Raw genomic sequence first — 55,293 nt, 5'->3', positions numbered from 1 at the left:
GCGTCAACCCCGTTTCATTACCCCGGCGGTAATCGAGCTTCCCGACGAGTGCGGGCATGGTGACGGCACCGGGTCACCGCGGCCGGGACCCGGTTTCCGACCAGCAGTGACGACCTCAGGGGAGGCTGATCCACCATGCCCGCGTCCACCGACCGCTACCGGATCGCCGTCGCCCGCTACTTCGAGGCCTGGAACGCCCGCGAACCCGAGGCACTGGCCCGGGCGGTCGCCACCGCGTGGAACCCGCTGGGCGGCTACACCGACCTCCTGGCCGACGTCCACGGGCACGAGGGGATCGTGGCCGTCGTCGCGGCGGCGCAGGCACGCTTCCCCGGCTTCGCCTTCCGGCTCACGGGCTCCGTCGACGGCCACCACGACACGGCACGTTTCTCCTGGGAGCTGGTGAGCGAGACCGGCGGTACCCCCTCCGAGGAAGGGTCGGCGCCCCTGGCCGGGTTCGATGTGATCACGCTGGACCCCGAGGGACGGATCTGGTCCGTCCTCGGGTTCCTGGACCGGGCGCCCACCGGGGCGTGAGCGATGAGTTCCGGGCCGCGCGGCGGTCTCGACCAGTGAAGGCCGAGGAGACCGCCGTGAAGGGAGCCCACCATGACCACCAGCGGGAAAGTGGACGCGGAGTTCACCGCCGTCCTGCGCAAGAGCCCGAGTGAGGGCGGCTGGACCTATGTCGTGTGGCCGCAGTCCGTCGACTTCTTCGGCACCCGCGGACTGGTCAAGGTCCGCGGGACCGTCGACGGACATCCGTTCCGGAGTTCGTTCATGGCCCTCGGGGACGGCACTCACAAGCTCCCCGTCAAGGCAGAGGTGCGCAAGGCCATCGGGAAACAGGAGGGCGACACGGTCACCGTTCGCCTGACGGAACGACTCAGCCCTTGATCACCGCGTCGATCCGGGCCAGCTCCTCCGCGTCGAAGTCCAGGTTGCCGATCGCGGCGACGCTGTCCTCGATCTGCCGCGCGCTGCTCGCGCCGACGAGCGCGGAGGTCACCCGTCCGCCGCGCAGGACCCAGGCCAGGGCCAGCTGGGCCAGGGTCTGCCCGCGGCCCTTGGCGATCTCGTCGAGGGCGCGCAGCCTGCCGACCAGATCCTCGGTGACCGCGTCGGAGTTCAGGAACGGGCTGTCGCTCGCGGCCCGCGAGTCCTCCGGGATGCCGTCGAGGTAGCGGCCGGTCAGCAGACCCTGCTCCAGCGGGGAGAAGACGATGGAGCCGACCTGGAGCTCGTCCAGGGCGTCCAGGAGGCCCTCGTCCTCGGGGCGGCGGTCGAGCATCGAGTAACGCGGCTGGTGGATGAGGAGCGGGGTGCCCAGGTCACGCAGGATGCGGGCGGCCTCGCGGGTCTGCTCGGCCGAGTAGTTGGAGACGCCGACGTACAGCGCCTTGCCCTGCTGCACCGCCGAGTGCAGGGCTCCCATCGTCTCCTCCAGCGGAGTGTCCGGGTCGGGGCGGTGCGAGTAGAAGATGTCGACGTAGTCCAGGCCCATGCGCTGCAGGCTCTGGTCGAGCGAGGACAGCAGGTACTTGCGCGAGCCCCACTCGCCGTACGGGCCGGGCCACATCAGATAGCCGGCCTTCGTGGAGATGATCAGCTCGTCCCGGTACGGCGCGAAGTCCGCCTTCAGCGCCTCGCCGAGCGCGGACTCGGCGGAGCCGGGCGGCGGGCCGTAGTTGTTGGCCAGGTCGAAGTGGGTGACGCCGAGGTCGAAGGCGCGGCGCAGGATGGCCCGCTGGTGCTCGACCGAGCGGTCCGCCGGACCGAAGTTGTGCCAGAGGCCGAGCGAGATCGCAGGAAGCTTGAGGCCGCTGCGTCCGGTGCGCCGGTAGGGCATGTCCGCGTAGCGGTCGGGGTGTGCGGTGTACAACGCGACTCCAGAGGGGTTGGCACACGAGGGACGGCTCCGAGGAGCCGTCCCGCAGTCGCCGTCCACTCTGTCGTGACCTGCGGGCAGTGGTCCAACAGGTAAATCAGATGGGATTCAGCGGCTACGCTGCTCAATCATGGAACTGCGCCATCTCCAGCACTTCGTGGCGGTCGCCGAGGACCAGCACTTCACCCGGGCGGCCGAGCGCCTGATGGTCTCCCAGTCGGGCCTGTCGGCCTCGATCCGGGCGCTGGAACGGGAGTTGCAGACCCCGCTGTTCGTGCGCACGACCCGCCGGGTGACGCTCACCCCGGCCGGCCGTGCCCTGCTGTGCGAGGCGGAGCGGATCCTGGCGCAGGTGCGGGCCGCCCATGAGGCGGTGGCCGCGGTGCAGGGCGTGCTGCGCGGGATGCTGGCGCTCGGGTCCGAGCAGTGCATCGCCGGAGTGCATGTGGCGGGGCTGCTCGCGGCCTTCCGGCGGCAGCATCCGGATGTGGAGATCTGTCTGCGGCAGGCGGGCTCGGGCGCCCTGGCGGAGGAGGTCGCGGCCGGGCGCCTCGACATGGCCTTCGCCGTACGGGCCGCGCAAGAGGACACCGACCAGCTGCGCGTCGTACCGCTGACCGGCGAACCGATGACCGTCCTGTGCCATCCGAGCCACCGGCTCGCGGCCGCCGGGGCAGCGGTCACTCCGGAGGATCTCGGCGGGGAGGTCTTCGTCGACTTCCACCCGGACTGGGGGCCGCGCCGCACCACCGATGCCGTGTTCGCCGCGGCGGGGGTACGGCGGAGCGTCGCCCTGGAGGTCAACGACGTGCACAGCCTGCTGGACCTGGTGGACGAGAACCTCGGCGTCGCCGTCGTACCGCGCCACTTCCGGCACAAGCGGCGGTCACTGACGGCGCTGCCCGTGAAGGTCGCCGACGAGACCGTCTACGAGACGGTCGCCCTGCTCCCCCCGCCGCAGGCGACGAGCCCGGCCGCCCGGGCGCTCATGGCGCTGCTGGAGACGGAAGGCGCGTGACGGCCGGTTGCGCGATGGTGGAGCCATGCATGCCAAGGACATCCTCATCGACGGTTACCACCGCATCCAGGAAGAAGTCCACGCCGCCGTCGAGGGCCTCGACCTCGACGCCCTGCACGCCCGCCCCTCCCCCGACGCCAACTCCATCGCCTGGCTGGTGTGGCATCTCACCCGGGTCCAGGACGACCACGTCGCCGACGCCTTCGACCTCGACCAGGTGTGGCTGACGCAGGACTTCCAGAAGACCTTCGGGCTCGACCTGCCACGCCACGACACCGGCTACGGCCACACCGCCGCGAAGGTGGCCAAGGTGCGGGTCGACTCCGGCGACCTGCTGACCGGCTACTACGACGCCGTGCACACCCAGACCCTCGGCGCCCTGCGCCAGGTGGCCGCCAAAGATCTGGAGCGCATCGTGGACGAGCGCTGGGATCCGCCGGTCAGCCTGGGTGTGCGGCTGGTCAGCGTCCTGTCCGACGATCTGCAGCACGTCGGACAGGCCGCCTATGTGCGGGGACTGCTCACCGGGTCCTAGAACACCGGGAACACGGGGTACACCCGGGCTGCCTCAGAGCTCGTAGCCCGGAAGGACGACGTCCTCGATGAGGGCCTTGCGCTCGTCGAACGGGATGAACGCGCTCTTGACGGCATTCACCGTGACCGTGCGCAGGTCCTCGACCGTCCAGCCCGCCTCCTCGACCAGCAGTGACATCTCCCGGGTCATCGTCGTGCCCGACACCAGGCGGTTGTCGGTGTTGAGGGTGACACGGAAGCCGAGGTCCTTGAGCGCGGTGATCGGGTGCTCGGCGATCGAGGTGGCGGCGCCGGTCTGGAGGTTGGACGTCGGGCACATCTCCAGGGCGATACGACGGTCGCGCACCCAGCCGGCGAGGCGGCCGAGCTTGCCGGCAGCCAGGTCGGGGATGTCGTCGGTGATGCGCACACCGTGACCGATGCGCTGGGCCCCGCAGATCTGGAGGGCCTGGTGGATGCTGGACAGGCCGTCGGCCTCGCCGGCGTGGATGGTGAAGGGCACGCTCTCGCGGCGCAGGTACTCGAAGGCGTCGAGGTGGTCGGCGGCGGGGAAACCGGCCTCGGCTCCGGCGATGTCGAAGCCCACGACACCGGCGTCCCGGAAGGCGACGGCCAGGTCGGCGGCCTCGCGCACCCGGTCGAACATCCGCATACCGCACAGCAGGGTCCCGACACGCACCGGAGTGCCGGCGGCCGCGGCCTTCGCCATACCGGCGGCGAGGCCCTCCTGGACGGTCTCGACGACCTCGGCGAGGGTCAGCCCGCCGTTGGTGTTCAGCTCGGGGGCGTAGCGCACCTCGCCGTAGACGACGCCGTCGGCCGCCAGGTCGAGGACGTACTCCTCGGCGGTGCGCAGCAGGCCCTCGCGGGTCTGCATCACGGCGAGCGTGTGCTCGAAGGTGGCTATGTAGCGGACCAGGTCGCCGGAGTTCGCGGCCTCGAAGTACCAGGCGGCGAGCTCGTCCGGGTCGGTGGTGGGCAGGGTGTGGCCGACCTCGGCCGCGAGCTCCACCACGGTGGCGGGGCGCAGGCCGCCGTCGAGGTGGTCGTGCAGGACGGCCTTGGGGAGGCGGCGGATCACGTCGGCGTCTACGCGCGTAGCAGTCATGGCGGGGTCTTTCCTTGAGCGGGGCGGTTCGAGGTGGCGGGAGCGGGTCAGGCGGTGGGCTGGAGCAGGTCCCAGCGGTTGCCGTACAGGTCCTGGAAGACGGCGACCGAGCCGTACGGCTCGTGCCGCGGCTCCTCCAGGAAGGTCACGCCCGCGGCGAGCATCCGGGCGTGGTCGCGGGTGAAGTCGTCGGTGTGCAGGAAGAACCCGACGCGCCCGCCGGTCTGGTCACCGACCCGGGCGCGCTGCCCGTCACCCTTGGCCCGGGCCAGCAGCAGGGCGGTGCCCTGGTCGCCGGGCTGGACGGCGACCCAGCGGGAGCCGTCCGGGCGGGGGGTGTCCTCGACGAGCCGGAAGCCGAGGGCTTCGGTGTAGAAGCGGATCGCCTCGTCGTAGTCGTCGACGACGAGGGTGACCAGGGCGATGCGTCTCATCGGGGCCTTCCGGAGGTGCGATTGACGGGAGAGGTTATACGTAAAACGTGCGCGGCGCCAGTCCTGACCGGGACCGTGGTCCTACGCCCGCGGCCCGAGGTGCGCGAGGCGTCCGGCGGCTAGCGTTTCCGGGCATGACGATCACGCAGGAGCCGCGCAGTCCCGAGCGCCGCAAGCAGGACGTCCTGGACCGCCTGGAACGGGAGACGGACATCTGGGTGGCCTCGGCCGACACCGACGGGGTGCCGTGTCTGGTCGCGCTGTGGTTCGTCTGGGACGGCGAGGCGCTCTGGCTGGCCACGCGTCCAGGCAACCCCACGGGCCGCAACCTGCGGACCGGCCGGCGGACCCGGCTGGCCTTCGGGGACACGCGCGACGTCGTGCTCATCGACGGCGATGTGGAGGTCCACGGCGTCGACGAAGTGCCGGCCGAGGCGGCCGAGGCGTTCCACGCGAAGACGGGGTGGGATCCGCGCGGCGACTCCGCGACGTACGCCTACTACCGGGTGCGTCCGCGCGCGGTGCAGGCCTGGCACGAGCAGCGTGAGCTGCCGCGACGGCATCTCATGCGGGACGGGGTGTGGCTTGTATGAACAACTCCCGCGTGTACGTCCCCTAGCCATCCATTTCCCGCACAGGTGTTACCTAGGAGTAATCCCTGATGGTTTGATGTGCGGCGCCACTCAACCCCCTTCGACCACAGGGAGATCCAGTGACGCTCTCCGCACAACGCCGTGCACAGGGCTCGGCCGTGCTCGCCCTCTCGCTCGCCACCGCCGGTCTCGTGGGCGCGGCGCCCGTCGCGTCGGCCGCCGAGCAGGCGCCGCCGCTCAAGGTGCTGTCGTACAACGTCTTCCTGTTCAGCAAGTCCCTGTACCCGAACTGGGGCCAGGACCACCGAGCCGCGCAGATCGCCAAGGCGCCGTTCGTGCAGGGCAACGACGTCGTCGTCCTCCAGGAGGCCTTCGACAACTCCTCCTCCGACGCGCTGAAGAGCTCCCTCGCCGGTCAGTACCCGTACCAGACCCCGGTCGTCGGGCGCACCAGGAGCGGCTGGGACGCCACCGGCGGCGCGTACTCGGCGACCACGCCCGAGGACGGCGGGGTCACGATCCTCAGCAAGTGGCCGATACTGCGCCAGGAGCAGTGGGTCTACAAGGACGCGTGCGGGGCGGACTGGTGGTCCAACAAGGGCTTCGCGTATGTGGTGCTGAACGTGAACGGGACCAAGGCGCACGTCGTCGGCACCCACGCCCAGTCCACCGACCCGGGCTGTGACGCCGGCGAGGCGGCCGCGATGCGCAGCCGGCAGTTCAGGGCGATCGACGCCTTCCTGGACGGCAAGAACATCCCGGCGAGCGAGCAGGTGCTTCTCGCCGGTGACCTGAACGTCGACTCGCGGACGTCCGAGTACGCCTCGATGCTGGCCGACGGCGGCCTGGTGGGGGCCGACGCACGCACCGGGCACCCGTACTCCTTCGACACCCAGGAGAACTCCATCGCCCGCGACCGCTACCCGGACGACCCGCGCGAGGACCTCGACTACGTCCTGCACCGCGCGGGTCACGCCCGGCCCACGGTCTGGAAGAACGACGTCGTCAAGGAGCAGAGCGCGCCCTGGACGGTGTCGAGTTGGGGCACCGACTACACGTACACCAATCTCTCGGACCACTACCCGGTGACCGGGTACGCGGGCTGATGTCGATCTTTTGATCGTCCCGGCTCAACCGGCCTTTCGGCGGGCCCTGTTGAGCCGGGTCAGCTCGTCGTCCGTGAGGCGGAGGGCACCAGCGGCCACGTTCTCGGCCAGGTGGTCCGGGTTGCCGGTGCCGGGGATGGCCAGGACGTGCGGGCCCTGGTGCAGGGTCCAGGCGATGCGCACCTGGGCAGGCGACGCGCCGTGCGCCCGCGCCACGGCGAGCACCTCGTCGTCGTGGGCGTCGGTCGCGCCCCGCTCCCCCGTCTCACCCGCCACCGCGTAGAACGGCACGAAGGCGATGCCCTGCTCACTGCACAGACGCAGGAGTTCGTCGGCCTCGGGGTCGGGCCGGTCGAGCGCGTAGCGATTCTGCACGCACACCACGGGCGCGATGGCCCGCGCCTCGGCGAGATGCCGTGGCTCGACGGCGGAGATGCCGAGGTGCCGGATGAGGCCTGCCTCGCGCAGTTCGGCCAGCGCGCCGAAGTGCTCGGCGATGGAATCCTGCTGCATGCGACGCAGGTATACGACGTCCAGGTGGTCACGGCCGAGTTGGCGCAGGTTCTCCTCGACGTGGCCGCGCAGTTGGTCGGGCCGGGCCGAGGTGCCCCAGTCGCCGTGGTAGTCGCGGTAGGGGCCCACCTTCGTGGCGATGACCAGGTCGTCGGGGTACGGCGCCAGCGCGGTGTTGATGAGTTCGTTGGCCGAGCGGAGGGCGGAGAAGTAGAAGGCGGCGGTGTCGATGTGGTTCACGCCGACCTCAACCGCCTTGCGCAGTACGGCGATCGAGCGCTCCCGGTCGCTGGGCGTCCCGTGGTGGAAGGCGGCACTGCCCGTCAGCCGCATCGCGCCGAAGCCGACGCGACTGACGGACAGGGCGCCGAGTTGCCAGGCGCCCGCGGCGTCCGCGGCGTCCGCGGTGATCGTTTCCGAGGTCATCGGCGGAGTGTCGCACAAGCCACGGACACCGGGGCCTCAGCAGTAGAGGTTGCCGCCCGGGGAGACGCCGAGGATCTGGGTGAACCGCTGGTAGGCGTTCACCCGGCTCTGCACCTGGGCCGGGTTCTTGCCGTCGCACTCGAGGGAGCCGTTGATGCTGCGGATCGTCTGGCCGAAGCCGGCCTGATTCACCATGGCGTTGTGCGGGGTCATGGTGCCGGGGCCGGTCTGGGTGTTCCAGTACCACAGGCCGGTCTTCCAGGCGACGGCCGCCTCGTTCTGCACCCGCCAGGGGTTGCCCAGCAGGTCGATGCCGAGCGCGTCGCCCGCGGCCTTGTAGTTGAAGTTCCAGCTGAGCTGGATGGGGCCGCGTCCGTAGTAGGCGGCCTGGCCCGCGGGACAGCCGTAGGGCTGACTCCAGTCGCAGTAGTGGGGGTAGTTGGCTTGGTTCTGCTCGACGATGTGGACCAGGCCGCCGGTCTCGTGGTTGACGTTGGCGAGGAAGGCGGCCGCCTCCTGCTTCTTCACCGTGTCGCTGCCCGTGTTCGCGAAGCCGGGGTATGCGGCGAGGGCGGCGGTGAGGCCGCTGTAGGTGTAGAACGGGTTCCGGTTCGGGAACATCTGGTTGAACTGCGACTCGCTGACGACGAAGCCGGCGGCGGAAGCGCTCGGTGTCGGCTGGAGCACCAGCGCGGCGCCGGCCAGGGCGAGTGAGGACAGGACTGCTGCCGTACGGCGCTTCGGCACAGGATCAACTCCTTTGCGGAGCACGGCCGCACCCGGGCAGGGGCAGCAGGGAGCAGCACCTTGTGCGCACGCACCGACGGGGTCGGTCACGGCGTGGGGGCGGCCGTGGTGGGGGGTGTGGGGACACACTCAACCGCGTTGGTCTGTACCAGTCAAGGGTGTAGACCAGACAAGGTATAGACCAGGCAACGGCGCCCGCGGGACGGCCCGTTGTCAGGCCCGCGGGAGTGCCCGTTGCTCAGATTGCGGTCTCCTGCTCCGCCTGCTCCAGCGTGCCGACCAGGCGCTCCAGCAGCCCCCGCAGCAGCTCGTCGTCAGCCTCGCCGAGCACCGGCATGCCGGCCCGCACCTCGCGGCCGATCCGCCGCCGGTAGGTCTCGCCGCGCGGGGTGAGGTGGGCGAGTATGCGACGTCGGTCGAGGGGGTCGACCCGGCGGTACACGAGGTTCTGGTCGACGAGTTGGTCGACCAGCTTGGTCAGGGTCGCCGGGGGCAGGAAGGCGGCTTCGGCCACCGCCGTCATGGGGTGGCCCTCGCCGTCGGAGAGCAGTGACAGCACCCGCCAGGCCTCGAGCGAGCAGCCGTCCCCGTCCAGGACGCTCCGGAGCCGGCGTGCGGCCAGGCGTTCGGCGCGCGTCAACAGCTGCATCAGGTCCTGGGGCTGACGCGGAGGTGTGGGCATCCTGCTCCTCGGTCCCGGGGTCCCGTCATCGTACAAGTGCCGCTTCACCGAAGGGTCGTCCACGTGTCACCGAGGCACCGTCGACGTGCACCACTCCCCCACCGCCCAGCCCCCGAGACGGACTGGAGTTCACCGAACGGACCCGGAATCATGACGGCATGTTCCAGCTCGACCCCCATCCGCTCGACTGGTTCACCGTCGACGACTCCGTGCTCAGCGTCGCCCTCGTCTTCCCGATGCAGGGCGCCGCGGGCATCTTCGGACCGACCTGCGAACTGTGCGCACAGCTCGCCGCGGAGGAGGTCAACCACGCGGGCGGAGTGCTCGGCAAGCAGCTGCGGCTGCTGCCGGTGGACGGCGGTGCCGAGCCCCGCGAGATCGCCGAACGGGTCGAGGCGCTCGTGGACCTCGGCGTCGTGCAGGGCGTCACCGGCTGGCACATCTCCTCGGTGCGCCAGGCGCTCGCCCCGCGCATAGCGCACCGGGTGCCGTACGTGTACACCGCGCTGTACGAGGGCGGGGAGCACACCACCGGCGTCTATCTGACCAGCGAGACGCCGGACGACCAACTGCGGCCCGCGATGCGGCTGCTGGCGGGCGAGCGCAAGGTGCGCCGGTGGTTCGTCGTCGGGAACGACTACGTGTGGCCGCGGCGCACCGCGCGTGCCGCGTGCGGATACGCGCGCGAGTCGGGCGGCGGCGTGTGCGGGCAGGTGTACCTGCCGCTCGGCACCCATGACTTCGACAGTGTGCTGCGGCGGATCGAGCGGTCGGACGCGGACGCGGTCCTGATGCTCCTGGTGGGCAACGACGCCGTCCGGTTCAACCGGGCGTTCGCGGCGGCCGGCCTCGATGAGCGCTGCCTGCGCCTGAGCACGCTCATGGACGAGAACATGCTGCTGGCCAGCGGCCCCACGGCGACGGCCGGCCTCTACAGCACCGCCGGGTTCTTCGCCTCGCTCGCCAACCAGGACACCCTCGACTTCCAGGGCCGCTACGCCGGGCGGTACGGCACCGAGGCACCGGCCCCCGGGAGTCTCGGCGAATCGTGTTACGAGGGCGTGCTGTTGCTCGCCGCGCTCGTCGCCCGGGCCCGGACACTGGACGTGGCGGCCATCGGCGCGACGGCCGAGTCGGTGTCGTACGAAGGGCCGCGCGGGCTGCTGCGGCTCAGCGGCAGCCACGTCAGGCAGCGCATCTACCTCGCGCAGGCGGACGGTGTGGACTTCGACGTGCTCACCCAGCTCGACGTCGGCACCGCCACGCCTTCCTGACAGCTCAGCCTTGACATGCCCCCACCCACCCCAGATACTTCCCGCAGGAAGTAATTAGAATGCCTCGGGCGAAGTGTGAATTCCGGTGCGGAATTCGACCCGGGGCATTTGTGTTTCCTGTTTCTTTCCCGACGGAGAGCCGGAAGATACAGCCGGGTAAGTGACCCGAAACACCCTGGAAACAGGCCGACTTGAGGCTGTGCACCGCCCTTCAAGGAGGTTCACTTGTCCAGCCTTCCTCATATCCACCGGCGCCGTTTCCTGGCCGGAACCGCCGCGCTCGCGGCCGTCGTGGCCCTCTCGGCGTGCGGCGCGAAGACCGACGCGGCCGGCTCGTCCGACAAGGCGGCGAAGATCGACGTCAGCGGCGACACCGTCAAGGTCGGTCTGCTCAACTCGCTGTCCGGCACGATGGCGATCAGCGAGGTGACCGTACGCAACTCGCTGATGCTCGCCATCGACGAGATCAACGCCTCCGGTGGCGTCCTCGGCAAGAAGATCAAGCCGATCAGCGAGGACGGCGCCTCCGACTGGCCGACCTTCGCCGAGAAGGCGACCAAGCTCATCAAGGAGGACGGCGTCGCGGCCACCTTCGGCTGCTGGACCTCCGCCAGCCGCAAGGCCGTCAAGCCGGTGTTCGAGAAGAACAGGTCGCTGCTCTTCTACCCCGTGCAGTACGAGGGCCTGGAGGAGTCGCCGTACATCTTCTACACGGGCGCGACCACCAACCAGCAGATCGTCCCGGCCCTCGACTACCTCAAGAGCAAGGGCCTGAAGAAGCTCTACCTGGTCGGCAGCGACTACGTCTTCCCGCGCACCGCCAACAAGGAGATCAGGGCGTACGCCAAGGCCAACGGCATGACGATCCTCGGTGAGGACTACGCGCCGCTGGGGTCCACGGAGTTCAGCACGATCGCCAACAAGGTGAAGGCTTCCAAGGCGGACGCGGTGTTCAACACCCTCAACGGCGACTCGAACGTGGCCTTCTTCAAGGAGTACAAGTCGGCGGGCCTGACGGCGAAGAGCATGCCGGTCGTCTCGGTGTCGATCGCCGAGGAGGAGGTCAAGTCGATCGGCACGCAGTACCTGGACGGGCAGCTGACGGCCTGGAACTACTACCAGACGACGCCGGGCGCCGCGAACGAGACGTTCGTGAAGGCGTACAAGGCGAAGTACGGCCAGGACAAGCCGACCAGTGACCCGATGGAGGCCGCCTACGTCTCGGTCTACCTGTGGAAGGCCATGGTCGAGAAGGCGAAGTCCTTCGACCCGGAGAAGGTGAAGGCCGCCTCCGACGGCATCACCTTCGACGCGCCCGAGGGCAAGGTCACGATCGACGGGGCCTCGCAGCACATCTACAAGACCGCCCGGATCGGCAAGGTCGGCTCCGACGGACTGATCGAGCAGGTGTGGGACTCCGGCAAGCCCATCAAGCCGGACCCCTACCTCAAGGGCTACTCCTGGGCCTCCGGCCTGTCCTGACCGATCGCCTCGTGGGGCCCGGCACGCCCGCCGGGCCCCGCTCCCCCGCCTCCCCGGAGCCGCCGTATGACCGTGATCCTCGGTCAGACCTTCACCGGCATCAGCATCGGTGCCGTCCTGCTGCTCATCGCGCTCGGCCTCTCGCTCACCTTCGGCCAGATGAACGTCATCAACATGGCCCACGGCGAGTTCATCATGGCCGGCGCCTACACGACGTATGTCCTGCAGAAGTCCATTTCGAGCGCCGGAATTTCGCTGCTGGTCGCTCTTCCCGTCGCATTTCTCGTCTCGGGTGCCCTCGGCGCACTTCTCGAATGGCTGCTGATACGACGTCTGTATCTGCGGCCCCTCGACACACTTCTCGTCACCTGGGGCGTCTCGCTGATGCTCCAGCAGCTCGCCCGGGACGTTTTCGGCGCGCCGAACGTGCAGACCCGCGCACCCGACATCCTCACCGGGAACATCACTCTCATCGGCGGCGACGATCCGCTCACCGTCGCCAACAGCCGCCTGTTCATTCTCGGGTTGGCGGTCGCGGCCGTCGTCGCGCTGTCGCTCACGCTGCGGCTGACGCCGCTGGGCCGCCGGATCCGTGCCGTGGTGCAGAACCGCGACCTCGCGGAGGTGTCCGGCATCTCGACCTCGACCGTGGACCGTACGGCGTTCTTCATCGGCTCCGGGCTCGCGGGTGTGGCCGGGGTGGCGCTGACGCTGGTGGGTCCGATCGGGCCGACGATGGGCACCAACGTGATCATCGACGCCTTCCTGGTGATCGTGGTCGGCGGTATCGGACAGCTCAAGGGCACGGTCATCGTCGCCTTCGCGCTGGGCGTGCTGCAGTCGGTGCTGGAGTACTCCACCACCGTCAGTGTCGCCAAGGTGCTGGTGCTCGTCGGCATCGTCGCGTTCCTCCAGTGGCGGCCGCAGGGGCTGTACACGCTGCGGACGAGGAGTCTCGTATGAACCTGCTCAAGAGGCCGTCGGTCCGGGCGGCGGCCGGTTTCGCCGGGTCGGCCGTCCTGCTGTTCGCCGTCGCCCCGCTGGTCCTGTCCGACTTCCGGCTCGGGCTGCTCGCCAAGTACCTGTGCGTCGCGATGGTCGCGGTCGGCATCTGTCTGGCCTGGGGCCGCGGCGGGCTGCTGACGCTGGGCCAGGGTGTGTTCTTCGGGCTCGGCGGCTACGCCATGGCCATGCACCTGAAGATCGCCGACGCGGGGCCCGGCAACCTGCCCGACTTCATGCAGCTGTACGGCACCGCCACCGAACTCCCCTGGTGGTGGCAGCCGTTCGCGAACCCGGTGTTCGCGCTGGCCGCGACGTTCCTGCTGCCGATGGCGGTCGCGGCGCTGCTCGGCTCCTTCATCTTCCGGCGCCGGGTCAAGGGCGCGTACTTCGCGATCCTCAGCCAGGCCCTCGCCGCCGCCTTCGCCATCTGGCTGATCGGCCAGCAGGCCACGACCGGCGGCACCAACGGACTCACCGACATCCAGGGCTTCTTCGGCTACGCCCTGGACGACCCGGTCAACCAGCGGACGGTGTACTTCATCATCGCGGCCGTCCTGCTGCTGCTCATCGCTCTCGCCCGCCAGCTCGTCCAGAGCCGCTACGGCGAACTCCTCGTCGCCGTGCGGGACTCGGAGGAGCGGGTGCGCTTCCTGGGCTACGACCCGGCGAACGTCAAGCTCGTCGCCTACGTCGTCGCGGCCGGCATGGCGGGCCTCGCGGGTGCGCTGTTCGTGCCGGCGGTCGGCATCATCTCGCCGGCGCTGATCGGCATCGTGCCCTCGATCGAGTTCGTCATCGGCGCGGCGGTGGGCGGCCGGGCCAGCCTGGTCGGCGCGGTGCTCGGCGCGATCGCGGTGGCCTGGGCGAAGACGGCGCTGTCGGAGGAGTTCCCGGCGGCCTGGACCTACTTCCAGGGGCTGCTGTTCATTGTCGCGCTCGCCTTCCTGCCGGGTGGTCTGGCCTCGCTGGCGACTGTCATGCGGCGACGGCGGGCGGCAGCGGAAGAGGAGAAGAAGGCGGCCGTCATCCCGGTAGGAGAAGCAGCATGACCGGCCTCGAGATACGACAACTGCGAGTGTCCTTCGACGGGTTCACGGCCGTCGACGGAGTCGACCTCGACGTGCGCCCGGGCGATCTGCGGTTCCTCATCGGTCCCAACGGCGCGGGCAAGACGACCCTCGTCGACGCCGTCACCGGACTGGTGAAGGCGGCGGGATCGGTGCGGTTCGGCGGCGAGGAGCTGCTCGGGCGGAGCGTGCACCGGATCGCCCGCTCGGGCATCGGCCGGACCTTCCAGACCGCCACGGTCTTCGAGGAGTTGACGGTCCTGCAGAACCTGGACATCGCGGCGGGCGCGGGGCGGAGCATGTGGACCATGCTGCGGCGCCGCAAGGGCGTGCCCGAGCCGGTCGCCAGGGCGCTGGAGACGGTCGGGCTCACCGAACTCGCCGACTCCCCCGCCGGGACGCTCGCGCACGGTCAGAAGCAGTGGCTGGAGATCGGCATGCTGCTCGTGCAGGACGTACGGCTGCTGCTGCTCGACGAGCCGGTGGCGGGCATGAGCCACGACGAGCGCCAGGCGACCGGCGAGCTGCTGCGGCGCATCAGCGAGGAGCGGACCGTGGTCGTCATCGAGCACGACATGGACTTCATGCGCTCGTTCGCCCGCAGCGTCAGCGTGCTGCACGCGGGCAAGGTGCTCAGCGAGGGCACGGTGGCCGACGTGCAGGCCGACCCGAAGGTGCAGGAGGTGTACCTCGGGCACACGGCCGCCGAGGCGACGCCCGCCGACGCGGCCGTTCAGGAGGCGTGATGCTGCAGATCGACGACGTACGCGTCGGCTACCACCGCAGCAGCGTCCTGCACGGGGTGTCCGTCGAGGTGCCGAAGGACGGCGTCGCCGCGGTCCTCGGCCACAACGGCGCCGGCAAGAGCACGTTGCTGCGGGCCGCCGTCGGTCTGCTCACCCCGACCGGCGGGACCATCCGGCTCGACGGCGAGGACATCACCCGCCGCAAGCCGCACGAACGGGTCGCGCGCGGGATGGCGTACGTCCCGCAGGGCCAGCAGTCGTTCCCGCAGCTGACGACCGCCGAGAACCTCCAGCTGGTCGCGGACGGGCGCAGACGCGGGAGGGCGGCGGTGGCCGAGGCGCTGGACCTGTTCCCGGCGCTGAGGGCGCTGTCGGGTCGCCGCGCGGGTCTGCTCTCCGGCGGCCAGCGGCAGCAACTCGCCATCGCCCGCGCCCTGGTGACGGAGCCCCGGCTGCTGCTCCTGGACGAGCCGACCGAGGGCATCCAGCCGTCGGTGGTCGCCGAGATCGAGGAGACGATCCTCGCGCTGGCCGCCCGGGGCGGGCTGTCGGTGCTGCTGGTCGAACAGCACGTCGGGTTCGCCATGCGGGCGGCGCAGCGGTACTACGTCCTGGAGGCCGGTCGGGTCACCTCGTCCGGCGAGGGCGGTGCGGAGGGCGAGGGGGCGGTGCGGGAGGCGCTCAGCGTGTGAGGGTGGCCCCGCGCCGCTGAAGGAAGGCGCGCTCCGCCGGGCTCTCGGTGAGCGCGACGGCCGCCTCGTACGCCCGCGCCGCCTCCGCGTCACGCCCGAGCCGACGCAGCAGGTGGGCGCGGACGGCGTGGAAGACGTGGTAGCCGTCGAGGTCCAGGGCGTCCACGAGGTCCAGGGCCTGCCGCGGGCCCTCGACCTCGGCGACGGCGACCGCCCGGTTCAGGGCCACCACAGGGCTGGGGGCGAGGGCCATGGGGTGGTCGTACAGCCGCAGGATCTGCCCCCAGTCCGTGGCTCCGGCGGTCGGCGCGTCACTGTGCACGGCCTGGACGGCGGCCTGGAGCTGGTACGGCCCCGGCCGGTTCCGGCGCAGACAGCGCCGGACGAGCCCCTGCCCCTCGGAGATCAGCGCGCGGTCCCACCGGGCACGGTCCTGCTCGGGCAACGGCACGAGCTCGCCGTGTGCGTCCTGCCGGGCGTCCCGGCGCGACTCGACGAGCAGCATCAGTGCGAGCAGCCCGGTGGCCTCGGGTTCGTCCGGCATGAGCTCGGTCAGCAGGCGTCCGAGGCGCACGGCCTCCTCGCACAGGCCCGCCTCACCCTCGTACCCCTGGTTGAAGATCAGGTAGACGACGGCCAGCACGCCCGTGAGACGGTCCGGCAGGTCGGCGTCGCGGGGCACGCGATACGGGATCCCGGCGTTGCGGATCTTCGCCTTGGCCCGCACCAGCCGCTGTGCCATGGTCGGCTCGGGCACCAGGAAGGCGCGGGCGATCTGGGCGGTGCTGAGCCCGCCGAGCAGGCGCAGGGTGAGAGCGACCCGCGCCTGGACGGCCAGGGCGGGATGGCAGCAGGTGAAGATCAGGCGGAGCCGTTCGTCGCGCACGGGGCCCTCCTCGGGCGGTGCGTCGGGGGCGTACAGCAGCGCGGCCTGGGCGTGGCGTTCGTCCCGGGTGGACTCGCGGCGGAGCCGGTCGATGGCACGGTTGCGGGCGGTGGTGATGATCCAGCCGGCGGGGCTCGGCGGCACTCCGCTCTCCGGCCAGCTCCGCACGGCCGTGGTGAAGGCGTCCTGGACCGCTTCCTCGGCGAGGTCGATGTCGCCGAGGAAGCGGACCAGGACGGCGACCGCGCGGCCGTACTCCGCGCGGAAGACGTCCTCGACGTCCGGGACCGTCATCGGTCCTCGGCCTCCCCCATGAACGGCCGCACCTCGATCGGCAGGGTGGTCGCCAGGGCCAGCCGGCGGCCCCACTCGAGGGCGGCGTCCAGATCGGGGGCCTTGATCAGGCTGATGCCGCCGAGCATCTCCTTGCCCTCGGCGTACGGCCCGTCGGTGACCAGGACGTCGCCGTCGCGGGGCCTGAGCACGGTGGAGGACTCCGGGCCGTGCAGTCCCCCGGCGAACACCCAGGCGCCCGCCTCCCGCAGCTCCCGGTTGAGGGCGTCGAGGTTCTTCTCGATCTCACCCAGGACCTCCGGGGCGGGCGGCTCCCCGACGGGCTGCATCACATTGAGCAGGTAGTACTTCATGACGGCCTCCTCGGGCCTTCGTCGTGGTCTCCACCCCTTACACGAACGGCCCGCTCCCGGATCGACACCACCACCATGATCTCGAACAGCTCTACACATAAAGAAAAAATAAGCGCAGAATGACCCTAGGCGGCGCTTACCGCATACCGCACCAGAGCGGTCAGGCCTGCGAGTCAAAGGAGACGAGTCATGGCCAACGTGCAGCCCACCAGAGGTGACATAACCGCCCACCCGGATGTAACCGAAATGCGGGACCGCTACGCCCGCATGCTCGGCGGTCGCGACGTGGCGCTCGTGGACGGACCGGTGTTCCTGCTCGGTCTGTACTGCGCGGTGTCCCCCTGGATCCTCCACTACACGACCAGCCAGCCCCCGCTCGTGACCCACAACCTCATCGTGGGCATCGCGATCGGCCTGCTGGCCCTCGGGTTCACCCGGGCCCCGGAGCGCATGTACGGCCTCAGCTGGGCCTTCTGCGCGATGGGCGTCTGGATGATCATCGCGCCGTGGATCGTCGGTGACAGCCCGGACGCGGGTGTCGTCGTCAACAACATCATCATCGGCGCGCTGGCCGTGATCCTGGGGATGCTGTGCGCCGGCACGGCCGCGAAGAGTACCCCCAGGCCGTAACGGACACCGCCGCAGACGCACCCGGAGGGGAACCCTTACCGGCCGGTCCGCGCCCGCGGACCGGCCTCGTCGCGTCCACCCTCGCGGCCGCCGACCACCCTCAGCGGGCCGGCATCAGCCACGGCTCCTGAGGCAGCACGTGCCCGGTCTCCAGGAGCGACTTGAGGTTGGACAGCACGGCCGGCCAGCCGGACGCCACGTCGGCGCGCGCGCTCTCGTCCGGCAGGTCCTCGTGCGTCACGGTGAGCCGGACGATCTCGGCGTGCTGCTGGATGTCGAAGGTGACCCTGGAGTACTTGTCCTCCTGCCCCTCCTCGTCCGGCGCCACCCAGGTGGTGACCAGACGCTTCGGTCGCTCGCTCTCCACGACGGCGCCGACCACGTCGGCGATGCCCGAGCCGTCGGTGCGGACGTGTTCCCAGCGGGAGCCCCGCTGCCAGTCCGAGACATTGCTGTGGCCCCAGTAGGCGGCGGTCAGGTCGGCGTCGGTGAGCGCGTCCCAGACCTTCTCGGGCGTGCTCTCGATGTAGGTGACGTACACGAAGGTGGGCTTGTCGATCATCGCTTCCTCGGCTCGTCGTTTCACGGCCCCCAGTACGCGCAGGCGCGGGTGCTCGAACTTGTCGATCCACCGCTCCTGGATCTCGTGCAGCGGGACCGGATTGAGGTAGTGCAGCTTCTCCCGCCCCCGCCGCACCGTGCCGACCAGGTTGGCGGCCTCCAGGACGGCCAGATGCTGGGTCACCGATTGGCGTGTCATGTCGATGCGCGCGCACAGCTCGCCCAGCGTCTGCCCGTTGTGCTCGTGCAGCCGGTCCAGCAGCCGTCTGCGCGTGTCGTCGGCCAGCGCCTTGAAGACCTGGTCCATCCCTGAGTCGCTTCCCGATGGCACACTCAAAGTTATGCAGGTAAATACCTGCATGTCAATCGAGGCGCTTTGTTCGTTCTGAGCCATATAAGACGAATGACCGTTACATGATGTACGGGGTTCCTTGATGGAGGGTCCGTAGCGTCGAACACGTCGAAACGAACGCCACCGAAGGAACGACTCACTGATGCGTGCTCCCCGCACCCTGCGCACCGCCCTCGTCGCCACCGGCATCACCGCCGTCCTGAGCGTCTCGGCCGCCGGCGCCCTCGCCGCCGAGGCACCCGCCAGCGGGGCCGGCCCGTCCGCAAGGCACCAGTCCACGGCGCAGCGTGTCCACGTGAAGACGGTGAAGCTGGCGGACAAGGTCAGCCTGGCGGAGGTGTACCGGACCGGCGAGAACCGCTACGAGGCGGAGATCTGGGCCCGGGGCGTCCGGTACGGGACCCTCTACACCCAGGGCCTGCCCACGCACGCCCAGCACAACGGGCTGCACCTCGCCCTGCAGCCGGACGGCCGGTTGAGCTCGTGGGTCGACGGAACGGCGACACCGGAGCCGACACCCACCGCGCCCGCCGCCTGACGCCGGCCCACTCCTCTCGCCCGCGCTCGTCGACCCCGCGACGGCGCGGCGCCGCCCCCCTCGCCGCGAACAGCGCAAGCAACTCCCGCACGCACCACGACCGTTCGTGGGCGTACGCCGTACGGTCGCTCCGACCCGCACGACCTCGTCGACAGCCCCGCCGCCGAGCACCCACTCCGTATCCGCACCCCCGCCGACCAGCGCGAGCACGAGCCGAAACCACTCGCCAAGGACGCCCACGTCCGGGCACGCTGCGCTCATGGATCACACGGAAGCACTCCTCATCGGGGGACGGGCCGGGGTCGGCAAGACCACGGTGGGCTGGGAGGTCTCGGCCCGCCTGCGGGCCGCGCAGGTCGCGCACGCCGTCATCGACGGCGACTTCATGGGATACGTCCATCCGGCACCGGCCGGCGACACGCACCGGGCCGGCATCACGGAGCTGAACCTGGCCGCCGTGTGGCGGAACTACGCCGAGCTCGGGTACCGGCGGCTCGTCTACACGAACACCGGCAGTGTGCTGGACGAGACCGCGCCGATGTTCCGCCGGGTCATGGGGGACGGCGTACGGCTCGTACGGGTTCTGCTCACCGCCACCGACGCGACGGCCGAACAGCGGCTGACCGGGCGTGAACTCGGCTCCGAGCTGGAGCACGAGGTGCGCAACAGCGCCCGCAAGGCACGACTCCTCGACGAGCGTGCGCCCGCGGACGTGCTTCGCGTGCGGACCGACGGCCGCACGGTGATCGACATCGCCGCCGAAGTGGTGGCCGCCACGGGGTGGGGCGGGGGCGGAGCCTGAGTCGCATGGGACCGGCGTCGGCGGCAGGTTGAAGTGGAACCGACTGTCCCCGCCTTCAAGGGGAACTCGAGTCCGTGCGGGGACAGGAGGAAGAGGAACGAAATGGAGATCTCGGGCATCATCAGTGCCATTGTTATCGGCATCGTCATCGGTGTGCTGGGGCGCCTCGTGATTCCGGGCCGTCAGCGCATCGGGGTTCTGTGGACGATCCTCGTCGGCATCGTGGCCGCGCTGCTCGGTTCGGCGATCGCGGCCGGCCTCGACGTGGCCGACACCGACGGCGTCGACTGGATCGAGTGGCTGATCCAGATCGGCCTCGCCGCGCTGGGCGTGGCCGCACTGGACAGGACCAAGGCGCGGCGCTGACGTGGTACGCGCACAGCGACGCGGACCCGGGGCGCGCATGGGACGTCATGCGCGCCCCGACCTCATGACTGCCCCGGCGTCATGAGTGCCCCGGCGTCATGACTGCCCGGGCATCGACTTCGGCAGACCGAACTGCTCCGCCACGCACCGGACATGGGCGCCCTCTCGGCGCTCACTCGGCCCGACACCGGTGGGCTCTCCCTACGGCACGTACACGTACGGCGTCGTGGTGGTCAGCGGTTCGAAGCCGAGGCGCTCCAGGATGGGGCGGCTGGTGCTCATGGCGTCGACCTGGAGATATCGGTAGCCGCGGTCCGCGGCGGCACGGGCGCGGTGGGCCACCAGGGCTCGGTAGATGCCACGCCCGCGCCAGGCCTCGACGGTTCCGCCGCCCCACAGTCCGGCGAACCGGGTGCCGGGCACCAGCTCCATGCGGGCCGCGCTCACCGGTGTGTCGCCGGCCAGCGCGACCACGGCGACCACGGTGTCCGGGTCGGCCGCAAGGCGGGCGAGCAGTTGGTGGCGCATCCGGGAACTGTCGGTGCCGAAGGCCTTCTCGTGCACCTCCGCGACGAGGTCGACGCCCCTCGCGTCGGTCACCGGCAGGACGCGGATGCCGTCCGGCGGCTCGGCGTCCAGGAACAGACCGGCGACCTCGCCGATCATCAGCGTCTCCTCGGGCTGGGCAGTGAAACCGGCGTCCCTGAGCCGCCGCCCGAGGTCCACCGGGAGGTCGTGGCCGTACAGCTTCCACTCGAACTCGCGGCCGAGCACGGTGAAATGGGCGATCTGCTCGGTGATCGCCGCGTCGGCGCCCGCCTCGTCCAGGTCCGACCACACGACGCCGTTCCAGCCGCGCCCCGAAGAGATCTGGCGGACCACGCGCCCGGTCCGCTCGACCCGGGCGTCGGGGCTGTCCGGCTGGGCGCCTTCGCGCATGTCCCGGTCGTACAGGGCGAGTATCGAGGCATGATCCATGGACTCACTCCAGCATCGGGCGAGGCCCACGGCAACAGCTTTACCGGTCAACGGCATCATCGCCACTCCAGGACAGTGTGCGCGGCGAGGGAGCGATCATAGGGTGCCCAGGGATGACCGCGCCGCGAGGAGGGCCGTACACGATGGTCGTGAGGGATGCCGAACTGCCTTACCTGCGCCGATGCGTCGAGCTCGCGACCGAGGCACTGGAGGCCGGGGACGAACCCTTCGGTTCGGTGCTCGTGGGGGCGGACGGCGCGGTGCTCGCCGAGGACCACAACCGGGTGGCCTCTTGCGACCGCACCCGGCACCCCGAGTTCGAGCTGGCACGCTGGTCAGCCGCCCACCTGTCGCCCGAGGAGCGGGCGGCCGCGACCGTCTACACCTCCGGCGAGCACTGCCCGATGTGCGCGGCCGCGCACGCGTGGGTCGGCCTGGGACGCATCGTGTACGTCGCCTCGTCGGAGCAACTGGCCGGATGGCTGGCCGAGTTGGGGGTTCCCGCCCCGCCGGTACGGACGCTGCCGGTCCAGGAGGTCGCCCCGGGTGTGGCGGTGGAGGGCCCGGTGCCCGAGTTGGCGGAGGAGGTCCGTGCGCTGCACTTCCGGTTCCACCGGCGAACGGGCTGACGGGTGGTTTCGCATGCCGTACGGCCCGGACGCCGGTGTTCCGGTCGGGTGCGGCTAGCCGAGTTCCAGTGTGGTGACGCCGAAGACCTTCTCCTGCGCGTAGGGCCGGACCGGCCCCGTGTACATGCGGGCCGTCTCGAAGGAGGGCGTGAAGCCGGCCTCCTCGGCGAGGGCGACCGCCACCGCGTTGGTCTCGGGCACGTCGATGGCGACCTCGCGGCCGGCCACCTCCGCGGTCAGGGCGGCCAGGACGGCCCGGGCGTCGTCGGCGGTGTCGGCGAAGAGGGGGCCGATGCGCGGGCAGTCGTGGCCGGGGCGGATCACGCCGTAGCCGGTGACGCGGTCGCCGTCGCGGCGGACGACGGCGTGGTGTCCGGGCCCGGTGAGCCAGTGCTCGAGGAAGCGGGGGCGGTCGGCCGGCGTGCAGGTGCCGTCGTACGCCTTGATCTCCGCCAGGTCCGCGGGCCGTACGGCGCGGACGTCCGCCGGGGCCTCGACGGCGGGGGCGGTGCCGGTGAACCGGAAGGTGCGGTGGGCGGGCTCGAAGCCCGAGCGGCGGTAGTTGTCCTGCTGGGCGACGACGCCGTCCAGGCCCACCGTGCGGTTCTCCGCGTGCGCCAACGCCGTCTTCCACGTGGTGAGGCCGTAGCCACGGCCGCGCACGTCGGGGCGGACCAGATACCAGCCCAGGAAGGCGTAGTCGGAGCCGTAGTTGACGACGGAGATCGACGAGACGGGCTCGCCGTCGATCCGGCCGATGAAGAAGCCCTCCGGGTCCTGCGCGAAGAAGGCCGCACTGTCCGCGACCCCCGGGTTCCACCCCTCGGCGACGGCCCAGTCGCGCACCACCGGCCAGTCGTCGAGGTCGGCCCGTGTCACCACGAGGTCTTCGGGGGCCGGAGAGGCCATCGGTGCGCTCCATTCCTTCGGGGGTGCGTGCGCACGGTGATCGACCGTGCGCACGACATCCTTTCGGATGGTCGGCGGGGGCGTCACGGCATGATCAAGCCGTTGCCGCGCAAGGGGGTACCACCGCACGCGTGTCCGCAGGAGAAGGAACGAAGGCCCCACCGCTCGCCTGCCGGGTGGGGCCTTCCGTGCCAGTCGCGCAGGGCGGGGTCAGCGCACCGCGCGCGGGCGGAAGCGCCGGTACAGAATGGCCCCGCCCAGCACGAGAACCGTGCCGCCCGCCGCTGCTGCGAGGGTCTGGTCCGCTCCCGTGTGGGCGAGGGAGCCCTTGGACCCTTGAGGGACGAACGCGGGCGGCACCGCCCTCGTCCGCGGCGGGTGTGTCCTCGGCTCGGACGGCTTGGGCGCCGGCCTGGTGGTGGGGGGAGGGCTGCCGTCGGGACCGTTCACCGACTCGTTGCCGGTCACCGCGTTGCCGACGCCGACCACGTTCACGCTGTTCCCGCTGACGTTCACCGGGAGGTGGACCGGGAGCTCCACGACATTGCCGGACGCGATGCCCGCCGAATCCTTTCCGCTCCCCTCGGCCGAAGCGCCGCCGCGCGACGCGGCGCCCGGCTTGCCGCCGCCGTCCTTGTTGGCGCAGCTGTTGCCCGCGGCGGGGTTGAGCAGCCCCACCACGTTCACGGTGTTCCCGCACACGTTCACCGGGACGTGCACCGGGAGCTGGACGGTGTTGCCGGCGAGCAGCCCGGGCGAGTCGGCCGCGGCACCGTCCGCCGCTGAGTCGGCGTACGCCGGCATCACCATGGCCATCGCGCCCGAGGCGGCGACGGCGATCACACCGTTTCGGGTAACCCGTCTCATAGGTTCCCTGCCTTCCAGACATGGTCGCGGGCGTTCGCCCGCACCGGATAAAACGCGTGCGATCCATTCGAGTTATGGCTTATCTGCCTTTCACCCCATCGAGCGGCACGGTTGTCGAACTAGTGGCAAAAACGCCCGATAGGCATGCAAGGGGCGCAGGGTACGCCCGCCCAGCCGGTCCCGCACGTCCGGAGGCGTGCGTTCCGGGCGCCGCTTATCGTGAGCGAGGACGCCGTTTCCCGGTCCGCGACGGGCGTCTTTGGAGGCATTGATGCTGGCCAAGCTGTCAACGCGGCCCACGCTGCGGCGCTGCGCGGTCACCGGCGCGGTCGGGATGGTTCTGCTCGGCACGGGTCTGCCGATGTCCACGGACCGGTCCGACCCCGACCTCACGCGCTTCTACCAGCAGCAGGTCACCTGGGCGAAGTGTCCGGGCGAGGGGCTGCCGAAGGACATGCAGTGCGGCAAGGTCACCGTCCCCCTCGACTACGCCGACCCCAAGGCGGGGACCCTCGATCTGGCGCTCGCCCGCTACCGGGCGACGGGCGACAGGCGGGGCTCAGTGCTGCTCAACTTCGGCGGGCCGGGCGGCCCCGGCGTCCCCGAGTTCGCGACCGGCGCCAAGGAGTTCATGGAGCTCACCGACAACTACGACATCGTGACCTTCGATCCGCGCGGCGTCGGCAGATCCTCGCCGGTCAGCTGCGGAGACGGCCAGGAGGACATCGAGGTGGAGGACGACGGCACGGAACTCGGCCGCGATCCGCGGAAGGTCCTGGAGCGGTTCAAGCAGGCGGCCGCGGCGTGCGCCCGGCACTCCGGACCCGTCCTTCCGCACATCGGGACGGTCAACGCCTCCCGCGACATGGACGTGATGCGCCAGGCCCTCGGCGACAAGAAGCTCAACTACCTGGGCTTCTCCTACGGCACGCGGCTCGGCGCGGTGTACGCCGCCCAGTTCCCCGAAAAGGTCGGCCGCTTGGTGCTCGACGGCGTGGACACGCTGACCGAGCCGCTGACCGAACAGGGCCTGGCGGGCGCCCAGGGCCAGCAGAAGGCGCTGGAGGAGTTCATCAACTGGTGCGTGAAGGACATCGCCTGTCCGCTCGGTCAGGATGCGCGCGAGGCGAGGAAGCACGTCGTACAACTCGTCGACTCGCTGGACGAGAACCCGGTGCCGTCCGCGTTCGGCGACCCGTTCACCGGGCAGGACCTGGTCGGCGCCATCGGACAGGCACTCTACAGCGAGGACTTGTGGCCCGCCCTGGAGCGAGCCCTCGCCTCGCTGGTCGAGGGCGGCGACACGCACGCCGTCGAGTCCTTCGCGTCCGCCGGGGCCGCACCCCGGCAGCGCGAGGAGACCGGCGATCCCGACGGCGGTCTCGTCGACGCCGAGGACGTCCCCCTCGACAACCTCTCCGCGGCCCTGATGGCGATCAACTGCGCGGACGATCCCGACCGCCCCACCGGCGAGGAGATCGTGGGGAGTCTCGACCGGCTGCGCGCCGAGTACGAGGAGGCGTCACCGGTCTTCGGCCCCTACCGGCTCAGCTGGGTGCTGCTGTGCTACGGCCGGCCCAAGGGTACGGACTTCATCCGCGACGAGGTGAAGGACGTGCACACGCCGAAGATGCTCCTCGTGGGCACGCGCGGCGACCCGGCGACGCCGTACCGCTGGACGGTGGAGACGGCGAAGCGGCTCGGCACCTCGGCCGTGGTCCTGGACAACAAGGGCAGCGGCCACACCGGATACGCCTCGTCCAAGTGCGTGCACCGCAAGGTCGACGCCTTCCTGCTGTACGGCACACTGCCCGCCGACGGCAGTTCCTGCGGGCCCGAGGACGAGCGGGAATCCTGAGGGCGCCCCGGGGAGGCGGGCCGCGCCGAAGCGCCGGATTGCCCCTAATGCCCGATCGGCGAATCGGTCCTATCGTGCTGTTATGGAGCACGCACTCAGTCCCACGACCCTCATCGAGCTGCGGCGCCCGCGCCCCTATCCGGCCGTGTCCGTGCTGACGCCCACGCATCGCCGAGAGCCCTACCGGGCCCAGGACCACGTCCGGCTGCGCAATGTCGTGGCCGAGGCCAAGAAGCAGCTGGAGGCCGATCCCTCGGTCACCCGCGAGCGACGGGCGGATGTCGAGCGGCAGCTCGACCAGGCGCTCGCCGAGGTCGATCTGACGTACGCCGAGGACGGTTTGGTGATCTTCGCCGCCCCCGGTGAGCACCAGGTGTGGTCGCTCGCCCGCACGGTGCCCGAGCGCGTGGTGCTCTCGGACACCTTCCTGACCCGCAACCTCGTCTCCGCGGAGGCCGCCGAGCGGCCGTTCTGGGTGCTGTCGGTCTCGGCCGACCGCGTCACGCTGTGGACCGGCGGTCCGGAGCGTGTCACCGAGGCCCGCATCGGTGGCTTCCCGCTGACCAGGCGCGTCGAGAACTTCGACGCCGAGCGCCGGGAGCGGATCGGCGACAACCCGAGCACGTTCCGCGACGAGGGCACCCGCCACTTCCTCAAGGACGCGGACTCCGCGATGAGCGCGATCCTGCGGGACAACCCACGACCGCTGTACGTCACCGGCGAACAGGCGGCGCTGTCCCTGCTGGACGAGATCGGCGGCGTCGGCAAGGAGGCGGTGCACGTGCCGCACGGCGGCCTCGCGCACGCCTCGCACGAGGCCGTGTGGCAGGCGATCCAGCCAGTGATCAGCTCCGAGAACCGCAGGAACACCGACGCCGTGACACGCGAACTCGAATCCGCCATGGGCCGCAAGGCGTTCGCGGCGGGTGTCGACGAGGTCTGGCGCAGCGCCCGCGAGGGCCGGGTCCGGCTGCTGGCCGTCGAGGAGAACTACCGGGTGACGGTGCGCGGCGAGGACGGCGGCCATCTGATCCCGGCCGAGAGCGGCGACCTCGACGCCCGCGAGGACATCGTGGACGAGATCGTCGAGCAGTGCCTGGAGACCGGAGCGGACGTTCGTTTCGTACCGGACGGCACGCTGAGCGACGCCAGCGGGATCGCCGGGGTGCTGCGGTACTGACACCGGCTCTCACCGGTTCGTCGAGGAGGCGGCACAGCGGCGGTCCGGTCGCCTCCTCGACGGTTCACCTCCTCACGCAGGCGGCCGTCCCATCGGTCCGGCCTCCTCACACACCACCGAAGAGCGCGCTCAGGCCGCGCTCCACCACAGCCCCGAGGTCCTCCTCACCGGGCGGCACCACGGCGTAGGTGCGCAGCAGGAAGCGGTTCAGGGCGGAGGTGTCGAACTGGAGCAGCGCCATGCCGTAGGGCGAGTGCAGTTCCACGACCGTGCGCTCCGCGCCGCACGGCCAGATGTGCACGTCTCCGTCGCCGGCGGGCCCGCGCAGCCCCGACTCCAGCAGGCTGCGGGCGAAGATCCAGGTGGCGCCCTGCCCATCGAGAGAGACCTCGCCCGGGAAGTCGATGTGCACCGCCAGCGGATTCGTGGAGGCGTACCGCAGCTTGGCGGGAACGGGGAGTTCGCGCTCCTCGCCGGTGATCAGTCGGGCGCGGGCGGGCTGCTCGAGGGCGATGTCCATGGGCGGTCTCCCCTGCGGGTCGGAGGTCGGACGGTTTTGCCGCTGTGCTTTTACGACTCCGCAGGTGCCCTTTGCATTACACGGAAGGCCACTCCATTTATGTGAGCTGCGTCACTCTCGAAGGATGCATCCCTCCGGCCGCCGCCGATCTCCGCGCCACTTCTGGAACACGCGGCCGTCGAACACACGCATGAGCGCCGTACGGCCGTCTCGCGAGACCGTCAAATCGCGTACGTCGTCTACGACTTGACCCCTTCGCAGGTGTACGGCATTGGCACGGGTCAGGCCCTCCGTGAAGACTCTGGCATATGCCAGACGCACCACCGTATCGGGTGTTGCCAAATCCCTTACGGGGCGTCGCGGGCTGTGCAAGAGTCGTAACGGTCCTTCCGTCAGCCTTGGTCGTACCGTCCCGCATCGGAGTGCGTCATGCCGCCCCATCTCTCTGCGGACCATCCCGCCGCCCAGCCGCCCGGTCGCGGCTCGGTCGACGCGCTGATATCGCAGACCCGGCGGCTCCGGGGCGACGTCGACGCCGTACGCCGGGACACGCCCAGCGACGGCGCGGACCCGCAGGACCGGTGGCAGCGGGCGCTGTACGACCTCGCCCTGCACCAGCTCAACGATCTCGACGAGCATCTGGCACAACTGCGGGACGGCCCGGACCCCACTTCCCCCGGTCCCGCGGGCCCGCCCGCCGAACAGACCGCACCGTCCGCTCCTCGGCGCGACTCGCTGCTCAGCCGGGTCGGCAGCGCGGAGTGGAACCTGCTGACGGACGAGGCCAGTTGGTCCGGCGAGCTCTACCAGATCCTGGGGCGTGACCCCGCCGCTGCCCCGCTCACCCTCGACGAGCTGCCGTCCCTGGTGCTCGACGAGGACCGGCCGAAGCTGACGGCGATGGTCACCCACTGCCTGGTCGACGCCAAGCCCATCGACGGGGAGTTCCGCATCGTGCGGCCGGACGGCGAGGTCCGGACCGTGCACATGATGGGCGAGCCCGTGCTCGACTCTGACGGCAGCGCCGCCTCGATGTGGGCCGTGCTGCGGGACGTCAGCGAACTGCGCCGCCGCCGGCACGCGGTGAGCGAGACCCGTGACTCGCTCCAGCGCCACCGGCACCACGTGCAGACCGAGCACCGGCTCGCGGTAGAGCTGCAGGAGGCCGTGCTGCCGCCGTGGCGCGGCTCCCTGCGGCTCCCGCACGGGGGCCCCCGGACACTGGATCTCGCGGCTCGCTATCTGCCCGCGTCGACCAGCGCGCTGATCGGCGGTGACTGGTACGACGCCCTCGAACTCGCCGACGGGGCGACGCTGTTGAGCGTCGGCGACCTCACCGGGCACGGCGTCGCCGTGACGTCGGGCATGGCGACCCTGCTGGGCGCCGTCCGCGGCATGGCGATGGCGGGCACCCAGCCGGGACAACTGATGTCCTGGCTCAACCAGTTGCTCGACGCCACCGTCCAACCGGCCCTCGGCAGCGCCGTCTGCTGCCGCTACCGGCCCGACACCCGCACCCTGACCTGGGCGCAGGCCGGACACCCCGCCCCGCTGCTGTTCCGCGACGGGACGGGGCGCAGGCTGAACCCGCCGGACGGCGTCCTGCTCGGCGCCACCTCCGGTGCCGTCTACGCACAGGCCGAGGAGACCCTCGAGGTGGGCGACCTCCTCCTGCTGCACACGGACGGGCTGGTGCCCAGGCACAGCGCGGACTCCCCGAACCGGCTCCTCGACCTGGCCCCCCGTCTCGGCGGGGCACGCGACGCACAGGACTGCGTACGGCTGGTCGTGGAGGAGTTCGGTGAGAGCGAGCGCGAGGACGACGCCTGCGTGCTCGTGGCCAGGGTGACGTCCTAGACGTACGGTTCGACTTGCTGGTCGGGTGACGCCTGGTACTGCCGGAATCGATCAGCTGCACAGTCCCCCTATGCCTGTGCGCTGTTGCCGCCCTCGGGCCGCTTCGCCTTGGGCAGCGCCAACCGGATCTCCTCCCGCAGTTCGTGGATCCTCGGATAGCTGGAGTACTCGGCGGTGAGCCGGTACATCTGGCGCAGCCGGTCCCAGGTGCGTCCGGACGAGTTCGAGCCCATCGACATCAGGGCCAGCCGTGCGTACCGGTCCGCCTGTTCGGGGTCGTCCGCGATGAAGCAGGCGGACGCCATGGACAGATGGTCGAAGATCTTCGACCGCTCCCGGCCGTCGATGCGCAGGGCCAGCGCCTTCTCCGCGTAGTGCTGGGCGTGCACGGCCGCGCCCGGCTCGAACTCGGCCAGCGTGCGGTAGGCCAGGGCCTGCATGCCGTACAGGTCCTCGTCCTTGAAGGTCTGCATCCAGCTCGGCGGCGGAACGTCCCCCCGGTCGGAGACGAAGAGGTCCTCCGCCTGTCCGAGGGTGCGGCGCATGGCCTGGCCCTTTCCCATCGACGCCTGCGCCCAGGCCTCGATGGTGTGGAACATGGCCTTGGTGCGCGGCAGCACCTGGTCGCCGGAGCCGGACTGGGCGAGTTTCATCAGGTCGAGTGCGTCGTCGGGCCGGCCCAGGTGCACCATCTGGCGAGCCGCTCGGGAGAGCGCCTCCCCGGCGCGGGGCCGGTCGCCGCCCTCTCGGGCCGCGTGGGCGGCGATGACGAAGTACTTCTGTGCCGTGGGCTCCAGGCCGACGTCGTGCGACATCCAGCCGGCGAGGACGGCGAGGTTGGCGGCGACGCCCCACAGGCGCCGCTGCAGATGTTCGGGGTGGCGGTAGGCGAGCATGCCGCCCACCTCGTTGAGTTGTCCCACGACTGCCTTGCGCTGCAGCCCGCCGCCGCGGGCCGCGTCCCAGGCCCGGAACACCTCGACCGAGCGCTCCAGTTCCTCGATCTCCTGAGAACCGATCGGGGCCGCCTCGTACCGGTCGAAACCGGCGGGGTCGGCGTGCAGAGGGTCGTCGAGTCGGGGGGCGTCGGCCTTGAGGGCCGGGTCGGTGTGCAGCCAGTCGTGCATGGCGCTGCTGAGTGCGGATCCCGCGGCGAGCGCGGCACCCGCGCCCACCAAGCCGCGTCGGTTGAGCATGAGGTCCATTCCCGTGAATTCGGTGAGGACCGCGGCGGTCCGTTCGGGCGCCCACGGCACACCGTCGGGATGCTCCACACTCCCGCCGTCCTGCCGTTTCCCCGCACGCCCGTGCCGGACCAGACCGAGGTCCTCGATGGTCACGACACGGCCGAGACGCTCGGTGAACAGAGCTGCCAGCACCCGCGGCACCGGATCGCGTGGGATCTCTCCCATGTCGATCCACCGCCGCACCCGCGAGGTGTCGGTCGCCAGCTGGGGGTGGCCCATGGCCGCCGCCTGCCGGTTGACCAGCCTCGCGAGTTCGCCCTTGGACCAGCCGGCCAGGCCGAACAGGTCCGACAGGCGGGTGTTGGGTTCTCCGCTCACTTCAAGCCCCCAGGTTCTCGGCTGAGTTGACAGTAGCCCCGTGAGAGTTGCCCCGGGACTATTCGCCAGGGTTCGCCAGGGTGCGCCAGATGGTGTGCCACCAGGCATCGGGTGTCAGGTAGGAACGCGCCACCCCGACCCGGTCGCCTTCTGAGTACGTGGGTGCATTCCCCAGGGTGCACCCGGGCGGCCGGATCGGGCAGCGCTTTGTCGTCGCAGGCACACGAAGGGATCTGTCTCTCCCATGTACGCAGCATCGTCCTCCGTGTCCGCCCCGCCCCGGTCGCTGCGTGCCCGCCCGGCGGGCAGCGGCCCCTACCTCGACCCCGCGCGGCCGACGGCCGCCCCCGTGCTCGGCGCGGGCCGGCCGCGCCGCCCCGCGGGGCTCGGCACCCAACCGCTCAGCGGGAGACTCGACTTGTCCGGCCCTCAGGGCGCCCAGCTGCGTACGGCGATCGCGTCGGTGCACAGGATCTGCCCCGAGTTCGCCCCGGTGCAGGTGCTGCGCCGCAGCGGACGGTCGGTACTCCTGGTCGGCACGACCGGGCGCAGCACGGCCGTCGCCAAGTGTTTACTCGACCACTCCCCGGCGTGGGCCGAGCGGATCCGGCACGAGATAGCGGCATACCGCTCGTTCGTCCGGCACCGCCCTCCGGTGCGTGTGCCGAGACTGATCGCGGCGGATCCGGACAACTGCACGCTCGTCATCGAGCGGATGCCGGGCCGGGTGGCGGCACTGCAGCGACACCCGTTGGAGGCGCCGCCGCGTGCGGACATCAGGGCGGCGCTCGGCGCGATCTGCCGGCTCAACGCGTGGCGGCCGCCGGCGGGCACGTTCGACGCCCCGCTGGACTACGCGACGCGGATCTCCCGGTACCACGAGCTGGGCCTGCTCACCGACCGGGACATGGGTGATCTGCAGAAGCTGCTGCACGGCATCGCGGCGACCGCGGGCCGGCAGGGCATGGGCCAGTTCTGCCACGGCGACGCACTGCTCTCGAACATCCTGCTCTCACCGGCCGGTCCAGTGCTGGTGGACTGGGAGCACGCGGGCTGGTACCTGCCGGGCTACGACCTGGCGACGCTGTGGTCGGTGCTCGGGGACGCACCGGTGGCGCGTCGGCAGATCAGCCAGATCGCCCAGTCGGCGGGTCCGGCTTCCCGGGACGCGTTCCTGGTGAACCTGATGCTCGTGCTGACCCGGGAGATCCGTACCTACGAGACGGCCGTGCAGCGTTCGATGCACGACTCGACCCCGGCGGCACCGGGAGTGGCCCACCCGGGTGCTGCGCCGTCCGGCGAGGAACAGCGGCTGCTGCTGAGGCGGCTGCACGACGACTGCCAGCTGGCCCGACGGGCCGTTCGAGCGGCGGTCGGCACTCGCTGACGGGGACGGTGGTCCGCGGTGCACAAGGGACGACTGTGCACCGCGGGCCTTCGTATGTCCGCCGCCGTACGCCCCCTTGGCGTACGGCAGTGACGCCCCTCAGGCCCGGGAGCCCCGCCACGAAACTCCCGCGGCGCTCGACCTCCAGGGCATTTCGCCGGCACGGCGGCATGATTGACGGATCGTCGGACAGCCGGTACCACAGACGCACGCCCGGCCCCGCACGGCTCATCGCGCCCGACCGTCCCAGGAGGCTGCAATGCGCGGATCCGTCACCGCCCCCGACCGAGCGGCCGGGCACAGACGCACCCGGCCCGCAGCCGTCGCGTCGGCCGCGGTGGCGCTGCTCCTCCCGCTGCTGGGCGCGGCCCCGCCGGATTCCCCGGGCGCGGCGGACCGCCTGCAGTCGGCGTTCGCCTCCGCCGCCGCCGAGTACCACGTGCCGCAGAGCGTCCTGCTCGGCGTCTCCTATCTGCAGTCCCGCTGGGACGCGCACGCCGGGGCGCCCAGCGTGACCGGCGGTTACGGCCCGATGCACCTCACCGACGCCCGCGCCGCGCTCGCCGAGGCGACGCCGCACCACAGCGAGGGCACGGAGGACGCGCGCGGCGACAGCGCCCGCCCGCCCCTGCTCCCCGCCGGGAAGCCGCCACGGGCCTCAAAGATCCCGGCCAGACTCAGCACGTTGCCGAGGGCGGCCGAGCTGACCGGGCTGAGCCCGCAGGCGCTGCGTACGGACCCGGCCGCCAATGTGGCCGGCGGCGCCGCCCTGCTCGCCGCCGCGCAGAAGGAGCTCGGCGAGCCGCTGAGCTCCGATCCGGCGGACTGGTACGGCGCGGTGGCCCGCTTCTCCGGCGCCGACGACAGGGCGACGGCCACGGCGTACGCGAACGACGTGTACGAGGTTCTGCGCACCGGCCAGGAGCGCCGTACCGACGCGGGGCAACTGGTCGCCCTCGCCGCCCAGCCGGGGCTCTCCCCCGACATCGCGCAGCTGCGGCGGGCCGGGCTGCGCACGGCCAACACGGCTGGGACGGAGTGCCCGCCGACGGTGTCCTGCGAGTGGATCCCGGCGCCGTACGAGGAGTTCGGGGAAGGCGACTACGGCAACCACGACCTCGGCAACCGTCCGGTCTCCCAGGGCATCGACTACATCGTCATCCACGACACCGAGGGTGCTTGGGAGGGTGTCCTCCAGATGGTCCAGGACCCGACCTATGTGTCGTGGCAGTACTCCCTGCGCTCCACCGACGGCCACATCGCCCAGCATGTGAAGGCCAAGGACGTGGCCTGGCACGCGGGCAACTGGTACGTCAACGCCAAGTCGATCGGACTGGAGCACGAGGGTTTCCTGGCGCAGCCGGACTCCTGGTACACGGAGGCGATGTACCGGTCCTCGGCCCGCCTGGTGAGGTATCTCGCCCACAAGTACGGCATCCCGCTGGACCGGCAGCACATCCTCGGCCATGACAACGTTCCGGGCCCGACCCGTTCGACGATCGGCGGCATGCACACCGACCCGGGCCCGTACTGGGACTGGCGGCACTACTTCGAGCTGCTCGGCCGCCCCTTCGTGCCCACGGCGGGCCCGAACGGCGGCATGGTGACGATCCGCCCGGACTACGCCACCAACCGGCCCGAGTACACGGGCTGCGCGTCCGCGGGCCGGCCCTGCGCGGCCCACGGTTCGAGCGCGGTGCGCCTGTACTCCGGGCCCGGTGAGTCCTATCCCCTGATCAAGGACATCGGTCTGGGCGGCACCCCGAGCACCGGGGTGAACGACCTGTCCTCGCGGGTCTCGACCGGCCAGCAGTACGCGGTGGCCGGACGGGACGGCGACTGGACGGCGATCTGGTACCTCGGCCAGAAGGCGTGGTTCAGGAACCCGGCCGAGAAGCCGACCGCGGTGAACGCGACCGGTCTCGTGGTGACGCCCAAGGACGGCGCCACCAGCGTCCCGGTGTACGGGCGCGCCTATCCCGAGTCCTCCGCCTATCCGCCGGGCGTCCCCGCCCAGGCCGTCTCGCCGCTGCCGTACACCCTGCCCGCGGGCCAGCGCTATGTGATCGGTGACAAGGTGCCCGGCGAGTACTACTACGCCGTCACCTTCGACACCGGCTCGCACCGGGTCGTCGTCGGCAAGGACCTGTACTACGAGATCCAGTACGGCCACCGGGTCGCGTTCGTGCGCGCGGCGGACGTGCGGGTGGTGCCGTCGGCCGCCTGACGGCACCACCACGCGGACGTCGGTCCGGCGAGGCGTCAGCCCTCGCGCTCCCAGGTGTACCGCCGCCCGGCGACCGCCCTGAAGGTCAGGTCCCCGTCCTTGAACAGGTCACTGCGCACGGTGAGTTGACGAGTCCGGGACGCCTTCAGGGCGATACGGGTGGCTCGTCCGTCCGCCCACTCGATGTCGAGGGTGGCGCCGCCGCGGGCGCGCAGGCCGCGCACGGAGCCGGCCGGCCAGGCCTCGGGCAGGGCGGGCAGCACCTCGATGACGTCGTACTGGCTCTGCAGCAGCATCTCCACGATCCCGGAGGTGGCGCCGAAGTTGCCGTCGATCTGGAACGGCGGATGGGTGTCCCAGAGGTTGGGCAGGGTGGAGGACCTGAGCTGCTCGCCGAGCATCTTGTGGGCGTGGTCGCCGTCGCGCAGCCGCGCCCAGAAGTTGATCTTCCAGGCCTTGGACCAGCCGGTGCCGCCGTCTCCGCGTGCGGTCAGGGAGACCTTGGCGGCCTCGGCCCATGCGCTGCCGGGCTCGATCTGCCGCCCGGGATGGAGGGCGAACAGGTGCGAGACGTGCCGGTGGGTGTCGGTGGGGTCGTCCAAGTCCTCCTTCCACTCCTGGAGTTGTCCCCAGGAGCCGATCCGCAGGCCCGGGTCGAGCCGGGCCAGTGTCTCCTCGACACGGCGGCGGAAGTCGGGCGTGTCGCCGAGGGTCCGGGCCGCTTCGAGGGTGCTGGTGAGCAGGTCGTGGACGATCTGCTGCGACATGGCCGCGCCGGCCGTGAAGTCGCCGTGCTCGGGCGAGTAGCTGGGGGTGACGACGAGGGTGCCGTCGCGCGGATCGGTGCGCAGGTTGTCGAGCCAGAACTCGGTGGCCTCCTTCATCACCGGGTACGCGGTGGTGCGGAGGTAGTCGGTGGAGCCGCTGAACCGGTAGTGCTCGTAGAGCTGTTGGGTGAGCCAGGCCGCGGCCTCGGGGAACCAGAACGCGGTCGCCCAGTTGTGCACACCGGTGAAGCCGTACGGGTTGGTCTCGTTGTGCACGACCCAGCCGCGCGAGCCGAACATCTCCTGTGCCGTACGGCGTCCGGGCGCGCGCAGGGCCTCGACGAAACGGTCGTACGGCTGCGTCGTCTCGGCGAGGTTCGCGGCCTCGGCGGGCCAGTAGTTCATCTGGATGTTGATGTTGGTGTGATAGTCCGCCGACCACGGGGGCGTGGTGCTGTGGTTCCAGACGCCCTGGAGGTTGGCCGGCAGGGAGCCGGGGCGGGAGGAGGCGATGAGCAGGTAGCGGCCGTACTGGAAGTAGAGGGCCTCCAGGGCGCGGTCCGCGGTGCTCGTCCCGCCGGTGTACCCGGCCAGGAGCGCGTCGGTGGGCACGTCCGCCGGAAGTGACTGGCCGATGTCGAGGCCGACCCGGCCGAAGAGTGCGCGGTGGTCGCGGACGTGGCGGGCGAGGAGTGGCTCGTAGCGGTCGCCGGCCCGCTCCACGGCACGGGTGACGGCCGGGTGCGGGTCCGGGCCGCGGTAGTCGGGGTAGGTGTCGGAGTAGTCGGTGCCCGCGGCCAGGACGAACCAGGCGCTGTCGGCCCCGGTGACGGTGAGGGTGCCGTCGGCGCCGGATGTGACGGTGCCGCCCTGGCTGCGCACCCGGACCTGTGCCTCGAAGCGCAGCCCGTTGTCGGCGAGCGCGCCCCGCACGGTCAGGGTCGCGTCGGCCGCGGTGGCGGTGAAGTCGGCGCGGGGCGAGGTGTAGCGGAGGGTGAAGCTGACGTTGCCTGGCCGGTCGGCGTGGAGCCGGCCCACGATCACGCCGTCGGGGTGGGAGGCGAAGAAGTCCCTTCGGTGGCGGATACCTTGGTGGATGTAGGTGACCGAGGCGACGGCCTTGTCGAGGTCGAGTTCACGGCGGTAGTCCTCCGGGGTCGTCGTCGGCGCGCCGGGCAGGTCGAGGTGGAGGTCGCCGAAGGTCTGGTGGGCGCCGTAGCCGATCCGCGGCTGGCCGAGCCGGTCGGCCACGGTCTCGGGGTCGAGGGTGGTCCGCGTGTCGAGGTCGTCCTGTACGGCTAAGACCGCGCCGGGGCGAGGGGTCCGCCAGTTGCCGTGGTCGTAGCCCTGGGCGGAGCCGGGGCCGCCGGTCCAGAGTGTCTTCTCGTTGAACTGCAGTCGCTCCGAGGCGAGGGTGCCGAACACCATCGCGCCGAGCGCCCCGTTGCCGACGGGCAGAGCCTCGCGCTCCCAGTCGGCGGCCGGGGCCTCGTACCAGAGCACGGACGGCTCCCTCGATACATCGGATGAATCAGCGGCAGCAGCTTCGGTGGCTGCAGCTCCCAGAGCGAGCCCTCCGACTCCTCCAGCCGCTGCCTTTAAGGTCGCTCTTCGGGTGATCCCAGATGGCTCATACGACATGACCCCTGACGCTAGACATCCGATGACTCTGCGGCAAGGGTCATGACAACACGAGAAAGGGCCGGCACGGTTCGAACCCGGCGCCGACAGGGCCGGCGACGAACGGTGACACCGTGGCGGGACGATTCAGCCCTGCTGGAACAGCTCCGCGGGCAGCGGCTTCAGGAGGGCGTAGAGGTCGTCGGTGATGGGGCGGTCCCAGGCGGCGATGGTGACCAGGACGTTGTCGCTGCGGTCGAACTGCACGCAGGAGATCCGGCTCTCGGAGAGCTTCAGGCGCCGCACGATCAGGAGGTTGTCGCCCTGCATCACCGGCACGTCCTCGCTGCCGACGACGGTGACCTCCTCGTCGTTCTCGAGGGCCAGCAGCAGCTGCGCGACCTCGAACGGGATCTCGCCCTCGGAGACCTCGCGGGCCGGCGAGCCCTCGGGGAGATTGCCGATGATCATCGCGGGGCCGCGGCCGCCGAAGAGGTCGTAACGCAAGAAGACGCCCTGGCAGCTGCCGTCGGGGGCGGGCAGCAGCCCCGCACCCAGGTTGCCGGGCCAGTCGCCCGGGTCCATGGCCAGTACGTCGAAGTCGGGCCCGGCGGGCGTGGCGCTGCGGCGGCGGAGGAACGACATGTCGCCATGGTACGTGGCCGGACCTGCTCCGTGACGTGCGGGCAGGGTTCGAGCACTGCTCCTCGCGCATGAGCTCGGGCTCCCGCGGCATCGGCCGCAGCGCCGGGCGCCACGCACATCCGTTGCCCTTCGACGGTGACCGCTCCACGTTCCCGATCACGCTTCCACCGGTGGAGACGCACGAGGAGTGGGACGCCGTCGTCCCCGACGAAACGATCACGCGGCCCCGAGCGGAGGACCTGGCCGCCCGCCTCGGCCTGGGCGGAGCCCCACTGAGGCGGTTCCCGGACGGGTCGCAGCCGGTCCACGCCGTGGGCGACGAGCACGGCCCCAAGCTGTTCCCCGGAGCGTCCGCTCGGGACGGCATCGCCGAGGGCCGGGTCCTTTCCCATGTCCACGGGCCCCTGCCGGTGCCGACGCCTCGCGTGCACGACCCTGGCGCGTACGAGAACGGCTGGCGGTAAGTCCTGATGTCCCGGCTGCGCAGCGAGAACCTGGCCGGCGTCTGGGACCGGGTTCCGCGTGCCGACCGTGAGCGGATCGTCGCCGAGATCGGCGAGGCCCTCGCGGTGCTGCACGCGCTGGATCCCGGGCCGCTCGAAGACGTCCTCGGGGCCGGGGACCGGGGCGCGTTCGTGGACCGTCAGCGCGCCGGGCGGTGGGGCGACAGCGTGGGCGCGGGTTGTCCGCCGCCTGGTTGGAGCAGATCCCCGGGTTCCTCGCCCCCGTCCCGCTGCCGCGCGCTCCGCAGCGCTCCTTGCTGCACACCGAGGTCATGCGGCAGCACTTCCTCGTCGATCCCGACGGCTGGCGGCTGACCGGCCTCTACGACTTCGAGCCGGCCATGGTCGGCGACCGGGCCTACGATTTCGTCGGCATGGGCGTGTTCGTCACCCGCGGCGACCCGCACCTGCTGACCCGCCTCGCCAAGTCCTACGGCACCGCCTTCGACCCGGCCGTGCTGCTCGCGTCCACGCTGCTGCACATGTACAGCGATCTGCCTTGATATCTACGGGAGTTGGACGCACCGGCCGACGGTACGCCGCCGTCCCCGGCCGAGGCCTGGTTCGGCACGGCGTGACCCGCCGCGCGCCCTCCTCACTCCGCCAACGGCTCGGGCGGCACCACCGCCACCGGGCTCGCGGCATGCAACAGGACCGCCTGCGCCACCGAGCCCATCATGCGAGCGGGGGCCAGCAGACGTCGCCGATGACGGCCCACGACGACCAGGTCCGCATCCCGCGAGGCCGCGACGAGGAGGCCGGCGGCGGTGCCGGGGGCCACGTACGGCTCGGCTCGCACCTCGGGATGGCGTTCGCGGTGCGGGGCGAGGAAGCCTTTCGCGAGGGTGCGGGTCTCGGCCTCGACGGCGTCCTGGTCCTCGGACGGCGGCACGATCTGGGCCGTGGCCGCCGTCCAGACGTGCAGCGGCCAGGCGTAGGCGGCGACGACCTGGAGCCGCGCGCCGCGCAGGGCGGCCTCGGCGAAGGCGAAGGTCAGCGTGGCCTCGTCGGGGCTGTCGACCTGAAGGCCGACGACGACACGTGGTCCCGGCTCGACGGGCATCCCGTCGGGCACCTGACGCCCGGGCTTGGGCACCACGACGACCGGGCACACGGCGTCACGCGCGGCGGCCATGCCGTTGGAGCCGAGCAGCAGACCGGTGAAGCCGCCCCGGCCCCGGCTGCCGAGCACCAGTAGCTGGGCGGTGGAGCCCAGTTCGGGCAGCGCCGCACTCGGTGATCCCTCCAGCGCGAGGTACCGCACGACGGGCCGTTCGACACGGCCCTCCAGATACCGGCGCACCCGGTCGAGCACCGGATCGTCGTCCGGTTCCGGCTGCCCGGCGGGCAGGACCTCGGGCCCGGGCCAGGCGGCGTACTGCTGAACGTGGACCACCCGCAGTGGCGCCTCGCGCAGCAGGGCGGTCTGGAAGGCCCAGTCCAGCGCGACGAGGCTGTCGTCCGAACCGTCGACGGCCGCGATGACCGGCAGGGTGCTCATGGGTTCCTCACCTCCGGAAGGCGACCTTCCCTCCCGGGGCCAGCCTCGCTCAGGCGTGGCCCCCCGGAGGGGTTCTCAGGGTCGCGTGTCCGGATAAACGGGCGGAACACGCCCGGATCGGCCCCAGGCGGCCGGCGTGCGGGACACCCGCCCGCCGGCTCCCCGCGCCGCCAGGTCACGTCAGGTCGAACTCGCCCTCCCTCGCGCCCGACACGAAAGCACCCCACTCGGCGGGGGTGAAGATCAGGGACGGGCTCTCCGGGCGGCCGCTGTTGCGCATCGCGATGAACCCCTCGACAAAGGCGATCTGGACATCCCCCAGGCCACGGCTGCTCGAGTGCCAGTCGGCGTTGCTGAGGTCCAGCTCCGGCTTGTCCCAGCCCGTGAGCGGCTGCTGCTGGATGGTGCTCTCGGCCACGTCCGTGCTCCTCCCGATTCGTCGTCCGCGGCCAGCCTAGCGATCGGTCCCGGGTGTCAACAGGCCACGTGAGGGGGACCTTTCAGGAGGTCGGTGGTTCCGCTCCCACGAGCCACATGGAGAAGAACTGGGATCCGCCTCCGTAGGCGTGTCCGAGGACCCGCCTGGCCCGCTCCACCTGGTGTTCCCCGGCCTGCCCGCGTACCTGAAGGGCCGCCTCCGCGAAACGGATCATGCCCGAGGCACCGATGGGGTTGGTGGACAGGACCCCGCCCGACATGTTGACGGGCAGATCGCCGTCCAGCTCGGTCACCCCGGACTCGGTGAGCTTCCAGCCCTCGCCCTCGGCGGCGAAGCCGAGGTTCTCCAGCCACATGGGCTCGTACCAGGAGAACGGCACGTACATCTCGACGGCGTCGATGTCCCGCCGCGGATCGGCGATGCCCGCCTGCCGGTAGACGTCGGCCGCGCAGTCCTTGCCGGCCTGCGGCGACACGGCGTCCTTGCCCGCGAACAGGGTGGGCTCGCTGCGCATCGCGCCGCCGAGCATCCAGGCGGGCCGGCGGGGCGCGCGGGCGGCTCCGGCACGGTCGGTGAGGATCATCGCGCAGGCGCCGTCGGAGGAGGGGCAGGTCTCCGAGTAGCGGATCGGGTCCCAGAGCATGGGCGAGGCCTGGACCTTCTCCAGGGTGATGTCGTGCTCGTGCAGGTGGGCGTAGGGGTTCTTCAGCGCGTTGCGCCGGTCCTTGTACGCCACCAGCGAGCCGACCGTCTCGGGCGCGCCGCTGCGCCGCATGTAGGCGCGCACGTGCGGCGCGAAGAACCCGCCCGCCCCGGCCAGCAGGGGCTGCTGGAAGGGGATCGGCAGGGACAGGCCCCACATCGCGTTCGACTCGGACTGCTTCTCGAAGGCGAGCGTCAGCACGGTGCCGTGCACGCGGGCGGCGACCAGATTGGCGGCGACCAGGGCGGTGGATCCGCCGACCGACCCGGCCGTGTGCACCCGGAGCATGGGCTTGCCCACCGCGCCGAGCGCGTCGGCGAGAAACAGCTCCGGCATCATGACGCCCTCGAAGAAGTCGGGCGCCTTGCCGATGACGACGGCGTCGATGTCGGCCCAGGCCAGCTCGGCGTCGTCGAGCGCCCTTCGAGCGGCCTCCCGGACGAGCCCGGCGATCGACACGTCCCGGCGCGCGGCGACGTGCTTGGTCTGGCCGATGCCTACGACGGCCACGGGCTCCTTGCTCATCGCGGATCCCCTTCGAGTACGGCGACCAGGTTCTGTTGCAGACAAGGGCCGGACGTGGCGTGCGCGAGCGCCCGGTCGGACTCGCCCCGGTGGATGCGGGCGGCGGCCTCGCCGATGCGGATGAGCCCGGCGGCCATGACGGGGTTGGCGGCGAGCGCCCCGCCGGAGGGGTTGACGCGCACGGTGTCGTCGAGCTTCAGCGCCTTGCGCAGGACGACCTCCTGGGAGGTGAAGGGCGCGTGCAACTCGGCGGTGTCGACGGGCCGTTCGAACACGCCGGCCTTCTCGGCGGCCAGCCGGGTCGAGGGCGAGTCGGTCAGGTCGCGGACTCCCAGGCTGTGTGCCTCGATGCGGTGGTCGATGCCGCGGATCCAGGCGGGCCGGTCGCACAGCTCGCGGGCCCGCTCCCCCGCCGCGAGGACGACTGCGGCGGCGCCGTCGCCGATGGGCGGGCAGTCGCCGGTACGGAGTGGTCGTACGAGGTAGTCCCCGTGCGGCACCGAACCGCTCAGCTGGGCGTGGGAGTTGGCGGTGGCGTTCTCGCGGCTGCGGGCGGCGACGGCGGCGAGCGCGGGCTCGTCGGTGTCGCCGGCGTCGATGAGGGCCTGGGCCTGGAGGGCGGCCAGGGCCACGGAGTCCGGCCACAGGGGGGCGACGTAGTAGGGGTCGAGCTGGCGGGTCAGGACGTCGCGCAGGGGGCCCGGTGAGGATTTGCCGTAGGAGTAGACGAGCGCGGTGTCGGCGTCTCCCGCGAGCAGCTTGGTCCAGGCCTCGTACAGCGCCCACGCCCCGTCCGTCTCGACGTGCGACTCGGAGATCGGCGGCCAGGCGCCGACGCCGTCCAGGGCGAGGGTGAAGGAGAAGGCGCGGCCGGCGAGGTAGTCGCTGGAGCCGGAGCAGGTGAAGCCGATGTCGGCGGTCTTCAGGCCGGTCTGCGCGAGCACCTCGTGCAGGACGGGCATGAGCATCTCCACCTCGGAGAGCTCCTGGCTGGTGCGCCGGTGGTCGGTCTGGGCGAAGGCGATCACAGCGATCTCACGCGTCACTGGGGCTCCAGGCGGTAGAGTCGTCGGCTGCGGAGCGAGAACCAAGCTCGCATAGCAGTTCCTTCCAAAACTTCATAGACCCGGGCTGGTTTCAACCCGGCTGGTGCTGATCGCGTGAGACTCGATCGTTCGTTGAGCGATCTAGCAGCGTGAGCCAGGAATCCCCGTCGCTCGCGAGGGGGAGGATTCAAAGCAGCTCCCGGTAGGTCTCGTACTGAGCGTCGGGTTCGCCGGTGGGGCGGTAGTGGTCGGGGTACCGGGCCCCTTCCGTCCACACCGGCTCCACGCGCAGACCCATGCGTACCTGGTCGTAGGGGATGCCGCCGATACGGCCGTGCAGGGCGAGGTCCGCGCCGTCGAGGGCGATGTGGGCGTAGACGTAGGGCACTTCGATGTCGAGGTTCTTCGCCTTGATGTTGACGATGCAGAACGTGGTGACTGTGCCGTGCGGACCTACCTCGACCTGTTCCAATGTGGCCACCCCACATGTGGGGCACGCACCCCTCGGCGGGACGTACACCTTGCGGCAGGACGGGCAGCGTTCGCCGACATTGCGGTGTTCGGCCAGGGCGTTGATGTAGGCGGTCTGGGCGCGGCCGGGTGAGTAGGTGTAGTCGAGGCGGGCGGGGGCGACGATGCCCGTGACCGGGTCGTCGAACTCGCCGGTGTGCCGCGGCGGTTCGGCCCCGCCCGTAGCGTCCGGACCCCCCTCGTACGGCTCGAAGCAGGCGATGTCGGTGATGGCGCCGGTGCGTTCCTCCGCCCAGCGGACGCGGACGCGCATACCGGTGTGCACGGCGTCGGGGCCGGGGGCGTCGAGGGCGTGCAGGAGGGCGGTGTCGGCGCCGTCGAGGCGGACCAGGGCCCAGGCGAAGGGGGTGTCGAGGGGCTGGTCGCGGCGGGGGGCGTGGTTCCAGGCCCAGGTGGTCACCGTGCCCGTCGGGGCGACCTCGACCAGGTCGCGGATCTCCTCGGCGGTGACGGGGTCGTACTCGACGGGCGGGACGAGCGTACGGCCGTCCGTGGTTCGCACCCCGAGCACGACGCGTTCGCGCAGACCGGTGAGGAAGGCGCTCTGGACGGGACCGAGCGAGCGGGTGAAGGGAAACTCGACGACCAGCGGGGCTTTCAGGACTTCCGGCACGGTGGCTCCCTCGTCAGGCGCGTTTGTAGACGGGCGGCCGCTTCTCCGCGAAGGCACGGGCGCCTTCCTTGGCGTCGGCGGTGTCGAAGATCGGCCAGCCGCGCTTGAGTTCGGCGGCGAGACCGTCGGTCTCGGTCATCTCGGCGGTGTCGTAGACGGACGCCTTGACGGCCTCGACGGCCAGCGGGCCGCAGGCGTTGATCTGATCGGCGATCTCCAGGGCCTTGTCCAGGGCCGTGCCGTCGGGCACGACATGGCCGACCAGGCCGATACCGGCGGCCTCGCGGGCGCCGTACGGACGGCCGGTGAGCAGCATCTCCAGGGCGTGGGTGCGCGGGATCTGGCGTTGCAGGCGGACCGTGGAGCCGCCGATCGGGAACAGCCCGCGCTTCACCTCGAAGAGCCCGAAGGTGGCCGACTCGCCCGCGACCCTGATGTCGGTGCCCTGGAGTATCTCCGTGCCGCCGGCCACGCAGTATCCCTCGACCGCGGCGATCACCGGTTTGCGGGGGCGGTGGTGGCGCAGCATCGCCTTCCAGTGCAGGTCCGGGTCGGCCTTGAGCCGGTCCCGGTGGTGCTCGCCCTCCATGCCTTTCCCGGCCAGCGCCTTGAGGTCCATCCCCGCGCAGAAGGCGCCACCCGCTCCGGTGAGCACGATCGAGCGGACCGCGTCGTCCTCGTCGGCCTCGACCCAGCCGTCGTACAGACCGACCAGCATGGACAGCGAGAGCGCGTTCTTCGCCTCCGGCCTGTTGAGCGTGAGCACCAGTGTGGCGCCCTCGCGTCGCACGGTGAGGTGTTCCGTCCCACTCATCGCCCGTCTCCCCTCTGAAAGAACGAGAACAGGTTGCAGTAGCCGGGAAGGCACTTCAAGGGTTTTCTGACAGACAGTCAGATTTATTGTGCGCGGACCCTTCCCACTTGTGCCGCCCTTTGCTCTGATGACCGGCAGCCGGTGGTGAGCTAGGTCAGGAGGAGCGGTGGAGTACAACCTTGCCGACCTGTTCGAGTCGGTCGTCGACGCGGTTCCCGACCGCGAGGCGCTCGTGTACATCGACCACCCGGGTACGGGCGCGGAGCGCCGTCTGACGTACGCGGAGCTCGACGCGGCCGCCAACCGGATCGCCCACCATCTGATCGACAGCGGGATTCGCGCCGGTGAGCACCTCGGGTTGCACCTCTACAACGGCGTCGAGTACCTGCAGACGGTGCTGGGCTGTCTGAAGGCGCGGATCGTTCCGGTCAATGTGAACTACCGCTATGTCGAAGAGGAGTTGGTGTACCTCTACCGGGACGCCGATCTGGTGGCCCTCGTCTTCGACGCCGAGTTCACGGACCGGGTGGCGGCGGCACTGCCTCAGGTGACCGGGTTGCGGCACCTGGTGCGAGTGGGTGACGTGTCCCCCGGTACGGTCGACGCGCCGGCCCTGCCCGCCCTGACCTTCTCGGACGCCGAAGCCGCCGGGTCGCCCGAGCGCGGGTTCCCGGCACGGTCCGGCGACGACCAGTTCATCATCTACACGGGCGGCACCACGGGGATGCCCAAAGGTGTGATGTGGCGCCAGGAGGACCTGTTCTTCTCGGGGCTGGGCGGCGGCGCGCCGACCGGTGAGCCGGTGAAGAAGCCGGAGGAGCTGGCCGAGCGCGTGGCGGCGGGCGGCGACGGGATCACCTTCTTCCCCACCGCCCCCCTGATGCACGGAACGTCCACGCTGACCGCCTTCATCGGCTTCAACTTCGGCCAACGCGTCGTGATCCACCGAAAGTTCGCGCCGGAGGAGGTCCTGCGGACGATCGAGAAGGAGAAGGTCAGCGCCATGTCGCTGGTCGGCGACGCGATGCTGCGTCCGCTGGTCGACGCCCTCAGCGGGCCCATGAAGGGCACGGACTGCTCGTCGATGTTCAGCGTGTCGTCGTCCGGGGCGATCATGTCGGACACGGTGCGCAGGCAGTTCCAGGCACTCGTCCCGAACGTGATGCTGCTGAACAACTTCGGCTCCTCGGAGTCCGGCTTCAACGGCACGGCGACCGAGGACTCGGGCCCCGAGCGCGGCTTCCGCATCCGGGTCAACTCCCGCACGCAGGTGGTCGATCCGGCCACGCACGAGCCGGTCGCGGTGGGTGAGGTGGGGCGCCTCGCGCAGTGCGGTCACGTTCCGCTCGGCTACTACAACGACCCGCGGAAAACCGCGGAGACCTTCTTCGAGAAGGACGGCGAGCGGTGGGTGCTGCTCGGCGACATGGCCACGGTCGACGCGGAGGGAGTCGTGACCGTGTTGGGGCGCGGCTCGCAGTGCATCAACACCGGTGGCGAGAAGGTGTATCCGGAGGAGGTCGAGCAGGCGCTCAAGTCGCATCCGGACGTGTACGACGCCCTGGTGGCCGGGGTTCAGGACGCGAAGTGGGGGCACCACGTCGCGGCCGTGGTGCAGTTGCGGGCGGATGCGGCGCGGCCGTCGCTGGCGGACATCCAGGCGCACTGCCGCTCCCATCTCGCGGGGTACAAGATCCCACGCCAACTGGTGATCACGGACTCGATCCGGCGCTCGCCGAGCGGGAAGGCGGACTACCGGTGGGCGCGGGAGGTGGCGGCGGCCGCGGACGGGTGAATTCCGGGCAGCTCCGATTGAACCTAAGGTGACGTGCGGACGTACTCGTGGTGGCAGGCCCGCTCATCGGGCGCTGTTCGCCATGCCATCGCAAGACCGCACGGGAGGACCTCCGGGTGTCGCAGGAGGCAACAGAGGAAGTAACGCAGGAGACGGAAGAAGCGGGGGCGAAGGACGCGGGCGGGGCGGACGAGGCGGCGCCGCAGGCGGCCGACGCGGGCGGGGCGGCCCAGGCAGCCCGCGCGGTCGAGGCGGCTGACGAAACGAAGGCGAGTCCCTCCCCCGAGCCGTCCGGCTCCCCCGCCGCCGACCCGTCCGGCTCCCCGACCCCCGGCTCCCCCGGCTGGTTCGGCTGGCGGCGCCGCTGTCCCCGTACGGCACACGGCGTCACCGTGGGGGCGACGGTCCTGGCCGGCGTACTCCTGCTCTTCGCGCTCCTCGTCCCGAACCGGCTCGAACGGCTCACCCCCGAGGCGTTCTTCCGTCTGCCGGCCGAGGGGATCCTGCTCGCGGGCCTGTTGCTGGCGCTGCCGCCCCGGTCGCGACGGCTGATGGCGGTGGTGTCGGGAGCGCTCCTCGGGCTGCTCACCGTCCTGAAGTTCGTCGACATGGGCTTCTACCAAGTGCTGGCCCGCCCCTTCGACCTGGTCCTCGACTGGATACTGCTCGACGACGCGGCGGAGTTCGTCCGGGAGTCCTTCGGGCGGACGGGGCAGGTTCTCGCGGTCGTCGGGGTGATCGTCCTGATCATCGCCGTGGTCGTCCTCATGACGCTGGCGATGGTGCGGGTGACGAACCTGATGGTCCGTCACCGGCCCGTCGCCACCCGCACGACGCTGGTCCTCGGTACGGCGTGGATCACCTGTATGACGCTGAGCATCCAGGTCACCGGAGTCCCGCTGGCGACCAAGGGCAACGCCGAGTTCGTCAACAACCGTGTCGAGCAGGTGCGCGCGGGTCTCAGGGACGGACGGGTCTTCCAGAAGCAGGCGGCGGTGGACGCCTTCGCGAAGACGCCGCCGGACCGGTTGCTGACGGGGCTGCGCGGCAAGGACGTGCTGTTCACGTTCATCGAGAGCTACGGCCGGGTCGCGATCGACGACCCGGCGATGGCGCCGCAGATCGACGCGGTGCTCAAGCAGGGGACCAGCTCGCTCAAAGCCGCCGGGTTCCAGTCGCGCAGCGCCTGGCTGAGGTCACCGGTGACGGGAGCGGGCAGTTGGCTGGCGCACTCCACGTTCCTCTCCGGGCTCTGGATCAAGAACCAGCAGCGGTACCGGAGTCTGACGACCAGCGACCGCGCCACGCTGAACAGCTACTTCCGCAAGACGGGCGCCTGGCGCACGGTCGGCGTCGTGCCGGGGGTGCGGCGGGCCTGGCCGGAGGGCGAGTACTTCGCCCTCGACCACATCTACGACTCCGAGCACCTGGGCTACCACGGCCCGTACTTCAGCTGGACGCCCGTGCCCGACCAGTTCAGCCTGGAGGCCTTCCAGCGCCTCGAGCACGGCAAGAAGGACCGCGAGCCGATCATGGCGGAGATCATCCTGGCCTCCAGCCACAACCCCTGGTCCCCGATCGCCCGCATGGTCGACTGGGACGACCTCGGCGACGGCTCGGTCTTCCACCGGATCAAGAAGGAGGGCACCGACCCCAAGGAGGTCTGGCAGGACCCCGAGCGCGTCCGCACCGAGTACCGCCGTGCCATCGAGTACTCGATCCGCAGCCTCACCGAGTGGGTCGAGCGCTACGGCACCGACGACACCGTCCTGGTCTTCCTCGGCGACCACCAGCCCGTCCCGACGGTCACCGCCGGCAGCACCAGCAAGGACGTTCCCGTCACGATCGTCGCCCGGGACCCGAAGGTCCTGGACCGCATCGCCGACTGGCGCTGGACGGACGGCCTCAAGCCCGCCGAGAACGCCCCGACCTGGGGCATGGACCGCTTCCGGGACCGGTTCATGACGGCGTACGGTCCGCGGACGGACTGAGCACCCGGCGTTGGGCCGTTCGGGCGTCGCCGCCGGGGGGTGACTTCGTACGGCGTAGCAGGACGCGACGGTGCGCGGGAGGCGTCCCTACGGTCGCAGTGACGGTCGTCGAGACCTCAGGACCGAAAGGGAACGTTCGTGAAGAAACGAATACCCGCGCTGTGCACGACCGCGCTCACCGTTGTCCTCGCCGTCGGCCCGGCGGCCCATGCCGCGCCCGCCCGGAACGACCTCGACTGCAACGACTTCGCGTTCCAGGAAGACGCGCAGGCGGAGTTCAACCGAGACATCGGCGATCCGAACCGTCTGGACCGGGGCGACGACCGGGACCGCGGCCGGCACGACGGCATCGCCTGCGACAACCTGCCCCACCGCGTCGTGACCGTGCCGTCGCCGGTCATCGTCACGCGCACACCGCTCCCCACACGGGGAGTCCAAGGCGGCCTGGGCGGTGCCACGGGGCCGGCCGACTTCGAGGTGGCTCTGGGAGCCGGCCTCGCCGTCGCCGCGCTGGGACTCACCGCCGGTTTCGTCGTGTACCGGCGCCGGGTCAGCCGCTGAAGGCTCGATTCGAGTTCGCCGAGTGGGCGAACCGGCGGGCCCGCGTGACGGCGTGTATCGGGTCCGGCTCGCACCGGCTCCGCCGCCGTATCCGCTCTGCACGAAGAGGGCCGTAGTCGCGTACGCGTAGTTCTACGGATCACGGAAGCACTCACCAAAGTGGATCACGGTGCCCTCGAGGAGAGGGGATCCGGTGGCGCGTCGCACCAACACGTCCTGTCTGGGCGTGGCCGTCAAGGGCTGTCTGGTGCTGACCCTGTGGGTCGTCGTTCGGCTACGTCCTGGCGCTGCCGGTCACCGTGCCCGACCTGATGGCTTCCCAGGACCCCGCGCTGCGACTGCGCGGCCTCGAGCAGCACGCGCGAGTCGGGCGCCGGGGAGGGGATCGCCTCGGCACGCCGCAAAACGGCCACGATGGACACGCCGGTCTCGGTACGCATCCGGGTCTCGCCCAGCACCCGCCCGTTCCAGTGGGACGTGGCGGACAGCTCGATCCGTTCGGCGACGAGGCCCAGTTCGGTGGTGGACAGCAGGTTGGGGCTGTGGTGCGCCGGCATCAGGGCGTCGATCAGCGTGGCCGCCTCGCCGGAGGTCAGCCGCACCGACAGCGCACAGGCGTCCGGATCGTCCCTGCGGTAGGCGCTCAGCGTCCGTGAGCCGTCCCGGTGGGCGACCACCGCCAGGCGGCGCTGTTCGCGCGTGGTGAGGTCGTAGCGGACCCCGATGCCGGGCAAGGGCGTACTGCTCAGGCGTGGTGCGCCCACGGTTGGCCTTCCTGTCTCGTTCAGGTGTCTGTGTCGGCTTTCTCTGCCGAAACCCTAACGACAGCCAAGAGCCCGGACGCACATGGCCTGTTCACGGACAGGGGCGTGGGGACGCCCCGGTTCACCGCCCCGGCGCCGGGACCGCGCGGCCCCTGGCGAGCCACTCGGGCACGCGCCGCATCAGGCGCGTGGCCACCGAGCCGTATGCGACGCCGACCACCAGCGACGCGAGGAGCGCGAGCGTGGGCGAGTGGTCGCGGATGTAGGGGTAGATGTGGAAATGGGTCAGGTAGATGTACAGCGAGCTGCCCGCCAGCACCCCCGCAACCCGGTTGACCAGGTCGAGGCTCGGCAGCACCGGCACCCAGACCAGCAGCGCCAGGCCCGCCACGACGATCGACGTCCGCAGCGGCTGGCCCCCGGGGAACAGCCCCGGCACGGTGGCCGCCAGCACCACGGTCAGCAGCAGCCGCTGCGGCACCGTACGCGCCCGCGCCGCCGCCCAGCCCAGGGCGAACAGGAAGAACACCACGGTGGGGCTGAGGTGGAACCGGACATGGGCCAGCCCCAGTGGGTCGTACCGGCCGACCAGCCCGAGCCCCACCAGTCCCAGCGCGAAACCGAACGGGCTGCGCCGCTCGGCCCGGTCCAGCAGCGGAAGGGCGAGGAGCGCGGTGAGCACGATCAGGATGTGGACCAGTGCCTCCACGAACCAGTACCGCCACTCGGGGTCCGAGTTGTCCTGGGGGAAGAGGCTGTTGGCCAGCAGCAGGTTGGCGAGGTCGTATTCACGGGTCAGTGCCAGCGCGAAGGCCAGCCACACCATGCTCGGCACGGCGATGCGCAGGATGCTGCGCCCCAGGTTGCGCACGCGCCGACGGCGGCCGGCGTCCGTGAGGTGGAAGCGGGCGAAGTTGAATCCGGCGACGCCGAGCAGGACGTGCGCGCCGCCCTGGACCAGGAAGACGGGTATGTGCGCGCTGACGACGAGGACGATGCCCACGGCCCGCAGGGCGATACCGGTCTCCAGGGTGCGTCTTCGGCGTGCCGGGCGCGCAAGGGGCGGCGGGCCGGGGTGCCGCAACTCGCGGATGGGCGTGGTGTGCCAGTCGGCGGGCAGTGTGCCCAGGGCTTCTTCGAGCCGAAGCGACATCTCGACATAGGAGAGGGAGTCACCGCCCAGGCCGACGAAGCTGCTGTCCTCGGTGACGTCCTGCCGGTCGAGGATCTCGGCGTAGAGGCGGCACAGGTCCTCGGTCGTCGCCCGGCCGGTCCTGGTCCGTGTGGTGTCGTCAGGGGATGGTTCCCGCAGGGTGCGGGTCAGCCGTCGTACGGCCTCGTAGTCGGGCTTGCCCGTGGCGAGGCGGGGCAGCTCCGGCGCCACCCGGGCCCGGACGGCGCGCGCCGGCAGGCCGCACTCGTCCGCGACCAGGCGCCGCACCCACGCGGCATCCACGTCGGCGGTGTCGCCGGTCGCGACCACGACGGCCAGTGCGTCGTCGTCCCCGGCGCAGCAGGCGCGCAGGCCGTGCCGCTCCAGCATCGCCTCCACCCGCTGCGGGTCGATGCGCAGCCCCAGGATCTTCGCGAACCGGCTGCGCCGCCCGACGATCTCGTACAGTCCGTCGGGTGCGCGCCGGGCGATGTCCCCGGTGCGCAGTTCCTCGACGGTCCGGCCGAGGGCCAGGTCCGCCGGGCTCTCGGCATAGCCGAGCATGACGTTGGGGCCCGAGTAGACGAGTTCGCCGGTGTCGGGCGCGCCGGTCGCGTCCGGTTCGTCCAGCGGCTGGAGCCGGAAGGAGCCGCCGGGTATGGGCACGCCGACGGCCTGCGGACGGTCGGCCGCGAGCCGGGGCGGCAGGTAGGCCATCCGTGCCGTGGCCTCCGTCTGCCCGTACATCACGAACAGCTCCCAGCCCGCGCGGCGCCCCGCCTCGGCGTACCGCACGACACGGTCCGGCGCGAGCCGGCCGCCGGCCTGGGTGACGCGGCGCAGCCCCGGCAGCCGCATCCGGTCGAAGCCGACGCGGTCGAGCAGATCGAAGGTGTACGGCACCCCGGCCAGCGCGGTGCCGCGCGCGGTGCGGAACAGTTCCCAGAAGCCGGCGTCGGCCACCGACCGGCCGGTGACGATCAGTCCGGCGCCCCGCAGGAGATGGCTGTTGATGACCGACAGGCCGTAGCAGTAGTGCATGGGCAGGGTGGTGGCGGCCCGGTCGCTGTCCCGGATGTCCATGTACGTCGCTATGGACTCGGCGTTGGCCTGGAGGTTCTCGTGCGAGAGCCGGACCAGTTTGGGCGAGCCGGTCGAGCCGGAGGTGCTCAGCAGGAGGGCGAGGTCGGGGTGGAGGGTGTGGGCGGAGGCGGGGTGCCGCTCGTCGATGGACCAGGCCGTGGTTGCGGTGCCGGCTTCCCGCGGTACGGCGACCACGTCCGGCTCGTAGGCGGCGGTCAGCGAGTCGATGGTGCTGTCGTTGTCGCCGGGGACCAGCAGGAGCGGATGGCCGGCGGACAGGGCGGCGAGGTAGACGACAAGGGCGCCCACCCGGTTGGCCCCGGCCAGCAGCACCAGGCGGCGGCCGGGTCCGAGGCGGTCGGCCGTCTCGGCGACCCGCGCGGCCAGTTCGCGGTAGGTGAGCGTGCCGTCTTCGGTGATGAGTGCGATCCGGTCGCCGAATGCCGCGAGTTCGCGGGCGAACGGTACGGTCCGCCGTTCTGAGCCCCAGGCGGGAAGGGGGTCGACGGGGGCGGTCCGTCCGCCGAAGGGGTGGGCGAACAGGCCGGCGATCCGGTGCCTGGCACGCCTGTTGCCGCCCGGGGGCGCGGATTCGAGAGGCGGAAGCTGGGCCGGAAGCGGTCGGGTGTCCGGGCGTGGGCCGGAGGGGATCGTCATGGGGCGCGCCCTTTCCGCTTCCATGGCGTCGTCCGCTGGTAGCACAGATCACTTGACGGTGAGGTTAGCTTTACCTTATTCATAGCTCATTCACAAGGTCCCCATAGCGGCACCGCTCAGCCGCTCGCCCTTCTGATGACGCGACGAGCGACGCAGGTGGCGAGCCCCGCAGGAAGGCACACCATGCGACGCCCCACGGCCCGCCTGATCACCGCGTTCACCGCGCTCGGCCTGCTCGTCCCCGCCCTCGCCGCCTGCGGCTCGGAGGACAAGGGCGGTTCGGCCGGCGGCGACGACGCCGCACTGGTCATCTACTCCGGCCGCAACGAGAAGCTCGTCAAGCCGATCCTGGACAAGCTGGAGAAGGCTGTCGGCGCCGAGGTCGACGTCCGCTACGGCGAGAGCGCCGAGCTGGCGGCCCAGATCCTGGAGGAGGGCGACCGCACCAAGGCCGGCCTGTTCTTCTCGCAGGACGCCGGTGCGCTCGGCGCCCTGTCCAAGGAGGGCATGCTGGAGAAGCTGCCCCAGGCGTCCCTCGACAAGGTGGGCTCCGCCTACCGGGGCGGCGAGGGCGACTGGGTGGGCCTGTCGGGCCGCGTGCGCGTCATCGCGTACAACCCCGACAAGGTGAGCAAGGCCCCCGACAGCGTCCACGACGTGGTGAAGCCGGAGTGGAAGGGCAAGGTCGGCTTCGCGCCCACCAACGCCTCCTTCCAGACCTTCGTCACCGGCATGCGGGTCCTGGAGGGCGACGACGCGACCCGCACCTGGCTCAAGGGCCTGAAGGAGAACGGCAAGACCTACAGCAACAACCTCGCCACACTGGACGCCGTCGAGTCCGGCGAGGTCTCCCTCGGCCTGGTCAACCACTACTACTGGTACGAGCGGGTCGCCGAGAAGGGCGAGGACAACGTCAAGACCAAGCTGCACTTCCTGCCCGGCGGTGACCCCGGCGCGCTGATCAACGTCGCCGGAGCGGGCATCCTCAAGGACAGCGGGCAGAGCGCGGTCGCCCGGAAGGCGGTCGACTACCTGCTGTCGAAGGAGGCGCAGACGTACTTCGCGGAGGAGACCAAGGAGTACCCGCTGTCCGCCGGGGTGACCAGCCCGGTGGAGGACCTGCCCGCGCTGGACTCGCTGGAGGCGCCCGACATCGACCTGGGCAAGCTGGAGTCGCTCCAGGAGACCCTGGCCATGCTCCAGGACGTCGGACTGGTCTGACCTGACGTGGGCACCTCCCCCCAGTCCGTACGGCGCCCGGCCGACCCGGATCCCGCAGGCCACCCGGCCGGGGATACCGCCGCGGCCGGGCGCCGGCGTACCCTCAGCACCCTCAGCGCCCTGGGACGGCTTCGCCGCGGCGCCGGAACGACCGCGCGCACAACGGGAAGCCGACCCCCTTGGGTACTGATCGTCCCCGCGTGCGCGGCGGCCCTGTTCGCGCTGCTGCCCCTGGGCTATCTCGCGGTGCGCGCCCTCGAACGCGGCCCCGCGTACGCCTGGGACGTCGTCGCCGACGAACGCACCCTTCAACTCGTCGGCCGCAGCCTGGGCCTGGCCGTCGTCGTGGTCGCGGCCTGCCTGGTGCTGGGCGTCTCGCTGGCCTGGCTGACCGTGCGCACCGCGCTGCCCGGAGCCCGCGCCTGGTCGGTGCTGGCCACTTTGCCGCTCGCCGTGCCCAGTTACGTCGCCGCCTTCACCTGGCTGTCCGCCGCGCCGCGGACCGCCGGCTTCACCGGGGCGGCCCTGGCACTGACGCTGGTCAGCTTCCCGTACGTGCACCTGCCGGTCGCCGCGGCGCTGCGCGGTATCGATCCCGCGCAGGAGGAGGCCGCGCGCTCCCTCGGGCACGGCCCGCTGGGCACCTTCCGGCGGGTCACACTGCCGCAGCTGCGCCCGGCCGCGGCCGGCGGTGCGTTGCTGGTGGCGCTGTACGTGCTGTCCGACTTCGGCGCGGTCTCGCTGATGCGGTACGAAACGTTCACGTGGGCCATCCACACCTCGTACCGCGCCTCCTTCGACCGCACCCCCGCCGCCGCGCTGAGCGTCGTGCTGGTGGTGATGACCGTGGCACTGGTCGCCGCCGAGGGCCGCACCCGGGGCCGCGCGGGCCACGCGAGGACCGGTACGGGCAGCGCGCGTCCCGTCGTCCCGGTGCCGCTCGGGCGCTGGCGGATCCCCGCCCTGGCGTGGTGCGCGGCGGTGACGGCCGTCGCGGTCGCCTTCCCGCTCGGCACCCTCGGCTACTGGCTGGCCGTCGGCACATCCGCCACCTGGGACCTCGGCGGGCTCGGCGAGACCGCCTGGTCCACGCTCGGAGTCGCCGCGGCCGGGGCCGCCCTCACCACCCTGCTCGCCCTGCCGGTCGGTGTGATCGCCGCCCGCCACCGGGGGCGCGGCGCCCGCCTGTTGGAACAGGCGGCGTACGCCGGTCACGCGCTGCCCGGCATCACGGTCGCCCTCTCCCTGGTCTTCTTCGCCGTCCGCTACGCCTACCCGCTCTACCAGCGACTCCCGTTGCTGATCTGCGCCTACGCCGTGCTGTTCCTGCCCGTCGCGGTGGCCGCCACCCGGGCCGCCGTGCTCCAGGCGCCCCCGGTGCTGGAGGACGTCGCCCGCTCGCTCGGCCGGCGGCCGCTGCGGGTGCTGCGGGAGGTGACCGTGCCGCTGGCCGCTCCCGGCGTCGCCGCGGGCGCCGCGCTCACCTTCGTGGTCTGCATGAAGGAACTCCCCGCGACCCTGCTGCTGCGCCCCACCGGCATGGACACCCTCGCCACCCGGCTGTGGACCGAGACCGGCGCCGGATCCTTCGCCGCGGCCGCGCCCTACGCCGCCGCACTGATCCTGCTGGCCGCCGTCCCCTCGTATCTCCTGGGCAGGCACCGCACATGACTCCCGAGGCCGGCACCGCGGACGACCTCTCACAGCAGGCAGCGGCACATGACTGCTCCCCCGACAGGCAACGGCCCATGGCTCCCATGGCGGCAGCGCCCATGAACTCCCCAGGCAGGGACCTCCCATGACGAACGATCTCCACATCGAGCACCTGGCCAAGTCGTACGGCCCCGAAGCCCAAGTGCTGCGCGGGCTGGACCTCGACGTGGCGGGCGGCGCCCTGGCCGCCGTACTGGGGCCCTCCGGCTGCGGCAAGACGACCCTGTTGCGCATCGTCGCCGGATTCCTGCACGCCGACGCCGGATCGGTCACCGTCGGCGGGCGCACCCTGACCGGGCCCGGCGTCCAGCTGCCGCCGGAGCGGCGGCGCATCGGCATCGTGCCGCAGGAGGGCGCCCTCTTCCCGCATCTGAGCGTGGCCCGCAACGTGGCGTTCGGACTGACCGGCCTGGACCGGGGCGAGCGGCGCCGCCGTACGGAGGAGATGCTGGAGCTGGTCGGACTCGCCGGGTACGGCGACCGGATGCCGCACGAGCTGTCCGGCGGGCAGCAGCAGCGCATCGCCCTGGCCAGGGCGCTGGCCCCGCGGCCCCAACTGGTGCTGCTGGACGAG

At 71.1% G+C, this 55,293-nt stretch carries 53 protein-coding genes and 1 pseudogene (1 of these 54 running past the window's edge); 30 read left to right on the top strand and 24 right to left on the bottom strand.

What is annotated here, in order from left to right; translation table 11 throughout:
• Nucleotides 1-135: 135 nt before the first annotated feature.
• Together ACIBAG_RS15885 and ACIBAG_RS15880 are read left to right on the top strand one after the other, a co-directional pair.
• Nucleotides 136-537, top strand: a complete 402-nt coding sequence (locus ACIBAG_RS15885; RefSeq protein ID WP_399105264.1) for a nuclear transport factor 2 family protein — start codon at nt 136-138, stop codon at nt 535-537.
• Between the two features lie 72 nt (nt 538-609).
• A complete protein-coding gene (locus tag ACIBAG_RS15880; protein ID WP_399105262.1) occupies nt 610-897 on the top strand; it encodes a DUF1905 domain-containing protein in 288 nt (95 codons plus the stop codon).
• Here ACIBAG_RS15880 and mgrA read toward each other — a convergent pair.
• Entirely contained in the window at nt 887-1,882 is a 996-nt protein-coding gene (mgrA, locus tag ACIBAG_RS15875; RefSeq protein WP_399105260.1) for an L-glyceraldehyde 3-phosphate reductase, read from the bottom strand. The two genes, ACIBAG_RS15880 and mgrA, sit on opposite strands and share 11 nt — an antisense overlap.
• A 136-nt stretch (nt 1,883-2,018) precedes the next feature.
• Between mgrA and ACIBAG_RS15870 the strand changes: the two genes are divergently transcribed.
• Both ACIBAG_RS15870 and ACIBAG_RS15865 read left to right on the top strand, forming a co-directional pair.
• Nucleotides 2,019-2,906, top strand: coding sequence for a LysR substrate-binding domain-containing protein (locus ACIBAG_RS15870; RefSeq protein ID WP_399105258.1), 888 nt, complete (start codon nt 2,019-2,021; stop codon nt 2,904-2,906).
• A 25-nt stretch (nt 2,907-2,931) separates the two neighbouring features.
• A complete protein-coding gene (locus ACIBAG_RS15865; protein ID WP_399105256.1) occupies nt 2,932-3,441 on the top strand; it encodes a DUF664 domain-containing protein in 510 nt (169 codons plus the stop codon).
• Nucleotides 3,442-3,474: 33 nt separating this feature from the next.
• Here ACIBAG_RS15865 and ACIBAG_RS15860 read toward each other — a convergent pair whose 3' ends face one another.
• Both ACIBAG_RS15860 and ACIBAG_RS15855 read right to left on the bottom strand, forming a co-directional pair.
• Nucleotides 3,475-4,548 carry an adenosine deaminase gene (locus ACIBAG_RS15860; RefSeq protein WP_399105254.1) on the bottom strand — a complete coding sequence of 358 codons (1,074 nt, stop codon included), beginning with the start codon at nt 4,546-4,548 and terminating at the stop codon, nt 3,475-3,477.
• A 47-nt stretch (nt 4,549-4,595) separates the two neighbouring features.
• Complete coding sequence (locus ACIBAG_RS15855) at nt 4,596-4,982, bottom strand: VOC family protein (protein WP_399105252.1); 387 nt, start codon at nt 4,980-4,982, stop codon at nt 4,596-4,598.
• Nucleotides 4,983-5,116: 134 nt separating this feature from the next.
• Between ACIBAG_RS15855 and ACIBAG_RS15850 the strand changes: the two genes are divergently transcribed.
• The gene (locus tag ACIBAG_RS15850) at nt 5,117-5,575 is read left to right on the top strand and encodes a pyridoxamine 5'-phosphate oxidase family protein (RefSeq protein ID WP_399105250.1); all 459 of its coding nucleotides are present in this window, start codon (nt 5,117-5,119) and stop codon (nt 5,573-5,575) included.
• A 119-nt stretch (nt 5,576-5,694) separates the two neighbouring features.
• Nucleotides 5,695-6,681, top strand: coding sequence for a sphingomyelin phosphodiesterase (gene sph, locus ACIBAG_RS15845; protein WP_399105248.1), 987 nt, complete (start codon nt 5,695-5,697; stop codon nt 6,679-6,681).
• Nucleotides 6,682-6,705: 24 nt separating this feature from the next.
• On the opposite strand, the gene ACIBAG_RS15840 is transcribed toward sph, so the two are convergent.
• The 3 genes from ACIBAG_RS15840 to ACIBAG_RS15830 all read right to left on the bottom strand — a co-directional run bounded on the left by ACIBAG_RS15840 (nt 6,706) and on the right by ACIBAG_RS15830 (nt 9,049).
• Nucleotides 6,706-7,620: an aldo/keto reductase gene (locus ACIBAG_RS15840; RefSeq protein ID WP_399105246.1), complete on the bottom strand. Its 915-nt coding sequence runs from the start codon at nt 7,618-7,620 to the stop codon at nt 6,706-6,708.
• Between the two features lie 36 nt (nt 7,621-7,656).
• The gene (locus ACIBAG_RS15835) at nt 7,657-8,367 is read right to left on the bottom strand and encodes a chitinase (RefSeq protein WP_399105244.1); all 711 of its coding nucleotides are present in this window, start codon (nt 8,365-8,367) and stop codon (nt 7,657-7,659) included.
• 238 nt (nt 8,368-8,605) lie between these two features.
• A complete protein-coding gene (locus ACIBAG_RS15830; RefSeq protein WP_399105242.1) occupies nt 8,606-9,049 on the bottom strand; it encodes a MarR family winged helix-turn-helix transcriptional regulator in 444 nt (147 codons plus the stop codon).
• A gap of 158 nt (nt 9,050-9,207) precedes the next feature.
• Between ACIBAG_RS15830 and ACIBAG_RS15825 the strand changes: the two genes are divergently transcribed.
• The 6 genes from ACIBAG_RS15825 to urtE all read left to right on the top strand — a co-directional run bounded on the left by ACIBAG_RS15825 (nt 9,208) and on the right by urtE (nt 15,315).
• Nucleotides 9,208-10,323, top strand: a complete 1,116-nt coding sequence (locus tag ACIBAG_RS15825) for a substrate-binding domain-containing protein (protein ID WP_399105240.1) — start codon at nt 9,208-9,210, stop codon at nt 10,321-10,323.
• Nucleotides 10,324-10,548: 225 nt separating this feature from the next.
• Nucleotides 10,549-11,805: an urea ABC transporter substrate-binding protein gene (gene urtA, locus ACIBAG_RS15820; RefSeq protein WP_399105238.1), complete on the top strand. Its 1,257-nt coding sequence runs from the start codon at nt 10,549-10,551 to the stop codon at nt 11,803-11,805.
• Nucleotides 11,806-11,871: 66 nt separating this feature from the next.
• Nucleotides 11,872-12,768, top strand: a complete 897-nt coding sequence (urtB, locus tag ACIBAG_RS15815) for an urea ABC transporter permease subunit UrtB (RefSeq protein WP_399105236.1) — start codon at nt 11,872-11,874, stop codon at nt 12,766-12,768.
• The gene (urtC, locus tag ACIBAG_RS15810) at nt 12,765-13,859 is read left to right on the top strand and encodes an urea ABC transporter permease subunit UrtC (RefSeq protein WP_399105233.1); all 1,095 of its coding nucleotides are present in this window, start codon (nt 12,765-12,767) and stop codon (nt 13,857-13,859) included. The genes urtB and urtC overlap by 4 nt, the downstream gene beginning before the upstream one ends.
• A complete protein-coding gene (urtD, locus tag ACIBAG_RS15805; RefSeq protein ID WP_399105231.1) occupies nt 13,856-14,623 on the top strand; it encodes an urea ABC transporter ATP-binding protein UrtD in 768 nt (255 codons plus the stop codon). The genes urtC and urtD overlap by 4 nt, the downstream gene beginning before the upstream one ends.
• Entirely contained in the window at nt 14,623-15,315 is a 693-nt protein-coding gene (gene urtE / locus ACIBAG_RS15800) for an urea ABC transporter ATP-binding subunit UrtE (RefSeq protein WP_399105229.1), read from the top strand. The genes urtD and urtE overlap by 1 nt, the downstream gene beginning before the upstream one ends.
• On the opposite strand, the gene ACIBAG_RS15795 is transcribed toward urtE, so the two are convergent.
• Both ACIBAG_RS15795 and ACIBAG_RS15790 read right to left on the bottom strand, forming a co-directional pair.
• A complete protein-coding gene (locus ACIBAG_RS15795) occupies nt 15,305-16,495 on the bottom strand; it encodes an RNA polymerase sigma factor (RefSeq protein WP_399105227.1) in 1,191 nt (396 codons plus the stop codon). The genes urtE and ACIBAG_RS15795 overlap by 11 nt on opposite strands.
• On the bottom strand, nt 16,492-16,848 hold the full coding sequence (locus ACIBAG_RS15790) for a YciI family protein (protein WP_399105225.1): 357 nt from the start codon (nt 16,846-16,848) through the stop codon (nt 16,492-16,494). The genes ACIBAG_RS15795 and ACIBAG_RS15790 overlap by 4 nt, the downstream gene beginning before the upstream one ends.
• A 189-nt stretch (nt 16,849-17,037) precedes the next feature.
• Between ACIBAG_RS15790 and ACIBAG_RS15785 the strand changes: the two genes are divergently transcribed.
• Nucleotides 17,038-17,478, top strand: coding sequence for an SPW repeat protein (locus ACIBAG_RS15785; protein WP_399105223.1), 441 nt, complete (start codon nt 17,038-17,040; stop codon nt 17,476-17,478).
• Nucleotides 17,479-17,578: 100 nt separating this feature from the next.
• On the opposite strand, the gene ACIBAG_RS15780 is transcribed toward ACIBAG_RS15785, so the two are convergent.
• Complete coding sequence (locus ACIBAG_RS15780) at nt 17,579-18,346, bottom strand: ArsR/SmtB family transcription factor (RefSeq protein WP_399105221.1); 768 nt, start codon at nt 18,344-18,346, stop codon at nt 17,579-17,581.
• 187 nt (nt 18,347-18,533) lie between these two features.
• Here ACIBAG_RS15780 and ACIBAG_RS15775 point away from each other — a divergent pair, with 187 nt between their 5' ends.
• From ACIBAG_RS15775 to ACIBAG_RS15765, 3 genes are all read left to right on the top strand, one after another.
• The gene (locus tag ACIBAG_RS15775; protein ID WP_399105219.1) at nt 18,534-18,929 is read left to right on the top strand and encodes a hypothetical protein; all 396 of its coding nucleotides are present in this window, start codon (nt 18,534-18,536) and stop codon (nt 18,927-18,929) included.
• 259 nt (nt 18,930-19,188) lie between these two features.
• Nucleotides 19,189-19,731, top strand: coding sequence for a hypothetical protein (locus ACIBAG_RS15770; RefSeq protein WP_399105217.1), 543 nt, complete (start codon nt 19,189-19,191; stop codon nt 19,729-19,731).
• Between the two features lie 102 nt (nt 19,732-19,833).
• Nucleotides 19,834-20,097 (top strand): GlsB/YeaQ/YmgE family stress response membrane protein, encoded by a 264-nt coding sequence (locus tag ACIBAG_RS15765; protein ID WP_399105215.1) that lies wholly within the window; start codon nt 19,834-19,836, stop codon nt 20,095-20,097.
• Nucleotides 20,098-20,298: 201 nt separating this feature from the next.
• Here the strand turns inward: ACIBAG_RS15765 and ACIBAG_RS15760 are convergent, their stop codons facing one another.
• Entirely contained in the window at nt 20,299-21,075 is a 777-nt protein-coding gene (locus ACIBAG_RS15760; protein WP_399105213.1) for a GNAT family N-acetyltransferase, read from the bottom strand.
• 143 nt (nt 21,076-21,218) lie between these two features.
• On the opposite strand from ACIBAG_RS15760, the gene ACIBAG_RS15755 reads away from it, so the two are divergent.
• Nucleotides 21,219-21,704, top strand: coding sequence for a nucleoside deaminase (locus ACIBAG_RS15755; protein WP_399105439.1), 486 nt, complete (start codon nt 21,219-21,221; stop codon nt 21,702-21,704).
• Between the two features lie 54 nt (nt 21,705-21,758).
• Here the strand turns inward: ACIBAG_RS15755 and ACIBAG_RS15750 are convergent, their stop codons facing one another.
• Nucleotides 21,759-22,613, bottom strand: a complete 855-nt coding sequence (locus tag ACIBAG_RS15750) for a GNAT family N-acetyltransferase (protein ID WP_399105211.1) — start codon at nt 22,611-22,613, stop codon at nt 21,759-21,761.
• 210 nt (nt 22,614-22,823) lie between these two features.
• Entirely contained in the window at nt 22,824-23,480 is a 657-nt protein-coding gene (locus ACIBAG_RS15745; RefSeq protein WP_399105209.1) for a chaplin, read from the bottom strand.
• Nucleotides 23,481-23,751: 271 nt separating this feature from the next.
• On the opposite strand from ACIBAG_RS15745, the gene ACIBAG_RS15740 reads away from it, so the two are divergent.
• Together ACIBAG_RS15740 and ACIBAG_RS15735 are read left to right on the top strand one after the other, a co-directional pair.
• Nucleotides 23,752-25,338: an alpha/beta hydrolase gene (locus ACIBAG_RS15740; RefSeq protein ID WP_399105207.1), complete on the top strand. Its 1,587-nt coding sequence runs from the start codon at nt 23,752-23,754 to the stop codon at nt 25,336-25,338.
• An 82-nt stretch (nt 25,339-25,420) separates the two neighbouring features.
• On the top strand, nt 25,421-26,518 hold the full coding sequence (locus ACIBAG_RS15735) for a chemotaxis protein (RefSeq protein ID WP_399105205.1): 1,098 nt from the start codon (nt 25,421-25,423) through the stop codon (nt 26,516-26,518).
• Between the two features lie 106 nt (nt 26,519-26,624).
• Here ACIBAG_RS15735 and ACIBAG_RS15730 read toward each other — a convergent pair whose 3' ends face one another.
• Nucleotides 26,625-27,038, bottom strand: a complete 414-nt coding sequence (locus tag ACIBAG_RS15730; protein WP_399105203.1) for an SsgA family sporulation/cell division regulator — start codon at nt 27,036-27,038, stop codon at nt 26,625-26,627.
• 429 nt (nt 27,039-27,467) lie between these two features.
• Here ACIBAG_RS15730 and ACIBAG_RS15725 point away from each other — a divergent pair, with 429 nt between their 5' ends.
• A complete protein-coding gene (locus ACIBAG_RS15725) occupies nt 27,468-28,895 on the top strand; it encodes a PP2C family protein-serine/threonine phosphatase (RefSeq protein WP_399105201.1) in 1,428 nt (475 codons plus the stop codon).
• A gap of 68 nt (nt 28,896-28,963) precedes the next feature.
• Here the strand turns inward: ACIBAG_RS15725 and ACIBAG_RS15720 are convergent, their stop codons facing one another.
• Entirely contained in the window at nt 28,964-30,460 is a 1,497-nt protein-coding gene (locus tag ACIBAG_RS15720; RefSeq protein ID WP_399105199.1) for a hypothetical protein, read from the bottom strand.
• Nucleotides 30,461-30,704: 244 nt separating this feature from the next.
• On the opposite strand from ACIBAG_RS15720, the gene ACIBAG_RS15715 reads away from it, so the two are divergent.
• Together ACIBAG_RS15715 and ACIBAG_RS15710 are read left to right on the top strand one after the other, a co-directional pair.
• Complete coding sequence (locus ACIBAG_RS15715; RefSeq protein ID WP_399105197.1) at nt 30,705-31,847, top strand: aminoglycoside phosphotransferase family protein; 1,143 nt, start codon at nt 30,705-30,707, stop codon at nt 31,845-31,847.
• Nucleotides 31,848-32,106: 259 nt separating this feature from the next.
• Entirely contained in the window at nt 32,107-34,074 is a 1,968-nt protein-coding gene (locus ACIBAG_RS15710) for an N-acetylmuramoyl-L-alanine amidase (RefSeq protein ID WP_399105195.1), read from the top strand.
• A gap of 35 nt (nt 34,075-34,109) precedes the next feature.
• Here ACIBAG_RS15710 and ACIBAG_RS15705 read toward each other — a convergent pair whose 3' ends face one another.
• Both ACIBAG_RS15705 and ACIBAG_RS15700 read right to left on the bottom strand, forming a co-directional pair.
• Entirely contained in the window at nt 34,110-36,344 is a 2,235-nt protein-coding gene (locus tag ACIBAG_RS15705) for a glycosyl hydrolase family 95 catalytic domain-containing protein (protein ID WP_399105192.1), read from the bottom strand.
• A 264-nt stretch (nt 36,345-36,608) separates the two neighbouring features.
• Nucleotides 36,609-37,106 carry a hypothetical protein gene (locus tag ACIBAG_RS15700; RefSeq protein ID WP_399105190.1) on the bottom strand — a complete coding sequence of 166 codons (498 nt, stop codon included), beginning with the start codon at nt 37,104-37,106 and terminating at the stop codon, nt 36,609-36,611.
• Nucleotides 37,107-37,174: 68 nt separating this feature from the next.
• Here ACIBAG_RS15700 and ACIBAG_RS15695 point away from each other — a divergent pair, with 68 nt between their 5' ends.
• Together ACIBAG_RS15695 and ACIBAG_RS15690 are read left to right on the top strand one after the other, a co-directional pair.
• Nucleotides 37,175-37,570, top strand: a complete 396-nt coding sequence (locus ACIBAG_RS15695; protein ID WP_399105188.1) for a hypothetical protein — start codon at nt 37,175-37,177, stop codon at nt 37,568-37,570.
• A gap of 167 nt (nt 37,571-37,737) precedes the next feature.
• Nucleotides 37,738-38,112, top strand: a pseudogene (locus ACIBAG_RS15690) (phosphotransferase); the annotation flags it as partial.
• Between the two features lie 92 nt (nt 38,113-38,204).
• On the opposite strand, the gene ACIBAG_RS15685 reads toward ACIBAG_RS15690, so the two are convergent.
• From ACIBAG_RS15685 to ACIBAG_RS15660, 6 genes are all read right to left on the bottom strand, one after another.
• Nucleotides 38,205-39,110, bottom strand: coding sequence for a universal stress protein (locus ACIBAG_RS15685; RefSeq protein ID WP_399105186.1), 906 nt, complete (start codon nt 39,108-39,110; stop codon nt 38,205-38,207).
• A gap of 175 nt (nt 39,111-39,285) precedes the next feature.
• Nucleotides 39,286-39,528, bottom strand: a complete 243-nt coding sequence (locus ACIBAG_RS15680; protein WP_399105184.1) for a DUF397 domain-containing protein — start codon at nt 39,526-39,528, stop codon at nt 39,286-39,288.
• Between the two features lie 82 nt (nt 39,529-39,610).
• Entirely contained in the window at nt 39,611-40,777 is a 1,167-nt protein-coding gene (locus ACIBAG_RS15675) for a thiolase domain-containing protein (RefSeq protein WP_399105182.1), read from the bottom strand.
• Complete coding sequence (locus ACIBAG_RS15670; protein WP_399105180.1) at nt 40,774-41,823, bottom strand: thiolase domain-containing protein; 1,050 nt, start codon at nt 41,821-41,823, stop codon at nt 40,774-40,776. The genes ACIBAG_RS15675 and ACIBAG_RS15670 overlap by 4 nt, the downstream gene beginning before the upstream one ends.
• Nucleotides 41,824-42,010: 187 nt before the next feature.
• Nucleotides 42,011-42,967 (bottom strand): Zn-ribbon domain-containing OB-fold protein, encoded by a 957-nt coding sequence (locus ACIBAG_RS15665; protein WP_399105178.1) that lies wholly within the window; start codon nt 42,965-42,967, stop codon nt 42,011-42,013.
• A 13-nt stretch (nt 42,968-42,980) separates the two neighbouring features.
• A complete protein-coding gene (locus tag ACIBAG_RS15660) occupies nt 42,981-43,781 on the bottom strand; it encodes a crotonase/enoyl-CoA hydratase family protein (protein WP_399105176.1) in 801 nt (266 codons plus the stop codon).
• A 166-nt stretch (nt 43,782-43,947) separates the two neighbouring features.
• On the opposite strand from ACIBAG_RS15660, the gene ACIBAG_RS15655 reads away from it, so the two are divergent.
• From ACIBAG_RS15655 to ACIBAG_RS15645, 3 genes are all read left to right on the top strand, one after another.
• Entirely contained in the window at nt 43,948-45,576 is a 1,629-nt protein-coding gene (locus tag ACIBAG_RS15655) for an acyl-CoA synthetase (protein ID WP_399105174.1), read from the top strand.
• Between the two features lie 116 nt (nt 45,577-45,692).
• Entirely contained in the window at nt 45,693-47,567 is a 1,875-nt protein-coding gene (locus tag ACIBAG_RS15650) for a sulfatase (protein WP_399105172.1), read from the top strand.
• A gap of 138 nt (nt 47,568-47,705) precedes the next feature.
• The gene (locus ACIBAG_RS15645) at nt 47,706-48,128 is read left to right on the top strand and encodes a hypothetical protein (RefSeq protein WP_399105170.1); all 423 of its coding nucleotides are present in this window, start codon (nt 47,706-47,708) and stop codon (nt 48,126-48,128) included.
• Between the two features lie 233 nt (nt 48,129-48,361).
• On the opposite strand, the gene ACIBAG_RS15640 is transcribed toward ACIBAG_RS15645, so the two are convergent.
• Both ACIBAG_RS15640 and ACIBAG_RS15635 read right to left on the bottom strand, forming a co-directional pair.
• Nucleotides 48,362-48,892: a cation:proton antiporter regulatory subunit gene (locus ACIBAG_RS15640; protein ID WP_399105168.1), complete on the bottom strand. Its 531-nt coding sequence runs from the start codon at nt 48,890-48,892 to the stop codon at nt 48,362-48,364.
• 121 nt (nt 48,893-49,013) lie between these two features.
• Nucleotides 49,014-51,785, bottom strand: coding sequence for an AMP-binding protein (locus ACIBAG_RS15635; protein ID WP_399105166.1), 2,772 nt, complete (start codon nt 51,783-51,785; stop codon nt 49,014-49,016).
• Between the two features lie 183 nt (nt 51,786-51,968).
• Between ACIBAG_RS15635 and ACIBAG_RS15630 the strand changes: the two genes are divergently transcribed.
• From ACIBAG_RS15630 to ACIBAG_RS15620, 3 genes are all read left to right on the top strand, one after another.
• The gene (locus ACIBAG_RS15630; protein ID WP_399105164.1) at nt 51,969-53,006 is read left to right on the top strand and encodes an iron ABC transporter substrate-binding protein; all 1,038 of its coding nucleotides are present in this window, start codon (nt 51,969-51,971) and stop codon (nt 53,004-53,006) included.
• Between the two features lie 120 nt (nt 53,007-53,126).
• Nucleotides 53,127-54,677, top strand: coding sequence for an ABC transporter permease (locus ACIBAG_RS15625; RefSeq protein WP_399105437.1), 1,551 nt, complete (start codon nt 53,127-53,129; stop codon nt 54,675-54,677).
• Nucleotides 54,678-54,804: 127 nt separating this feature from the next.
• Nucleotides 54,805-55,293: the start of an ABC transporter ATP-binding protein gene (locus ACIBAG_RS15620; protein WP_399105161.1), read on the top strand. 558 nt of this gene lie beyond the right edge of the window; 489 of the gene's 1,047 nt are visible here — the first part of the coding sequence; its start codon is at nt 54,805-54,807; its stop codon lies beyond the right edge, outside the window.

It is taken from the genome of Streptomyces sp. NPDC051243, assembly GCF_044455405.1.
Taxonomy (GTDB): domain Bacteria; phylum Actinomycetota; class Actinomycetes; order Streptomycetales; family Streptomycetaceae; genus Streptomyces.
The sequence above is the reverse complement of the archived record's forward strand: the minus strand, read 5'-3'. Positions and strand labels throughout refer to the sequence as shown.

Coding starts and splice junctions, on each gene's coding strand:
- ACIBAG_RS15885 (WP_399105264.1), top strand. CDS start 136: ATGCCCGCGTCCACCGACCGCTACCGGATCGCCGTCGCCCGCTACTTC.
- ACIBAG_RS15880 (WP_399105262.1), top strand. CDS start 610: ATGACCACCAGCGGGAAAGTGGACGCGGAGTTCACCGCCGTCCTGCGC.
- ACIBAG_RS15870 (WP_399105258.1), top strand. CDS start 2,019: ATGGAACTGCGCCATCTCCAGCACTTCGTGGCGGTCGCCGAGGACCAG.
- ACIBAG_RS15865 (WP_399105256.1), top strand. CDS start 2,932: ATGCATGCCAAGGACATCCTCATCGACGGTTACCACCGCATCCAGGAA.
- ACIBAG_RS15860 (WP_399105254.1), bottom strand. CDS start 4,548: ATGACTGCTACGCGCGTAGACGCCGACGTGATCCGCCGCCTCCCCAAG.
- ACIBAG_RS15855 (WP_399105252.1), bottom strand. CDS start 4,982: ATGAGACGCATCGCCCTGGTCACCCTCGTCGTCGACGACTACGACGAG.
- ACIBAG_RS15850 (WP_399105250.1), top strand. CDS start 5,117: ATGACGATCACGCAGGAGCCGCGCAGTCCCGAGCGCCGCAAGCAGGAC.
- ACIBAG_RS15840 (WP_399105246.1), bottom strand. CDS start 7,620: ATGACCTCGGAAACGATCACCGCGGACGCCGCGGACGCCGCGGGCGCC.
- ACIBAG_RS15830 (WP_399105242.1), bottom strand. CDS start 9,049: ATGCCCACACCTCCGCGTCAGCCCCAGGACCTGATGCAGCTGTTGACG.
- ACIBAG_RS15825 (WP_399105240.1), top strand. CDS start 9,208: ATGTTCCAGCTCGACCCCCATCCGCTCGACTGGTTCACCGTCGACGAC.
- urtB (WP_399105236.1), top strand. CDS start 11,872: ATGACCGTGATCCTCGGTCAGACCTTCACCGGCATCAGCATCGGTGCC.
- urtC (WP_399105233.1), top strand. CDS start 12,765: ATGAACCTGCTCAAGAGGCCGTCGGTCCGGGCGGCGGCCGGTTTCGCC.
- urtD (WP_399105231.1), top strand. CDS start 13,856: ATGACCGGCCTCGAGATACGACAACTGCGAGTGTCCTTCGACGGGTTC.
- urtE (WP_399105229.1), top strand. CDS start 14,623: ATGCTGCAGATCGACGACGTACGCGTCGGCTACCACCGCAGCAGCGTC.
- ACIBAG_RS15795 (WP_399105227.1), bottom strand. CDS start 16,495: ATGACGGTCCCGGACGTCGAGGACGTCTTCCGCGCGGAGTACGGCCGC.
- ACIBAG_RS15790 (WP_399105225.1), bottom strand. CDS start 16,848: ATGAAGTACTACCTGCTCAATGTGATGCAGCCCGTCGGGGAGCCGCCC.
- ACIBAG_RS15785 (WP_399105223.1), top strand. CDS start 17,038: ATGGCCAACGTGCAGCCCACCAGAGGTGACATAACCGCCCACCCGGAT.
- ACIBAG_RS15780 (WP_399105221.1), bottom strand. CDS start 18,346: ATGGACCAGGTCTTCAAGGCGCTGGCCGACGACACGCGCAGACGGCTG.
- ACIBAG_RS15775 (WP_399105219.1), top strand. CDS start 18,534: ATGCGTGCTCCCCGCACCCTGCGCACCGCCCTCGTCGCCACCGGCATC.
- ACIBAG_RS15770 (WP_399105217.1), top strand. CDS start 19,189: ATGGATCACACGGAAGCACTCCTCATCGGGGGACGGGCCGGGGTCGGC.
- ACIBAG_RS15765 (WP_399105215.1), top strand. CDS start 19,834: ATGGAGATCTCGGGCATCATCAGTGCCATTGTTATCGGCATCGTCATC.
- ACIBAG_RS15760 (WP_399105213.1), bottom strand. CDS start 21,075: ATGGATCATGCCTCGATACTCGCCCTGTACGACCGGGACATGCGCGAA.
- ACIBAG_RS15755 (WP_399105439.1), top strand. CDS start 21,219: ATGGTCGTGAGGGATGCCGAACTGCCTTACCTGCGCCGATGCGTCGAG.
- ACIBAG_RS15750 (WP_399105211.1), bottom strand. CDS start 22,613: ATGGCCTCTCCGGCCCCCGAAGACCTCGTGGTGACACGGGCCGACCTC.
- ACIBAG_RS15745 (WP_399105209.1), bottom strand. CDS start 23,480: ATGAGACGGGTTACCCGAAACGGTGTGATCGCCGTCGCCGCCTCGGGC.
- ACIBAG_RS15740 (WP_399105207.1), top strand. CDS start 23,752: ATGCTGGCCAAGCTGTCAACGCGGCCCACGCTGCGGCGCTGCGCGGTC.
- ACIBAG_RS15735 (WP_399105205.1), top strand. CDS start 25,421: ATGGAGCACGCACTCAGTCCCACGACCCTCATCGAGCTGCGGCGCCCG.
- ACIBAG_RS15730 (WP_399105203.1), bottom strand. CDS start 27,038: ATGGACATCGCCCTCGAGCAGCCCGCCCGCGCCCGACTGATCACCGGC.
- ACIBAG_RS15725 (WP_399105201.1), top strand. CDS start 27,468: ATGCCGCCCCATCTCTCTGCGGACCATCCCGCCGCCCAGCCGCCCGGT.
- ACIBAG_RS15715 (WP_399105197.1), top strand. CDS start 30,705: ATGTACGCAGCATCGTCCTCCGTGTCCGCCCCGCCCCGGTCGCTGCGT.
- ACIBAG_RS15710 (WP_399105195.1), top strand. CDS start 32,107: ATGCGCGGATCCGTCACCGCCCCCGACCGAGCGGCCGGGCACAGACGC.
- ACIBAG_RS15700 (WP_399105190.1), bottom strand. CDS start 37,106: ATGTCGTTCCTCCGCCGCCGCAGCGCCACGCCCGCCGGGCCCGACTTC.
- ACIBAG_RS15695 (WP_399105188.1), top strand. CDS start 37,175: ATGAGCTCGGGCTCCCGCGGCATCGGCCGCAGCGCCGGGCGCCACGCA.
- ACIBAG_RS15685 (WP_399105186.1), bottom strand. CDS start 39,110: ATGAGCACCCTGCCGGTCATCGCGGCCGTCGACGGTTCGGACGACAGC.
- ACIBAG_RS15675 (WP_399105182.1), bottom strand. CDS start 40,777: ATGAGCAAGGAGCCCGTGGCCGTCGTAGGCATCGGCCAGACCAAGCAC.
- ACIBAG_RS15660 (WP_399105176.1), bottom strand. CDS start 43,781: ATGAGTGGGACGGAACACCTCACCGTGCGACGCGAGGGCGCCACACTG.
- ACIBAG_RS15635 (WP_399105166.1), bottom strand. CDS start 51,785: ATGACGATCCCCTCCGGCCCACGCCCGGACACCCGACCGCTTCCGGCC.
- ACIBAG_RS15630 (WP_399105164.1), top strand. CDS start 51,969: ATGCGACGCCCCACGGCCCGCCTGATCACCGCGTTCACCGCGCTCGGC.